The organism is Mycobacterium sp. 29Ha (assembly GCF_032883055.1).
GTDB lineage: Bacteria > Actinomycetota > Actinomycetes > Mycobacteriales > Mycobacteriaceae > Mycobacterium > Mycobacterium gallinarum.
The window spans coordinates 1-56,555 of sequence record NZ_JAMQTI010000017.1; the positions used below are offsets into that span (position 1 = coordinate 1).

57 protein-coding genes (1 of these 57 running past the window's edge) are annotated in these 56,555 nt (G+C 64.0%); 24 read left to right on the forward strand and 33 right to left on the reverse strand.

Features of this window, described 5'->3' with window-relative positions:
• Window positions 1-90 precede the first annotated feature (90 nt).
• Complete coding sequence (locus tag M1248_RS21155; RefSeq protein WP_317149631.1) at window positions 91-2,940, forward strand: MMPL family transporter; 2,850 nt, start codon at window positions 91-93, stop codon at window positions 2,938-2,940.
• Here the strand turns inward: M1248_RS21155 and M1248_RS21160 are convergent.
• The 6 genes from M1248_RS21160 to M1248_RS21185 are packed head-to-tail and all read right to left on the reverse strand — an operon-like array spanning window position 2,932 to window position 8,855.
• Window positions 2,932-3,870, reverse strand: a complete 939-nt coding sequence (locus tag M1248_RS21160) for a R2-like ligand-binding oxidase (protein ID WP_163724961.1) — start codon at window positions 3,868-3,870, stop codon at window positions 2,932-2,934. The two genes, M1248_RS21155 and M1248_RS21160, sit on opposite strands and share 9 nt — an antisense overlap.
• 31 nt (window positions 3,871-3,901) lie before the next feature.
• Window positions 3,902-4,594 (reverse strand): TVP38/TMEM64 family protein, encoded by a 693-nt coding sequence (locus M1248_RS21165; RefSeq protein ID WP_163724964.1) that lies wholly within the window; start codon window positions 4,592-4,594, stop codon window positions 3,902-3,904.
• A 28-nt stretch (window positions 4,595-4,622) separates the two neighbouring features.
• Complete coding sequence (locus M1248_RS21170; protein ID WP_163724966.1) at window positions 4,623-5,594, reverse strand: LLM class flavin-dependent oxidoreductase; 972 nt, start codon at window positions 5,592-5,594, stop codon at window positions 4,623-4,625.
• A 13-nt stretch (window positions 5,595-5,607) separates the two neighbouring features.
• Entirely contained in the window at window positions 5,608-6,348 is a 741-nt protein-coding gene (locus M1248_RS21175; RefSeq protein ID WP_163724969.1) for an SDR family NAD(P)-dependent oxidoreductase, read from the reverse strand.
• Window positions 6,345-7,592: an MBL fold metallo-hydrolase gene (locus M1248_RS21180; protein WP_317149632.1), complete on the reverse strand. Its 1,248-nt coding sequence runs from the start codon at window positions 7,590-7,592 to the stop codon at window positions 6,345-6,347. Before M1248_RS21180 ends, M1248_RS21175 begins: the two co-directional genes overlap by 4 nt.
• Complete coding sequence (locus M1248_RS21185; protein WP_163724974.1) at window positions 7,593-8,855, reverse strand: sulfotransferase family protein; 1,263 nt, start codon at window positions 8,853-8,855, stop codon at window positions 7,593-7,595.
• 56 nt (window positions 8,856-8,911) lie between these two features.
• Here M1248_RS21185 and M1248_RS21190 point away from each other — a divergent pair, with 56 nt between their 5' ends.
• Together M1248_RS21190 and M1248_RS21195 are read left to right on the forward strand one after the other, a co-directional pair.
• On the forward strand, window positions 8,912-9,796 hold the full coding sequence (locus M1248_RS21190; protein WP_163724978.1) for a helix-turn-helix domain-containing protein: 885 nt from the start codon (window positions 8,912-8,914) through the stop codon (window positions 9,794-9,796).
• Window positions 9,797-9,923: 127 nt separating this feature from the next.
• Complete coding sequence (locus M1248_RS21195; protein ID WP_317149633.1) at window positions 9,924-11,267, forward strand: APC family permease; 1,344 nt, start codon at window positions 9,924-9,926, stop codon at window positions 11,265-11,267.
• 9 nt (window positions 11,268-11,276) lie between these two features.
• Here the strand turns inward: M1248_RS21195 and M1248_RS21200 are convergent, their stop codons facing one another.
• Window positions 11,277-11,831, reverse strand: coding sequence for a PAS and ANTAR domain-containing protein (locus M1248_RS21200; RefSeq protein ID WP_410506710.1), 555 nt, complete (start codon window positions 11,829-11,831; stop codon window positions 11,277-11,279).
• Between the two features lie 340 nt (window positions 11,832-12,171).
• On the opposite strand from M1248_RS21200, the gene M1248_RS21205 reads away from it, so the two are divergent.
• The 4 genes from M1248_RS21205 to M1248_RS21220 all read left to right on the forward strand — a co-directional run bounded on the left by M1248_RS21205 (window position 12,172) and on the right by M1248_RS21220 (window position 15,678).
• On the forward strand, window positions 12,172-12,534 hold the full coding sequence (locus tag M1248_RS21205; RefSeq protein ID WP_163724988.1) for a MerR family transcriptional regulator: 363 nt from the start codon (window positions 12,172-12,174) through the stop codon (window positions 12,532-12,534).
• Between the two features lie 73 nt (window positions 12,535-12,607).
• Window positions 12,608-13,486, forward strand: coding sequence for an SDR family NAD(P)-dependent oxidoreductase (locus tag M1248_RS21210; protein WP_232076049.1), 879 nt, complete (start codon window positions 12,608-12,610; stop codon window positions 13,484-13,486).
• Complete coding sequence (locus M1248_RS21215) at window positions 13,483-15,018, forward strand: FAD-binding protein (protein ID WP_163724993.1); 1,536 nt, start codon at window positions 13,483-13,485, stop codon at window positions 15,016-15,018. Before M1248_RS21210 ends, M1248_RS21215 begins: the two co-directional genes overlap by 4 nt.
• A gap of 30 nt (window positions 15,019-15,048) precedes the next feature.
• Window positions 15,049-15,678, forward strand: coding sequence for a TetR/AcrR family transcriptional regulator (locus M1248_RS21220; RefSeq protein WP_163724995.1), 630 nt, complete (start codon window positions 15,049-15,051; stop codon window positions 15,676-15,678).
• A 6-nt stretch (window positions 15,679-15,684) separates the two neighbouring features.
• Here the strand turns inward: M1248_RS21220 and M1248_RS21225 are convergent, their stop codons facing one another.
• Together M1248_RS21225 and M1248_RS21230 are read right to left on the reverse strand one after the other, a co-directional pair.
• On the reverse strand, window positions 15,685-16,668 hold the full coding sequence (locus tag M1248_RS21225; protein ID WP_163724998.1) for a zinc-dependent alcohol dehydrogenase: 984 nt from the start codon (window positions 16,666-16,668) through the stop codon (window positions 15,685-15,687).
• Window positions 16,665-17,825, reverse strand: a complete 1,161-nt coding sequence (locus M1248_RS21230) for a sulfotransferase family protein (RefSeq protein WP_163725003.1) — start codon at window positions 17,823-17,825, stop codon at window positions 16,665-16,667. Before M1248_RS21230 ends, M1248_RS21225 begins: the two co-directional genes overlap by 4 nt.
• A 72-nt stretch (window positions 17,826-17,897) precedes the next feature.
• Between M1248_RS21230 and M1248_RS21235 the strand changes: the two genes are divergently transcribed.
• Window positions 17,898-19,130 (forward strand): alkyl sulfatase dimerization domain-containing protein, encoded by a 1,233-nt coding sequence (locus M1248_RS21235; RefSeq protein WP_163725007.1) that lies wholly within the window; start codon window positions 17,898-17,900, stop codon window positions 19,128-19,130.
• Window positions 19,120-19,584 (forward strand): VOC family protein, encoded by a 465-nt coding sequence (locus M1248_RS21240; protein ID WP_163725009.1) that lies wholly within the window; start codon window positions 19,120-19,122, stop codon window positions 19,582-19,584. The genes M1248_RS21235 and M1248_RS21240 overlap by 11 nt, the downstream gene beginning before the upstream one ends.
• Before the next feature lie 18 nt (window positions 19,585-19,602).
• On the opposite strand, the gene M1248_RS21245 is transcribed toward M1248_RS21240, so the two are convergent.
• The 5 genes from M1248_RS21245 to M1248_RS21265 form a co-directional block, all read right to left on the reverse strand.
• Entirely contained in the window at window positions 19,603-20,766 is a 1,164-nt protein-coding gene (locus tag M1248_RS21245; protein ID WP_163725012.1) for an NDMA-dependent alcohol dehydrogenase, read from the reverse strand.
• Window positions 20,767-20,791: 25 nt separating this feature from the next.
• A complete protein-coding gene (locus M1248_RS21250) occupies window positions 20,792-22,243 on the reverse strand; it encodes an aldehyde dehydrogenase family protein (protein ID WP_317149703.1) in 1,452 nt (483 codons plus the stop codon).
• A gap of 31 nt (window positions 22,244-22,274) precedes the next feature.
• Window positions 22,275-23,063, reverse strand: coding sequence for an SDR family oxidoreductase (locus M1248_RS21255; RefSeq protein ID WP_317149634.1), 789 nt, complete (start codon window positions 23,061-23,063; stop codon window positions 22,275-22,277).
• Window positions 23,064-23,183: 120 nt separating this feature from the next.
• A complete protein-coding gene (locus tag M1248_RS21260) occupies window positions 23,184-23,816 on the reverse strand; it encodes a TetR/AcrR family transcriptional regulator (RefSeq protein WP_317149635.1) in 633 nt (210 codons plus the stop codon).
• 41 nt (window positions 23,817-23,857) lie between these two features.
• Window positions 23,858-24,961, reverse strand: a complete 1,104-nt coding sequence (locus M1248_RS21265) for a dihydrodipicolinate reductase (RefSeq protein WP_317149636.1) — start codon at window positions 24,959-24,961, stop codon at window positions 23,858-23,860.
• 99 nt (window positions 24,962-25,060) lie between these two features.
• Here M1248_RS21265 and M1248_RS21270 point away from each other — a divergent pair, with 99 nt between their 5' ends.
• Window positions 25,061-26,215: an ABC transporter substrate-binding protein gene (locus tag M1248_RS21270; RefSeq protein ID WP_317149637.1), complete on the forward strand. Its 1,155-nt coding sequence runs from the start codon at window positions 25,061-25,063 to the stop codon at window positions 26,213-26,215.
• Here M1248_RS21270 and M1248_RS21275 read toward each other — a convergent pair.
• Complete coding sequence (locus M1248_RS21275) at window positions 26,177-27,280, reverse strand: dihydrodipicolinate synthase (RefSeq protein WP_317149638.1); 1,104 nt, start codon at window positions 27,278-27,280, stop codon at window positions 26,177-26,179. The two genes, M1248_RS21270 and M1248_RS21275, sit on opposite strands and share 39 nt — an antisense overlap.
• A 123-nt stretch (window positions 27,281-27,403) precedes the next feature.
• On the opposite strand from M1248_RS21275, the gene M1248_RS21280 reads away from it, so the two are divergent.
• The 3 genes from M1248_RS21280 to M1248_RS21290 are packed head-to-tail and all read left to right on the forward strand — an operon-like array spanning window position 27,404 to window position 30,901.
• A complete protein-coding gene (locus M1248_RS21280) occupies window positions 27,404-28,651 on the forward strand; it encodes a cytochrome P450 (protein ID WP_317149639.1) in 1,248 nt (415 codons plus the stop codon).
• A gap of 13 nt (window positions 28,652-28,664) precedes the next feature.
• Window positions 28,665-29,714: a dihydrodipicolinate reductase gene (locus tag M1248_RS21285; protein ID WP_163725031.1), complete on the forward strand. Its 1,050-nt coding sequence runs from the start codon at window positions 28,665-28,667 to the stop codon at window positions 29,712-29,714.
• Window positions 29,696-30,901, forward strand: a complete 1,206-nt coding sequence (locus M1248_RS21290) for an alpha/beta hydrolase (protein WP_410506712.1) — start codon at window positions 29,696-29,698, stop codon at window positions 30,899-30,901. Before M1248_RS21285 ends, M1248_RS21290 begins: the two co-directional genes overlap by 19 nt.
• Here M1248_RS21290 and M1248_RS21295 read toward each other — a convergent pair.
• Window positions 30,880-31,956, reverse strand: a complete 1,077-nt coding sequence (locus M1248_RS21295; protein WP_410506711.1) for a dihydrodipicolinate reductase — start codon at window positions 31,954-31,956, stop codon at window positions 30,880-30,882. The genes M1248_RS21290 and M1248_RS21295 overlap by 22 nt on opposite strands.
• 90 nt (window positions 31,957-32,046) lie before the next feature.
• Between M1248_RS21295 and M1248_RS21300 the strand changes: the two genes are divergently transcribed.
• Window positions 32,047-32,889: an SDR family oxidoreductase gene (locus M1248_RS21300; RefSeq protein ID WP_163725037.1), complete on the forward strand. Its 843-nt coding sequence runs from the start codon at window positions 32,047-32,049 to the stop codon at window positions 32,887-32,889.
• Window positions 32,890-32,896: 7 nt separating this feature from the next.
• Here the strand turns inward: M1248_RS21300 and M1248_RS21305 are convergent, their stop codons facing one another.
• The 4 genes from M1248_RS21305 to M1248_RS21320 are packed head-to-tail and all read right to left on the reverse strand — an operon-like array spanning window position 32,897 to window position 35,324.
• Window positions 32,897-33,700: an SDR family NAD(P)-dependent oxidoreductase gene (locus M1248_RS21305; protein ID WP_163725040.1), complete on the reverse strand. Its 804-nt coding sequence runs from the start codon at window positions 33,698-33,700 to the stop codon at window positions 32,897-32,899.
• Window positions 33,701-33,712: 12 nt separating this feature from the next.
• Complete coding sequence (locus tag M1248_RS21310) at window positions 33,713-34,474, reverse strand: SDR family oxidoreductase (RefSeq protein ID WP_163725043.1); 762 nt, start codon at window positions 34,472-34,474, stop codon at window positions 33,713-33,715.
• Window positions 34,471-34,665, reverse strand: a complete 195-nt coding sequence (locus M1248_RS21315; protein WP_163725046.1) for a bacterioferritin-associated ferredoxin — start codon at window positions 34,663-34,665, stop codon at window positions 34,471-34,473. The genes M1248_RS21310 and M1248_RS21315 overlap by 4 nt, the downstream gene beginning before the upstream one ends.
• Window positions 34,665-35,324: a fatty-acid--CoA ligase gene (locus M1248_RS21320; RefSeq protein WP_317149640.1), complete on the reverse strand. Its 660-nt coding sequence runs from the start codon at window positions 35,322-35,324 to the stop codon at window positions 34,665-34,667. Before M1248_RS21320 ends, M1248_RS21315 begins: the two co-directional genes overlap by 1 nt.
• 32 nt (window positions 35,325-35,356) lie before the next feature.
• Here M1248_RS21320 and M1248_RS21325 point away from each other — a divergent pair, with 32 nt between their 5' ends.
• From M1248_RS21325 to M1248_RS21340, 4 genes are all read left to right on the forward strand, one after another.
• The gene (locus tag M1248_RS21325; protein ID WP_163725055.1) at window positions 35,357-36,187 is read left to right on the forward strand and encodes an SDR family NAD(P)-dependent oxidoreductase; all 831 of its coding nucleotides are present in this window, start codon (window positions 35,357-35,359) and stop codon (window positions 36,185-36,187) included.
• Window positions 36,188-36,231: 44 nt separating this feature from the next.
• A complete protein-coding gene (locus tag M1248_RS21330; protein WP_232076051.1) occupies window positions 36,232-37,305 on the forward strand; it encodes a spirocyclase AveC family protein in 1,074 nt (357 codons plus the stop codon).
• 520 nt (window positions 37,306-37,825) lie between these two features.
• On the forward strand, window positions 37,826-38,509 hold the full coding sequence (locus M1248_RS21335) for a hypothetical protein (protein ID WP_163725058.1): 684 nt from the start codon (window positions 37,826-37,828) through the stop codon (window positions 38,507-38,509).
• A 110-nt stretch (window positions 38,510-38,619) separates the two neighbouring features.
• A complete protein-coding gene (locus M1248_RS21340; protein WP_163736786.1) occupies window positions 38,620-38,955 on the forward strand; it encodes a hypothetical protein in 336 nt (111 codons plus the stop codon).
• Window positions 38,956-39,024: 69 nt separating this feature from the next.
• Here the strand turns inward: M1248_RS21340 and M1248_RS21345 are convergent, their stop codons facing one another.
• Window positions 39,025-39,837, reverse strand: a complete 813-nt coding sequence (locus M1248_RS21345) for a mycofactocin-coupled SDR family oxidoreductase (RefSeq protein WP_163736789.1) — start codon at window positions 39,835-39,837, stop codon at window positions 39,025-39,027.
• An 89-nt stretch (window positions 39,838-39,926) separates the two neighbouring features.
• On the opposite strand from M1248_RS21345, the gene M1248_RS21350 reads away from it, so the two are divergent.
• Window positions 39,927-40,712 carry an SDR family oxidoreductase gene (locus tag M1248_RS21350; RefSeq protein WP_317149641.1) on the forward strand — a complete coding sequence of 262 codons (786 nt, stop codon included), beginning with the start codon at window positions 39,927-39,929 and terminating at the stop codon, window positions 40,710-40,712.
• Here the strand turns inward: M1248_RS21350 and M1248_RS21355 are convergent.
• Both M1248_RS21355 and M1248_RS21360 read right to left on the reverse strand, forming a co-directional pair.
• Window positions 40,709-41,788 carry a dihydrodipicolinate reductase gene (locus M1248_RS21355; RefSeq protein ID WP_317149642.1) on the reverse strand — a complete coding sequence of 360 codons (1,080 nt, stop codon included), beginning with the start codon at window positions 41,786-41,788 and terminating at the stop codon, window positions 40,709-40,711. The two genes, M1248_RS21350 and M1248_RS21355, sit on opposite strands and share 4 nt — an antisense overlap.
• 19 nt (window positions 41,789-41,807) lie before the next feature.
• Window positions 41,808-42,596 (reverse strand): SDR family NAD(P)-dependent oxidoreductase, encoded by a 789-nt coding sequence (locus M1248_RS21360; RefSeq protein WP_317149643.1) that lies wholly within the window; start codon window positions 42,594-42,596, stop codon window positions 41,808-41,810.
• 76 nt (window positions 42,597-42,672) lie between these two features.
• Here M1248_RS21360 and M1248_RS21365 point away from each other — a divergent pair, with 76 nt between their 5' ends.
• Window positions 42,673-43,092 (forward strand): hypothetical protein, encoded by a 420-nt coding sequence (locus M1248_RS21365; RefSeq protein ID WP_163725071.1) that lies wholly within the window; start codon window positions 42,673-42,675, stop codon window positions 43,090-43,092.
• Between the two features lie 7 nt (window positions 43,093-43,099).
• Here M1248_RS21365 and M1248_RS21370 read toward each other — a convergent pair whose 3' ends face one another.
• Window positions 43,100-44,710, reverse strand: a complete 1,611-nt coding sequence (locus tag M1248_RS21370) for a class I adenylate-forming enzyme family protein (protein ID WP_317149644.1) — start codon at window positions 44,708-44,710, stop codon at window positions 43,100-43,102.
• Window positions 44,711-44,848: 138 nt separating this feature from the next.
• Here M1248_RS21370 and M1248_RS21375 point away from each other — a divergent pair, with 138 nt between their 5' ends.
• From M1248_RS21375 to M1248_RS21385, 3 genes are all read left to right on the forward strand, one after another.
• Window positions 44,849-45,379, forward strand: coding sequence for a nuclear transport factor 2 family protein (locus tag M1248_RS21375; RefSeq protein ID WP_163736794.1), 531 nt, complete (start codon window positions 44,849-44,851; stop codon window positions 45,377-45,379).
• Between the two features lie 84 nt (window positions 45,380-45,463).
• Entirely contained in the window at window positions 45,464-46,684 is a 1,221-nt protein-coding gene (locus M1248_RS21380) for a CaiB/BaiF CoA transferase family protein (protein ID WP_163736797.1), read from the forward strand.
• On the forward strand, window positions 46,681-47,910 hold the full coding sequence (locus M1248_RS21385; protein WP_163725077.1) for a cytochrome P450: 1,230 nt from the start codon (window positions 46,681-46,683) through the stop codon (window positions 47,908-47,910). Before M1248_RS21380 ends, M1248_RS21385 begins: the two co-directional genes overlap by 4 nt.
• A 21-nt stretch (window positions 47,911-47,931) precedes the next feature.
• On the opposite strand, the gene M1248_RS21390 is transcribed toward M1248_RS21385, so the two are convergent.
• From M1248_RS21390 to M1248_RS21430, 9 genes are all read right to left on the reverse strand, one after another.
• Window positions 47,932-48,450: a hypothetical protein gene (locus M1248_RS21390; protein ID WP_163725079.1), complete on the reverse strand. Its 519-nt coding sequence runs from the start codon at window positions 48,448-48,450 to the stop codon at window positions 47,932-47,934.
• Window positions 48,451-48,528: 78 nt separating this feature from the next.
• Window positions 48,529-49,140 carry a TetR/AcrR family transcriptional regulator gene (locus tag M1248_RS21395; RefSeq protein ID WP_163736800.1) on the reverse strand — a complete coding sequence of 204 codons (612 nt, stop codon included), beginning with the start codon at window positions 49,138-49,140 and terminating at the stop codon, window positions 48,529-48,531.
• 29 nt (window positions 49,141-49,169) lie between these two features.
• On the reverse strand, window positions 49,170-50,342 hold the full coding sequence (locus tag M1248_RS21400) for a lipid-transfer protein (RefSeq protein ID WP_317149645.1): 1,173 nt from the start codon (window positions 50,340-50,342) through the stop codon (window positions 49,170-49,172).
• A 31-nt stretch (window positions 50,343-50,373) separates the two neighbouring features.
• A complete protein-coding gene (locus tag M1248_RS21405) occupies window positions 50,374-50,826 on the reverse strand; it encodes a MaoC family dehydratase (protein WP_163725084.1) in 453 nt (150 codons plus the stop codon).
• A complete protein-coding gene (locus tag M1248_RS21410) occupies window positions 50,823-51,932 on the reverse strand; it encodes an acyl-CoA dehydrogenase family protein (protein ID WP_317149646.1) in 1,110 nt (369 codons plus the stop codon). The genes M1248_RS21405 and M1248_RS21410 overlap by 4 nt, the downstream gene beginning before the upstream one ends.
• Window positions 51,933-51,951: 19 nt before the next feature.
• Window positions 51,952-52,365, reverse strand: coding sequence for a Zn-ribbon domain-containing OB-fold protein (locus M1248_RS21415; RefSeq protein ID WP_317149647.1), 414 nt, complete (start codon window positions 52,363-52,365; stop codon window positions 51,952-51,954).
• Entirely contained in the window at window positions 52,365-52,940 is a 576-nt protein-coding gene (locus tag M1248_RS21420; RefSeq protein WP_317149648.1) for a MaoC family dehydratase N-terminal domain-containing protein, read from the reverse strand. Before M1248_RS21420 ends, M1248_RS21415 begins: the two co-directional genes overlap by 1 nt.
• A 13-nt stretch (window positions 52,941-52,953) precedes the next feature.
• Complete coding sequence (locus M1248_RS21425) at window positions 52,954-54,135, reverse strand: acyl-CoA dehydrogenase family protein (protein ID WP_163725096.1); 1,182 nt, start codon at window positions 54,133-54,135, stop codon at window positions 52,954-52,956.
• A complete protein-coding gene (locus M1248_RS21430) occupies window positions 54,135-55,304 on the reverse strand; it encodes a cytochrome P450 (RefSeq protein ID WP_163736803.1) in 1,170 nt (389 codons plus the stop codon). The genes M1248_RS21425 and M1248_RS21430 overlap by 1 nt, the downstream gene beginning before the upstream one ends.
• 280 nt (window positions 55,305-55,584) lie before the next feature.
• On the opposite strand from M1248_RS21430, the gene M1248_RS21435 reads away from it, so the two are divergent.
• A protein-coding gene (locus M1248_RS21435; protein WP_317149649.1) for an aldehyde dehydrogenase family protein crosses the window boundary here: on the forward strand, window positions 55,585-56,555 show its 5' portion. Its footprint extends 481 nt past the window's final position; 971 of the gene's 1,452 nt are visible here — the first part of the coding sequence; its start codon is at window positions 55,585-55,587; its stop codon lies off the right edge, out of view.

The window sequence follows — 56,555 nt, forward strand, 5'->3', positions numbered from 1 at the left end:
TTTCGCTTATCTACACACCGTCACAGGCGACATTGCGCGAAAAATCCGGGCTAGCGTGGCGATTCTCGTCGCGTCCCGGAGGAGCGGTGCATGCGGCTGAGTGAGACCTCGACGGAAAGATCGAGGATCGCCCGCTTCATTCGTGTGATGTCGGTGCCGATCCTGCTCGGCTGGCTGGTGCTGACCGTTGCCACGAACACGCTCCTGCCGTCATTGGAGAAGGTCGGTGCGGATCAAACGGTCTCGATGAATCCGACTGCTGCACCGTCCTATATCTCGATGAAACGCATCGGCCAGAACTTCGAGGAGTTTGAATCCGACAGCAGCGCAATGATCGTTCTGGAGAGCGACCTTCCGCTCGGCGCCGAAGCGCACCGCTACTACGACCGCCTGATCGACAGAGTGCAGGCCGACGACGCTCACGTCGAACACGTCGAGGACTTCTGGGGTGACCCGCTGACGGCGGCCGGAGCGCAGAGCAATGACGGCAAGTCCGCATTCGTGCAGATCTATCTCCGTGGTGATCAGGGCGAAAGCCTCGCCAACGAGTCCCTCGAAGCCGTCCGCGGGATCGTGGACTCGGCGCCGCCTCCGCCGGGGCTGAATGTCTACGTCACGGGAAGCGCCGCGCTGTGGGCTGACCAGCAACACGCGGGCGACAACAGCATCCTGATGGTCACGATGATCACCTTCGTCGTGATCATCGTCATGTTGCTGCTGGTGTATCGATCGATCCGCACGGTCATCATGGTGATACTGATGGTCTTCGTCGTGCTCGGGGTTTCCCGCGGCGCCGTGGCCTTTCTCGGTTATCACGAGATCATCGGGCTGTCGACCTTCGCTGTGCAGCTGCTGACCCTACTGGTGATTGCGGCGGCCACCGACTACGCGATCTTCCTGATCGGCCGTTACCAGGAAGCGCGCGGCGCCGGTGAGGACCGGGAGTCCGCCTACTACACGATGTTTCACGGGACGGCCCATGTCGTGCTCGGGTCCGGTCTGACGATCGCTGGTGCGATGCTGTGCCTGAGCTTCACCAAGCTGCCGTACTTCCAGACCTTGGGAGTGCCGTGCGCGGTGGGCACGCTCGTCGCCGTTGCTGCCGCCCTCACCTTGGGTCCTGCGGTGGTTGCGATCGGTAGCCGTTTCGGACTCTTTGAACCCAAACGCAGCATCAAGTCCCGCGGGTGGCGCCGTCTCGGCACCGTCGTGGTGCGGTGGCCAGGCCCCGTCCTCGTCGCGACATTGGCGCTGGCTCTGGTGGGTCTGCTGACGCTGCCCGGTTACAAGTCGAGCTATAACGACCGCGTGTATCTGCCCGCCGATATTCCCGCGAACGTCGGCTATTCCGCGGCGGAGCGCCATTTCGGCGTCGCGCGGATGAACCCGGAACTGCTGATGGTGGAAAGCGATCACGATCTGCGCAACTCGGCCGATTTCCTGGTCATCGACAAGATCGCCAAGGCGATCTTCCGCGTCCCCGGGATCGCGCGTGTCCAGGCGATCACGCGACCCGACGGCAAGCCGATCGAGCACACGTCGATTCCGTTTCTGATCGGCATGCAGGGCACCACCCAGCAGATGAACGAGAAATATCTGCAGGACCGGATGGCCGACATGCTGGTGCAGGCCGACGAGATGAAAACGACCATCGCAACGATGGAGAAGATGTCGTCGCTGACCGCGGAGATGGCGGCGACTACCCATTCGATGGTGGGCAAGATCAAGGACATGACGGTCGATATCGCCGAATTGCGGGACAATATCGCCAATTTCGACGATTTCTTCCGACCGTTGCGCAACTACTTCTACTGGGAACCGAAGTGCTTCAACATCCCGGTCTGCTGGGCCTTGAGGTCGATCTTCGACACCCTCGACGGCGTCGACACGATGACCGACGACATCCAGCAACTGCTGCCGGACATGGAGCGCCTCGATCAGCTGATGCCGCAGATGGTGACCCTGATGCCGCCGATGATCCAGACGATGAAGACCATGCGGTCCATGATGCTGACCATGTATGCCACGCAGAAGGGCATGCAGGATCAAATGTCGGCGATGCAGGACAACTCGGGCGCGATGGGCGAAGCGTTCGATCAATCGATGAACGACGACTCGTTCTACCTGCCACCGGAAGTGTTCGACAACGCCGACTTCAAGAAGGGGATGGAGAACTTCATCTCGCCGGACGGCAAGTCGGTGCGCTTCATCATCGAGCATGAGGGCGATCCGGCAACCAATGAGGGAATCGCGCGCATCGATCCGCTGCGAACCGCCGTGAAAGAAGCCATCAAGGGAACCCCACTTGAGGGCTCGACGATCTATCTGTCCGGCAGCGCTGCAACGTTCAAGGACATGAAGGACGGCAACACCTACGACCTGCTGATCGCCGGGATCGCAGCGGTGGCATTGATTTTCGCCATCATGCTGATGATCACGCGCAGCGCGGTTGCATCCGCGGTCATCGTCGGTACGGTGTTGATTTCGCTGGGTGCCTCGTTCGGGCTCTCAGTTCTGCTTTGGCAGTACATCCTCGGCATCGAACTGCATTGGATGGTGTTGGCGATGTCGGTCATCATCCTGCTCGCGGTCGGGTCGGATTACAACCTCCTGCTGGTCTCCCGATTCAAGGAGGAGCTTCATCACGGGCTGAACACCGGCATCATCCGCGCGATGGCAGGAACCGGGTCTGTGGTGACCTCGGCGGGACTGGTGTTCGCCTTCACGATGGCGACCTTTGCGGTCAGTCCGATGATTGTCATGGGCCAGACCGGCACCGCCATCGCGCTCGGATTGTTGTTCGACACGCTGGTGGTCCGGTCGTTCATGACTCCATCGATCGCCGCACTGCTGGGCCGATGGTTCTGGTGGCCTCAGGTCATCCGGACGGAGGCATCCCAGCGGCGACTGAATGCCAAGGGGATCGGTGCGTCACGCTGAGGCCGCGAGCGCTTTCTTGTCCTCGTCGGCGAATGCGTCCTCCAGTTGAACCGGCGAGTAGTCGACGTCGATTTCGGCCAGTGGTCGGCCGCGGGCACTGCCGATGGTTCCGAGCCGCCGCATCCCCTTGTCGGTGGCGTACGCCGTGAACTCGTCCATGGTGAAGTTGAACGGGATCTCGTCGTAGAGGGCAAACGCATCGTCGGTGTTGCGCAGGGCCAATGGAATGAGCTCTGCCATCTGTTTCTCGAAGACATCCCAATTGGCATCGTCGGCAGCGACGTGGCGCCGGCACGTGAAGGTGCCCCACGCCATGTGACGACGCTCGTCGTCCCCGATGCGCCTCACCAATTCCTGCATGCCGGGCAGAATGCCGTTGTCCACGCAGATGCGGTGCCACGCGTAGTACCCCGTGAGCGCCATCATTCCCTCGATGACGTGGTTGTACGTCGCCGATGCCCTGACCTGAGCGGCAGGCGAAGGATCAGTTGCCAGTGCGTTGAGTGACTTCGGCAGCTCCTCGTAGAACATCTGGCGGTAGGACGGCAGATCGTCCAGATAATGCTGCAGGTCATCGGTCAGGCCGACCGCGTCGAGCCACATCCGAAAGACCTGGGTGTGTTTCGCCTCTTCGAACGCGAACTGGGTCAAGTACATCTCGTCGCCGAGGCGCCCTTCGGCGCGCATGGCGGCCATGAATGGCTGAATGTCCTGGGTCACCGCCTCCTCGCCGGCGATGAACTGCGCGCACAGTCGGGTCGCCCAGTCCCGTTCGAGCTCCGACATGGCTTCCCAGTCGGCCCGGTCGCGGGAGAAATCGATAGCGGCCGGATCCCAGAATTTGGCGTTACCGCCGGCGAAGAGCTTCAAGGGAAGGCTGTCCCAGTTGAGGCCGCCCGCGGCGAGTGAATCAGAGTGGTTCCTGTCCATGACCCCGACTCTAGTGTGACTGCTGTCACAGTCAATGGGAGGTGGAGCGTGCCCGCCATCTGCGGTAGCCGTGGTGGGTGGCGAACGCGCCGACGACGGCCGTTAGGCACCAGATCGCGACCGCGACGTACGCCAACGGTGAATTCAGATCGCCGATCGAGGCGCCCAGCGCCGTGTACACGAACGCCCGCGGCACCGACCCGATGAAGGCGCCAACGGCCATCTGCCACAGCGGCACTCCGAATGCGCCGAACGCGTAGGACGCGAGTGCGTCGGACACCCCCGGGACAAAGCGCTGCCCCACGACCGCCCACAATCCGCGCCGCTCGATCAGACTGTCCAGCCGATCGGCCCGTGCGGTGCCGAGCAGTTCGCGTGCGCTGGCGCGGCCGGCGCGACGGCCGATCAGGCTCGCGATGATCGCCGTCCCTACGGTCGCCCCCAGCGTCACGGCCAGGCCGACTACGGGCCCGAACAACACGCCGCTGCCCGCCGCCAGGATCGGCCCCGGTACGAACACGGCTCCAAGCAGAGCGGACGCCACGACGTAGGCGACGGGGGCGGCTGGACCCGTGGCGGCGACGACGTTGCGAACCGCTTCGACGTCGATCACCCTGACGATCGCCACGAGATAGAACAACCCGAGTAGGAACGCCACCACAACGGCAAGGCGCACGATGTGGCGCCGCCGCGAGGCGGGCGGTGGTTCCTCGATATCGGACATGTTGACTGCGATTGTGCCCGCTGATGTCCTATCGACGCCCTTTGAGGGCGGGCAGCACCTCGTCGGTCAGAAGTTGGACCGACTTCCATGCCTCCTCGATCGGCATGGCGCCGACGAGCGGGTGCAGCACCACATGATCGTGCGGATTCTCTTTCACGTCGGCGACCAACTGCTCGGGCGACATGAAGCGATACCGTCCGGCGGCTTTGACGTCGTCAAGGGTCTCGATCTTCTCCGTGCCATGCATGAACGAATGCACCTCACCGCCACCCCAGCCCGAGTAGACGCCCGCCTCCCATAGGTAGTGCTCGCCGAGTTCGGCCCACGCTCGGTCCGGGTCCTCGTGCAGGAAGACCATCCCGCGGCTGCGGGGCGGCGGCATGACGACGATCGGCGTGTGTCCTGCCTCGGCGCACAGTTCGCGGTAGTAGTCGGCGAGTTCGGGGAGGTGGCTGGGCAGGTTGAGCGGCAGACCGTGTCTGGCCGCCCGCCGGGCGGTCGCGCGCACACTGCCGCCGACGAACACCGTCGGATGGGGGCGTGTCAGCGGGCCGGGGGTGAAGTCCGGTGACGACCACAGTGACATCAGCGTGTCGAGCAGGTCGTCCATCAGGCGGCCGCGTTTGTCGAATGGCGTTCCGAACAACTCGTATTCGACGGGCCGGTATCCCATTCCGATTGTGACGATCAACCGTCCGCCACCGATCGTGTCGGCCATGGCGATGTCTTCGGCGAGCCGTACCGGGTGCCACAGGGGTCCCAGCGTGCAGTCGACGCTGGCGACGACGCGTTCGGTGCGCGATAGCAGGATTGCGGCGGTCATGACGGGATTGCAGCTCCAGCCGTGCCCGCTCTGATGGTGTTCGTCGAAGCTGACGGCGCTCACACCGCGTGTTTCCGACCAGGAACTGAGTTCCATCGCGGCCTGTATGCGGTCGCGGCGTGCGGCCGGGTCGTCCTGTGGCGCGGCGAAATTGAACCGCAGGATCGCCATCGTCATTGGAACGCCTCGTTCACTGGCTGGTGGACGCACCGTCGACGATGAACAGCGCCCCGCTGGTGTAGGAACTCTGCTCCGTGCACAGAAAGGCAATCGTCCCGGCGATCTCGGCTGGTGTACCCAAGCGGCCCAGCGGGATTCGGGCGAGCTCGGCGTCGATGATCTCCGGCACCGTCTGGGCGAGCTCGGTCATCGGGGTGTCGATCACGCCGGGCACCACCGCGTTGACCCGGATGCCGCGCGGCGCCCACTTCACGGCGAGGTTGTGCGTGAGGCTCGCGATGCCGGCCTTGGCGGCACCGTAGCCGGGCACCATGGTCACCGCCCGCAGCGCCGACAACGACGACAGGAACACGACGCTCGCACCGCCAGACGCGGCCAGCGCTTTGCGCAGCCCGACGGTCAGGCGGTAGGGCGCGGTGAGGTTGAGCGCCACGGACGCCTCGAAGCCGTCGGGTTCGGCCTCATTGAGTCCGCCGGGAAAGTTGGCTCCGGCGTTGTTGACGAGCACATCGAGTGTGCTTGTCGCCGAAACCAACTGGTCGATCGAGTCCGTGTCGGTGAGGATGAGCTGCCGGTAGGTCATGCCGGTGAGGTCGGTGTCGTAGTCGCCGGGCCCGGCCTTGGTGCCGGTGATGGTCACCGTGGCGCCTGCGTCGCGGAACAGCGTCGCCGTGGCGTGGCCGATCCCGCTCGTGCCGCCGGTGATCAGTGCCTTCGTCCCGGTGAAGTCGAACGTAGCGCGCGCGGTCAAGAGTAGTCTCCGATTTTCTTGGTCAGCCAAGCGGATTCCCAGAAGTTGGTGCTGGCGGCGAGCAGGTCCTCATGTGCGGCCTTGAGCACGGCGCGTGCGCGCGTGTGTGGCGGGTCGGCATGAACGACGGCCTCGGCGAGATGGATCGCATGCACCGGATGGCCCGCCGCGAGCCGCTCTTCGGCCCGCGCCACGACCCGCTCGGCGCCGGCGAGGTCGACAAGGTCGACGGTGAGCTCGTCAGGTCCGATGTCGTAAAGCTCTGTGGTCGAACGGTGATGGAACCACCCGGAGTAGTTCTCCCAGATAGCCCGCACGTCCCAGGCCACCTTTCCGTAGCCCTGGCCGACCTCGAGTTCGGCGGGCAGCGTGATCTCCCGCATCAGGGTGTAGACGTCCTTACCCGTATTCATGCCCTCCACCGTCCGGTCGTGGAGGTAAGCGATCGCGTCGCGTAGGCGGGTCAGCTCGGCGTGGATGAGATCGGCGCCGCGGATCGGCTCGAAGTGTCCGGTGATCAGGACTTCCGGCCGAAGCTCGCGCACCCTTTCGATCGAGGCGATGGCCGTCAGTGGGTCGCGGTACCGGTCGCCGCGCATCGTGACGAAATTCGGGATATGTCCGAAGACCGGTCCGAAGGTGTTGCCGCACAGACATACCCGTTGTTCAGGAAGCCAGACGACCATCGAGTCGGTGGTCTCCCCGCCCGGTGTTGCCAGCAGTTCGATGGTGCGGCCGCCGACGGTCAGTACCAGCGAGTCGTCCACGTCTATGTCGGCGGAGTGTGCGGCCTGGGCCGGGAGCCGCTTCCCGAACCGCTGCTGGATCGCGGCGATGCCCTTGGCGAGCTTGTCGGAGAACGCGAAGGCGCTGTTGTTGGCGCGGTAGGCCAGCAGACGCTCGTTGTCGTCGCGCCAGTGACGCCAGTTGGCCTGCGCCACCACCTGCGTCTGCGGGTCGCGCATCGTATCGAGTCCGCCGACGTGGTCGTAGTGGCCCTGCGTGACGATGATGTAGCGGATGGGGGACGAATCGACGGCGTCGAAATTCGCTCGGTGGACCTGGCTTTCGAATCCCATCCCGGTGTTGACGACGACGCGGCCGTCGGTGGTGGTCAGCAGATAGGTGTTCGACAGTCCAGGCGAGCACCAGACGCCGGGTACCACTTCCTCGGCGTGTTCGGCCGCTGCCGGGGCGAGAGCATCGGCGCCAGGACGACTGCGGTAGATCGGTTCTTCGCTCAACTAGTGTCCTTCGGGTCGCACATCGAATCGTTCGAAGTAGAAGGCGAATTGCGAGCGTAGTTCGTCGGGCGACACCCCGAAGTGCCTTTGCAGCTCATAGCGCACCGACCCGTGCTTGCCGCGCGGGTTGCTGTCCAGATACGCCTGGAACGCCCTGCGGACCTTGGAGGTGAGCTCGACGCCCGCGCGTGCGTACAGGTCGTCGAGCAGATCGATCTCGTGGCCGTTGAGGTGGTGAAAGCCGATATCGACGCTGCGCTCGGCTGGCACCAGCCCCCGGTCCCGCACGCAGCCGCGCAACAGCCGCTCGACCCGGTCCGACCAATAGTCGAGCAGCCACTGCGGTTCGATGCTGCGGCGACGGAGCCGGTCGGAGTAGGCCATCATCGTGATGGCGGACTGGATCACCGCGACGGGATCGCGATGGGTGAAAGCGACGGTGGCATCGGGGAACGTCGACATCAGCGGGCCGAGTTGCTCGCAGTGCTGTGGCGACTTCAGCACCCAGGTACGGGGACCGCGCAGGAACGTCAATGCCTGCAGGACTTTTTTCAGGTATCCGTAGTGCCGGGTTTGGTCGAGGCTGAGATAGAGGTCTCGCCAGTCGGGGACGCGGGCGTGCCATTCAAGGACATACCCGGCGAAGTCCAGGTCGAGAATCTCGACTTCCTCTTCGATCGCCTCGGGGAAGCGGTCATGCATGGCGGCGGTGGCGGGAGCGCTGATCATCATCGCCTCGTGCTCGTTCTTCGCGCGGGTGTACCGCGGGTCGACGCCGTTGACATCGGGACCCTGGCCCGGGATCGGCAGCGGCTCTTGGCTTTCCCAGTAGGGCAGCGCGCGGCGACGTGGATCGGCGGCCAGCAGGTTGACCAGATGCGTCGTTCCCGAGCGCGGCATCCCCACCACGATGAACGGCTTCTCGATCGGAATCGACTCGATCTCCGGGTGGCGCTTGAGCAATTCGGTCAACGACAGCCGGTTGCGCAGCAGCCTCACAATGCGTTGACGCAGCGTTCCGCGGATCAACTGTGTCAGGCCGCCGTCGTCGTCGATCGCCCCGACGTAGGCGGCAACCCGGTCCCAGAAACCGTCGTCCGCGGCGAAGTCGTCGGCCCCCGCCTCGGCGACGGCCTCGGCGACCATCCGATCGATGTCCAGGTCGACATGGCGGCTTTCGGTGTGTTCGAGAATCTGCCGCTGGACATCGGTCAGCTGCGGTGCGGTCAGGTCGTCGAAGCTGAGCTCAGCCGTGCTGCCCATCGCCGGTCCTCGGATGTGATTGCGTGATTCGAATATTCGACATACTGTTCGATATTGTGACGCTGAACGTAGACGCCGGAAGCGGACGCCGTCAAGTGCCCTCCCCGCCTACCGAACGCGTCGTGGCGGTGATGCACCTGCTGGCCGCCCACCCGGAGCGCAACTTCTCGCTCGCGGACATCTGCCGCAGTCTCGGCATCAGCCGCGCCACCGGCCACGCCATCCTGGCCACGCTCGCTCACCACCGCTGGGTCGTGCGGCACGAATCCTCGGCGAGCTACTCGTGGGGTCCGGCCATCGGCGCACTGGCCCGACCGACGAACGACCGAGAATTCCGCCCCCTGCTGGAGAATCTGTCCGAAACCGTTGGCGCGCAGGTCTTCTTGGCCCGGCGCGAGAATGCGTCGCTGGTGGTCACCGACTCGGTGGGGGATTCGCTCACCGCTCCGCGCGTCACGGCGGGTTTGCGCATGCCGCTGGTGGCGCCGTTCGGGCGCGATTATGTGGCGTGGGCGGGGGAGCCGGCCATCAAGGCGTGGCTCGCTGGGATAGGTGAACCGTCGACCAGACTGCGCAGGCGGCTGACCGCTGTGCTCGCCCAGGTGCGCGAGCGTGGCTATGTGATCGAACGGCTCAGTCGTGAATATGTCCGTGTCTATATGGCCCTGCGTGCGCTGGCCGCCGACGGCGAGCCCGACGAGATCACGGCCCGGTTGGCCGGGGCATTCGCCGATCTGGCGCTGGTCGATTATCTGCCCGCCGAACTCGACGGTAGCTCCGACCATCAGGTGGCGACCATTTCGGTGCCGGTCAAGGACTCCGACGGGCTGGTGTCGATGTCGATCACCGCGGCGCCGTTCCGCGGGCTGAACGCCAGCGAGATCCGCAAGATCGGGGCCGCGGTATGCGATGCCGCCCGCCGGATCGAAGAGAGCCGCTAAACGCTCGGAGTGGTCTTTCTGGGTCAACGCATGTGCGGTGAGCAGCGGGCGGAGTGCTATGCCGTTTCGCCGGTCGATCGGTGGGTAAGTCGCATGGGCGTCGCTTCCGATGCGCCAGGAGGGGTACATGACGTCGACAGCTAGAGCAGATACCGGCGAAGACGCCGCCGACGCCGCGGACAAACTCAAACGCAAGATCACCGGACCGTTGTTGTTCATGTTCATCCTCGGCGACGTGCTGGGGGCCGGCATTTACGCGTTGATGGGTGTGTTGTCCGAAGACGTCGGCGGGATGTTGTGGGCGCCGCTGCTCGTTGCCCTGCTGCTTGCCCTGCTGACGGCGGGCTCTTACGCCGAACTGGTCACCAAGTACCCCAAGGCCGGTGGCGCCGCGGTCTTCGCCGAGCGCGCATACCGACAGCCCATGGTGTCGTTTCTGGTCGGCTTCTGCATGCTCGCCGCGGGGGTGACCAGCGCCGCCGGACTCGCGCTGGCATTCGCCGGCGACTATCTCGCCACCTTCGTCGACGTTCCGGCGATCCCCGCCGCCATCGGGTTTCTGGCTCTCGTCGCCTGCCTGAACGCCAGAGGAATCAGCGAATCGGTCAAGAGCAACGTCGTGATGACGGTCATCGAGCTGACGGGTCTGCTCGTCGTCGTCGTCGCGGTGTCGGTAATGGTTGGCGGCGGACGCGGCGACATCAACCGCGCAGTCCAGCTTCCCGAGAGCGCGACGCCTGCCGTCGCGATCTTGGCCGGTGCGATCGTCGCGTATTACTCCTTCGTCGGGTTCGAGACCTCGGCCAACGTCGCCGAGGAGATCCGCAATCCGGGCAAGGTCTATCCCGCAGCGCTTTTCGGCGCGCTCATCACCGAGGGTGTCCTCTACGCCCTGGTCGGAATCGCGAGCGCCATCGCCCTGCCGTCGAGTGAACTGTCGGGATCGTCCGGACCCCTGCTGGCGGTTGTAGCGGCGTCCGGCGTTGGCATTCCGGACTGGTTGTTCAGTGCGATCGCGCTCGTCGCCGTCGCCAACGGCGCGCTGCTGACCATGATCATGTCGAGCCGGCTTGCCTATGGCATGGCCGAGCACGGGCTGCTTCCCGGCGCGCTGAGCCGCGTGCTGCCGCAGCGACGAACGCCCTGGGTGGCCATCGTGGCGACGACGGTGGTGGCCATGTTGCTCACCCTGGTCGGAGATCTGTCGACGCTCGCGGAGACTGTCGTCCTGCTGCTGTTGATCGTCTTCATCTCGACCAACGTCGCCGTGCTGGTCCTGCGCTGCGACACAGTCGAGCACTCTCACTTCCGGGTATGGACCGCGGTCCCCGTTCTCGGCGTGGCGTCCTGCGTACTGCTGCTCACCCAGCAGACCGCCAAAGTCTGGCTCTTCGCGGCCATCCTCTTGGTTGTGGGTGTGGTGCTTTACCTTTCGGCGCGAGTGGCAACTCGGCGTGCGAATCGCACATGAGGTCCATCGCTAGCTACGGTGGTTGACGCGCTCGTGGACGGTCATGATGAGGTGATCGAATTCGGTACGAAGCGCTGACGTCACCTCGGTGAGGGAGTCGAGCTCGGCAACCAGTCGGTTGGCCAGTGCGCGCAGTTTCGTGTTGTTCTCCTGCGATCGCCACTGCAGAAGCTTGAAGGCTTGCTCTTCGTTCATGCCGTAGACGAGCCTCAGCGCTCCCTTGGCCTGCTCGATCACCGCACGTGCTTCAAAGAGCTTCGGCAGGGTCTTGTCGAGATTGTCTCGATGGCCTTGTTCCAGCACATCGGTGAGATCGATGTAGTGGCCGCTCGCGCCAACTACTGCATCGGTCGCATCGAGCATCCGCTCCGCGACCACAATCAGGTTTCGCTCCCGGCCGGCAGTGTCGCAGAGGCGGTGCCGACTGGAGAACGACCCGCCCGAATATCGGGCCTGGTCGAGAAGGTCTTCCACGCTATCTCGTTCGTCGGGGTGCTGGTGCGACAACACCAGAGCGGATGTCGGCTCGACGGATCCAGGCGCATATCCGTGGATCCGATACATCTCGTCAGACCATTCCCAGCGCTGACCTTCAAACCAGAAGCGGAAACTGCCAACCCGCGGATCGGCGTTGTATGGTGTATCGCGCCATCGGCGTATATCCCCGTGGCATCGAGTTCGGGAGACCCCGCGCCGACCGGGACGTCATCTCGCCCGTACCCGCTGTGAGGCATGACGTCACTCCCGTTCCGTAGATTCCCTGTTTACGTAGACCAGATAATCTATGGCACTAGCAATAGATTTTATATAGCACTAGCGCTGGACTTGCGCAACAAACAGCACATATATTGGCTGGGAGAAGTCACACATTTCCCATCGGCACCACTGAAGGTTTGCGCTACCGATGACCGAGGACGAGACCACCAAGCCCGGCCCGCCCGCGACGGACCGCGGGGTGTACGGCATCTCCGTGGCCGCCGAGCTGTCCGGCGTCAGCAAGCAGTCGCTGCGTCTGTATGAAAGCCACGGGCTTGTGACGCCGGTCCGCAGCCCTGGGGGCACCCGGCGCTACAGCGCGGACGACCTGGTTCGCCTGCAGCGCGTGAGCGAACTCGTCGCCGCGGGAATCAATCTCGCAGGCATCGCCCGCATCCTCTCGCTGGAAGACCAGAACGACGTTCTCAGCGACCGCAACGTCACGCTGAAAGGTGACATCCACGCTCTGCGCGCTGAGAACAAGCGTCGCAGAACGCCGAAGCAGTCATAGATCGCCGCGAGGTCGGGACTGCGGTACGCGATGTCGCCCGCCACATCGAAGAGAGCCGCTAGAGTCCGTCGCCATGACCGGTGACGACAGTGTAGGTCTGTCCGGCTCGCCGGACGGTGTCCCGCGGATCGACGACTGGAACCGGCTGCTCGACGGGCGGGTCGTAGTCGTCACCGGCGGTGGTGACGGAATCGGCGCGGGCATCGCCCGACTGTTCGCCCAACACGGAGCCCTCGTCGAAGTCGCCGAGGTCGATGCTGAACGCGCGGACTACATTTACGACGACGTGTCCAGCGCCGGCGGATCGATCCGCTGCCATGTCGTCGATGTCACCAACGACGACGATGTCGCCAAGCTCGCCGAGGCCGTGCTCTCCGAACATGGTCGGGTCGACGTCCTTGTCAACAACGTGGGGGACTACCGGCCGCTGGTGCCGTTTCACCATTCGACGCCGGAGTCGTGGCAACAGCAGTACGACATGAACCTGCGTCATGTCTTCGCCGTCACAAGGGCTTTCGTCCCGTCGATGATCGACGCCCACCGCGGCAGCATCGTCACCGTGCATTCGGTGGAGGGCATGCGGGGCTACCCCAAAGACCCGGTGTACGGGGCGATGAAAGCTGCGGCGGCGCACTTCACCACCTGTCTGGCCGTGGATCTCGGGCGGCACGGCATCCGTGTCAACGGCATCGGAACCGACCTCTCTCAGACGCCCCAGGTCGACTATTTGACCGGCTATGAGGACGTCGGCGAGCTGTGGGCGTCGTGGGCGCCGGTGGGCCGGGTCGGATGGCCGGAGGACCAGGCCCGGGTCGCGCTATTCCTGGCATCAGATCAGTCGGCGTTCGTCACCGGCCACAACATTCCCGTCGACGGCGGCACCAAAGCCGGTGGCGGATGGCTCTTCTCGCCACGGGAGGGCCGCTTCGTCAACAGATCGAGGAACCTGTGAGCATTGCCGATGAAACTGTCGACGTTCTGGTGGCCGGCAGCGCCGGTGCTCTTGCGGGTGCGTATACCGCTGCCCGTGAGGGACTTTCGGTAGCCATCGTCGAGGCCACCGATCAGTTCGGCGGTACGTTCGCCTACTCCGGTGGCGGCGGGATGTGGTATCCGTGCAATCCGGTATTGGTCCGGGCGGGAAGCGACGACACCATCGACGAAGCCCTGCGCTACTACCGCACCGTTGTTGGCGACCGGACGCCGGCCGAACTTCAGGAGACGTATGTACGCGGCGGCGCGGCACTGATCGAATACCTCGAGCAGGACGACCATTTCGCGTTCAAGATCCTGCCGTGGCCGGACTACTACAGCTCGGTCCCCGGGGCGCGCAACGACGGCATGCGGCACACCGTCTGCAAGGGGGTGCCCGACGATCGCCTCGGACGTTTCCAGGGGCAGGTCCGCGGACCGTTGGACCACGAACGCCTTGGCGGCCCGCTGCCCGACTTTCTCACGGGTGGGCGCGCGGTAATCGGTCGTTTTCTTTGGGCCATGGCCGACAACCCGGAGGTGGCCGCGTATCTGAATACTAGCCTCGTCGAGTTGGTCGTCGAGGACGGCCGCGTCGTAGGCGGGGTCGTGGAATGCGAGGGCGAGCGGCGGACGATCAGGGCGCGACGCGGCGTTCTCTTGGCGGCCGGCGGATTCGAGCAGAACGCCGCGATGCGAGCTCAATACGGTGTTCCCGGAGCGGCATCGGGCACGATGGGCGCGCCAGGCAACACCGGTCTGGCGCACAAGGCCGCGATCGCGGCCGGCGCGAGCACCGATTTGATGGATCAGGCCTGGTGGTCGCCCGGGCTCATCCATCCCGACGGCCGCGCGGCATTCGCGCTCTGCTTCACCGGCGGCATCTTCGTCGACAAGGCGGGCCGCCGGTTCGTGAACGAATCTGCCGCCTACGACCGGCTGGGCCGTGAGATCTTGGCCGCGATGCGCGACGGCACCGTCGACACGCCGTACTGGATGGTCTATGACAGCCGCGCAGGTGAACAGCCGCCGGTGATGGCGACCAACGTTTCCTTCTCGCCGACGAGTGAGTACGAGGCGGCCGGGCTGTGGGTGCAGGCCGACACCCTGGAGGAGCTGGCCGACAAGATCGGTGTGCCGGAAGGAAATCTCGTCGAAACCGTGCGTCGTTTCAACGAACTCGCGCAGCGTGGTGACGACGAGGACTTCGGCCGCGGCCGGGAATCGTTCGACCGCGCATTCACCGGCGGGGCGTCGCCGCTGGTGCCGATCGACACGCCGCCGTTCCGGGCTGCGGCATTCGGCACGTCTGACCTCGGCACCAAGGGCGGGCTGCGCACCGACGTCGATGCGCGCGTGCTGGACGCCGAAGACCGGCCCATTCCTGGGCTTTATGCGGCGGGGAACACGATGGCCGCGGTGTCCGGTGAGACCTACCCGGGCGGCGGCAACCCCATCGGGGCGTCGCTGTTGTTCAGTCACCGTGCGGCATTGCACATGGCGCGGTCATGATGACCGGGGCGGATAAGCTGGTGCACCTCAATGAGACGAAAACCCAACGTTGAACAACGACGCCGCGACCTGTGTGATGCGGCGATCCACCTGCTGGCCGCCGAAGGCGCCCGGGGAGTGACCCATCTTCGTGTCGACCGGCAGGCGGGCTTCCCAGACGGCACGACGTCGTTCTATTACCAGACCAGGGCTGCACTCCTGCGCGGGGCGATCGCCCGGGTGATCGAGCTGGACATCGCGGATTTCACCGCGGCGATGGATGCGACCGGACACGGCGAGGTCGATTCGCTGCTGGCGACGCTGGCCGAGCAGGCCATGCGCACCGGCGTCGAGCCCGAGCGGTCCCGGGCGCGCGCGCGATTCGAGCTGATGATGATCGCATCGCGAGACCCCGAGCTCGGTGACGTGTTCACCGGGCTCATGGGTCAATTCGAGTCGATCAGCGAAGCTGCGGTGGCGCAGGTTCAGCCGGTCGGTAAGCCGCGCGACGACGAACTGATCAAGGAGCAGGCATTCGCCGTCGTCACCTTCCTCGGCGGGTTCCTGTTCCGGCTCGCGTATGGGCTTGCCGAGCTCGACAGCGCGAAAAGCCTTGAGCGTTATCTTCATTCAGTGATCGCCGGCGTGGAGGCCGATCATGTCGAAGCGAAGAAGAAGTAGACGGCGTTACCCGTGCGGGATCACCGACACCCGGCCCTGCACCCGCGACTCACGAACAGCATCGAACGCTTCGCCGATCTGCGCGAGCTCGAAGGAGGGTCCGACGGTGCTGCCCGGATCCACGCTGCCGTCGCCGAACGCCGCGATGACTTCCCGGAACTCGTCGACCGAGTAGGCCACCGCGTAGCGGACTGTGAGCTCCTTCAGCAGCGCGGTGATGGGCTCGATGGGGGTGGCTTCCGCGCATGCACCCGAGATGATCACGCGTCCCTGTGGACGGAGGACCGGCTGGCAGACCTGCAGTAGCTCTGCTCGTCCCACGCACTCGACGACCGCGTCATAGGCCCCGAGCTCCGCTTCCGACACCGACGCCAGCACGTCCGTGGCACCGACGGCGGCGGCGTAGTCCCGCCGTTGAGGGTCCGGGTCGGCGACGGTGACGCGTGCGCTGCCGCGGTGCAGGGCCCAGATCAGGGTGGTGAGGCCGACGCCGCCCGCACCGACGATGAGTACGTCGTCGCCGGTCGTGATCTCGGCGCGATTCACTCCGTGCAGACCGACCGCAAACGGCTCCACCAGTGCGGAGTAGCGGTCTGGCAAGTCGGCGGGAACCGCGAACGAATGTCGCGCGGGAACGGCGACGAACTCGGCAAACCCGCCCGCAGGTCCCATGCCGATAAAGCTCGCCGCAGCGCAGTGCGACGCGGTCCCGGCCTGGCAGTACCGGCACGCGCCACACGAGACCACGGGCAGCACAGCAATATTGGTGCCTTCACGCCAGTCTTCGACCTGCGATCCGACGGCTACGACTTCGCCTCCCAGTTCGTGGCCCATCACCATGCCTGCCGGTGCGTAGGGCTGTGCCTTGATATCGGATCCGCAGACGCCGCAGGCATTGACCCGGATGACCAATTGGCCGGGTTCGGGAGTGGGATCGGGGAGTTCGGTGACCTCGAACCCGTGGTCGTCTGTGGTGACGGCGGCTTTCATCGTGCGTCCCCCTCCAACTCGATGTCGAACGCGTTCAGGTACTCGGCGAAGATCGGCTCCAGATCCGCGCGGGTCACTCCCGACCCGTCCAGGGAATACGGTGCGACACCGAAGCGGTCCTGCGGATGCTCGGCCAGCCAGTCGAGCATCGCATCCTCGGTCGACGTGGTCAGGTCGTCACCCGCCCAGTCGTACAGCGACCGCATCACCGCCACCGGATCGCGCATCAGATCGGCGTAGTGGAGATCAAAGAACTGTGCGTCGCCGATCCTTCGTCTCGTCGTCAGGGGACGGTCGACGTGTTCCTTCAACTGGTGCAACACATTCGGCACGATCGTGTCGACGTCGACGTCGGCTCCCAGTACCGCGCGCGACAGATAGTTCAGCCGCAGGAACGATGCCGCCGACTTGTACGGGTCGCGGTGGGCCCACACGATCCGCACGTCCGGGTAGGTCGCGAGCAGGGTCTCGATGTGCACCGCATGCGACGGCATCTTCAGCGACCATGTTCCCGGTGCGCGCGACTGCAGCATCTGCAGGACCGTCCGCTCGTATTGGTACGCGCTGGACATGTCGGCGCTCAGCAGCCACTCGGCGTACTCGGGAGTGGGCATGAACGCCTCCCACAGATAGGCCTTGAAATCCTGGTTCTGCACGAACAGGCACTCTGTCGGACCGTCGGCCTCATCCCAGTGCACCATCGGAATGTCGGCCGCCTTCAGTCCCTCGGCGAGGACGTCGAGTTCGGCCTTCTTCTTCAGACACCGAGGATCCGTCCGCAGTGTGTCGGGTGCGGACGGCGGAACCGAATCCGCGGCCTCCCACGTAAGCAGCGACCGTCGCGCCGGGTCTTGATCGAGCAGATAACTGGCCAGCGAGGTACCGGTGCGGGGGAGACCAAGCACCACGACAGGCCGCTCGATGCGCTGCTCACCGATCTCGGGGTGGTTTTTGACGTAGTCGACGACGCGCAACCGATTCCACAAGGCGTCGACGAACTGGCCGTACACGAAGTCACGCCCACCGGGATTGACCCCGGGCGCGGACTCGCAGGTGCCGACCAGCAGGCTCAGACCTTCACGCCACGAGTCGCCGCCGAAGTCGTCGAGGCCGGCGCGTTCGGCGGCGCGGGTGACGAGTTCGTCCACGGTTGCCATGCCGTCAGAGACTATACGGTCATAGAGAACAAATGTTAGGTTGTTCGGAATCCACACTCGAAGGGTGCGCACATGACGCCGTCGTTGGACGAGTTGGTCAAACAAGGTGAGGGTGATCAGAGTGCCGTCGACATCGGGGACGGCATCTTCATGTCGAGAAACATCGCCAACAGCTATCTGGTGACGACGTCCGGCGGCAATCTACTGATCAACACCGGCACCGACTTCGAGGCGCCTGCGATCAAGGCCCGCTTTTCGGAGGTGGCCAGCGACCCGCCACAACTGATCACCTTCACGCAGGGCCACCCCGACCACGTCGGCGGTTGGAGCCAGTTCGCGCAGGACGGTGCGCGGACGATCGCCCAGGCCAACCATCGCGACGTGCGCGAGTACTGGCGAAATCTGCACCCGTTCTACGTCGGGCGGATCATGAAGCTCTGGGGCGCCTTCATGGACGTCGAAAGCGCTGCCGCCAACCTTCCGCCCGAACCTGTCCTCACCGAGTCGTTCATCGACAGTCACGCTCTCGTGCTCGGCGGTCGCCGAATCGGGCTCTACTCCACCCCAGGCGGGGAGACCACCGACGCCCTCGTGGTGTGGCTTCCTGAGGAACGCACGGTGTTCATCGGCAACCTGATGGGTCCGTTCTTCGGTCACGTGCCGAATCTCTATACGTTGCGCGGGGACAAGCTCCGCAGTGCGATGGCGTTTCTGCATTCCGTCGACAGGGTCATCGATCTCGAACCGCAGACACTGATCAACGGCCACGAGGTGTTCCGCGGAGGGGACGAGATCCGCGCCACGATGACGAAGGTTCGCGACGCCACCGCGTACCTTCGCGACCGCACGATCGACGGGATGAACTCCGGCGCGGATCTGTGGACGTTGATGCGTGATGTGACGCTCCCGACCGAGTTGGCGCTGCCGCAGGTGCACGGCAAGGTCGCCTGGATCGTGCGCGCGATCTGGGAGGAACATGTCGGCTGGTTTCGCTACGAATCGACGACCGAGCTGTACGACGTCCCCGCCTCGTCCGTCTGGTCGGATGTCGTCGACCTGGTCGGAGGAACCGCCGCGTTGACCGAGCGGGCCGACGCCCACGCCAAGGCCGGGCGTCCCCTCGAGGCGCTACACCTGACCGACATCGTGCTTGCGCATGCGCCGACGGACCCAGATGCCCTCGGTGTCAAACGCGATGCGCTCGAACAGGTTCTGGCGGCGAGCGGCCGCGAGAACCACAGCGAAGTGCAATGGCTTGAGCAGGAGATCAACACCGCTACCCTCAAGGAGACCGATGAAGGCTGAAAACCTCTATCACACCGGAATCGTCGTCGACGATCTCGACGCGACGATGGAGTGGCTCACCCAGATCGCCGGCTACACCTGGACCGATGTCGTCACCGTCGACCAGGACGCGGTAACCCCGGCCGGCGAGGTCACCATCCCGATGAAAATGGTCTACTCGGGTGCCGAGCCTCGGCTCGAACTCCTGCAGACCGTGCCTGACACCGTGTGGACGCCGTCGGACTCCGGTGTGCATCACATCGGGTACTGGTCAGACGACGTCGAATCCGATTTGGCGGCACTGGAATCCAGCGGTATGACATTCGAGGTGAAGTCCTACAACCCGGATGGATCGGGCACGCTGCTGTGGGCATACGTGAAGGGGGCCTCCGGGCCGCGGATAGAACTGGTCAGTCGCAGTATGGAACCGTTCATCGCCTACTGGTGGGCCAGCGCGTCAGCCTCTGAGCCGTGACGCCGGACCGAACCCGCCTCACTCGAAGGCGATGACGCCGCGGATGTTCTTGCCGGCACGCAGATCCCGCATCGCCTCGTTGATGTCGTCGAGCTTGTACTTCTGGGTGACCAATTCGTCGAGTTTCAGGGTGCCCGCTTCGTACATCGACAGCAGCCTGGGCATCGCTTCGCGCGGATTCATCTCGCCATACAGCACGCCCTTCAGCGTCTTACAGGACGAGACCATGTCGGGCAGGATGAGCGGGACCATCATGTCGGTGATCTTCGCCATGCCCGTCAGCACACAGGTTCCGCCCTTGCGCAGCATCATCATCGCGACCATCACCATGTCCGGCGGCACCACGCCGGGGGTCAGCACCACCCGGTCCGCCATGACGCCCCACGTCATCTCCTTCACCAATTCCACTGCGGCCCCGGCGTCTGCCGCCGTATGGGTCGCGCCGAAAATCGGGGCGATCTCACGTTTGAACTCGTTCGGATCGACCGCGACGATGTGCTTCGCACCCGCGGCCTTGGCGCCCTGCACCGCATTCATCCCGATGCCGCCGACACCGATGACCACGACGGTATCACCGACCTGCGTGCCTGCGGCCACCGATCCCGACCCGAAACCCGTTGTCACACCGCAGGATACGAGCGAAGCCGCCTCTAACGGAATCCAGTCGTTGATCCTCACCAAGGAGCGCTCGGAGGCGACGACGTACTCGGAGAACGTGCCGACCTGCATCATCGCCATCAGGTCCTCGTCGCCGAGATGTCGCCGCCGGGTACCGTCGGTGGTCATGGCCTTGTCGTAGATGTCGGCGCCGACGTCGCACAGGTAGGTCTGTCCCGTCACACAGAATCGACAGCTGCCGCACGCGGGGAAGAACGAGATCGCCACGTGGTCACCGGGCTTGAGCGTCTTCACCCCCGGACCGACGTCGGCGACGACGCCGGATCCTTCGTGGCCACCGAGCATAGGGAACCATTCCGGCACGTTCACGCCGGCGGCCCGCATCATCTCTTCCATCTCGGCACTCGGCACGCTGTCGCCGGTGTAGAAGTGCTCGTCGGAATGGCAGACGCCCGCGTAGGCCATCTTGACGAGTACCTCACCGGCCTTGGGCGGGTCGAGCTCCACCTCGGTCACTTCCCAGTCCACGCCGACTCCGCGCAGGACCGCTGCTTTGGATTTCATGTGCGTGCTCCTTCTTCGGCGGCGGTCAGGAAGCCGGCCAGCCGACAGTCTTGGTCTCGGTGAAGATTTCGAGGCCCTCGATGCCGCACTGTCTGCCGATGCCCGACTGCTTGTAGCCGCCGAACGGGGCGTCGGCGCCGTACCAGAGTCCGCCGTTGATCCCGAGCGTGCCGGTCCTGATCCGGCTCGCGACAGACTTGGCCCGTTCCAGGTCGTCGGCGAACAACACGCCTGAGAGGCCGTAAATCGAGTCGTTGGCAATCCGCACTGCGTCGTCGTCGTCGTCGAATCCGATGACCGAGAGCACGGGGCCGAAGATTTCCTCCTGGGCGATCGTCATGGCGTTGTCTACGTCCGCGAACACGGTCGGCTCGACGAAGTAGCCCTTCTCGAGGTGTTTGGGTACACCGCCACCCGTGACGAGCCGGGCCCCTTCCTGCTTGCCCTTCTCGATGTAGCCAAGCACCCGCTCCTGCTGCCGCTTGGACACCTGTGGCCCCTGAAGCACCGAGGGATCCGTCGGATCGCCGTACTTGTTCTTCTCCATCGCGACTTTGACGATCTCGACGGCGTCCTCGTACCGGGAGTTGGGGACGAGAAGTCGCGTGGGCATGGCACAGCCCTGCCCGGCGTGCATCGAGATGAACGCACTGCCACCGATCTTTGCGCTGACGTCGCCGTCATCCTCGAGAACGAGGTACACCGACTTGCCGCCCAGTTCGAGGAATGTCGGTTTCACGGTCTCCGAAGCGGCAGCCATGATGCGCCGACCGGTCGCTGTGGACCCGGTGAACGCCACCATGTCGACCAACGGCGATGTTGAGAGCACCTCGCCGACAAGGTGATCCGACGACGTGACGATGTTGACGACGCCCGGCGGGATATCGGTCTGCTCGGCGATGATCCGTCCGATCCGGGTGGCGTTCCAGGGCGTATCGGGAGCGGGTTTGAGGACTACGGTGTTACCCATCGCCAGGATAGGACCGAGCTTGTTGAGGATGATCTCGAGCGGGAAGTTCCAGGGCGTGACGACGCCGACGACGCCGATCGGTTCCTTCCAGACTTCACGCGCGGCCAGTGTGCCCATCCCGAACGCGTCCTTGTCTGGAAGCGTTCGTTTCCACGGGAACTGGCTGATCATGTCGGCGGGCCAGCTCAGCGCCTCTTTGAGCGGTACGTCGAGCTGCGGTCCGAAGGTGCTGAGCAGTGGGCAGCCGACCTCGGCGATCAACTCACCACGCAGTTCCTCGCGCTCGGCTTCCAGCGCCGCCTGGAGTTGACGCAGACCGGCGGCGCGGGCCTCGCCGTCACGCGACCATTCGGTGTTGTCGAAGGCGTGCCGCGCGGCGGCCACCGCACGTTCCATGTCGGCGCGGGCGCCGTCGGCAGCGCCGCCGAGAACTTCCTCTGTCGCCGGATTGATGTTGTCGAACTGGCGCCCGGTTTCGGACTCGACCAGTTTGCCGTCGATCAGCATGCGGGATTCGTGTGTCACCGTGGGAATTCCTTCACCATTGTCGAAGTTCGGCCACGGCACCGGACGGCCGAGGAGCCAGGGTCAGATAAGGAATGAAGCTGCTGTTGCCGCAACGAAGTACGGAGTGCACGACGCCGACGAGATCGTCGGCCTCGACGAGGCCGCCTTGCATCTCGCCGCGATCCATCCACAACCGGATTGCCTTTTCCAGTGCTTCGGGATTCCAGGTCTTGTTGAACTCGGTCTGCGAGTCGCCTTCGCCGCCGAAGCAATCGCCGACTGCAAGGCGGGTGAAGCCGATGTTGGGATGTTCGACGCGCCACGCCTCGACGAGCTTGTCCAGCGCTGCCTTTGACACGGCGTAGGCGCCGAGCAGCGGCCACGGCGACGAGTAGGAGGCGCTCAGCGAGGACAGGTACACCGCCGACCCCGCGGCGGCTGCCAGGTGAGGTGCGGCGGCGGCGGTGATCAGGGATGCGCCGGTCACGTTGGTGGCGAACAACTTCGCCCACTGTTCCTCGTTGACATTCGCCAGCGGTGAGAGCAGGCCGACGCCGGTCGTGTACACCAGCGCGTCGAGGCCACCGAACGCATCGACCACCTCGGCGATCGCATTCCGGCAGGCCGCCCCGTCGGTGACATCGCATGCAACGGCAAGCGCACCGTCGCCCGCCTCCTTGGCGGCGTTTTCCAGCCGGTCCCGTCGGCGGGCCAGAAAGGCGACGCGGACACCCTCCCGGGCGAGGCCGATGCCGATGCACCGGCCCAACCCCGCAGATGCACCGACAACGGCAACTCTCAGCGGCGGTGCGTCAGACATCGGGTCTCCTTCAGCGAGGGCGAGAGCAACATTATCAGCCAGGTAGAAGCATCATATTCAGTTAGTGGAAACATACATTTACATACGCGCCCGCGAATTCGCGGGGAGCAACGCAGAACACTATCGGCGCAGGACTTTTCGCGGCTCGACCGCGAAGCTCAGCAGCAGACGGTCGAGGACCCTGGCGGCCCTCTCCCGTGCCTTGGTGGGCTTGTCGGCGTGCGCGATGAGGAGGGCGGCCTCCTCGACTGCCGCGACCAGGAGGTGGGTCAATTCGCCGACGGGTTGGTCGTCGATGATGCCCTCGGCGATCGCCTTGGCCACCATCTCGTTGATCAGGGCGATGCTGTTGCCTTCCTCGATGGCACGCAGCGTCCGCCAGCCCAGTACCACCGGCCCGTCGATCAGCATCACGCGCTGCACCTCGGGTTCCAGCGCGGACTCCAGGAATCCGCGCATTCCGACTGACAGGACCTCCCATGCGTCGCCGCCCGGCGGGGGCGAGGCCAGTGAGCGCAGGGTCAGATCCCGCTCGACCTCCTCGAACACCGCACGGAACAGTTCGGCCTTGTCCTTGAAGTGGTGGTAGAACGCACCTCGGGTGCCAACGCCTGAGCGGGTGACAAGGTCGCCGATGCTGGTGTCGAAGTATCCCTTCTCGACGAACAGCTCTCGCCCGGCGTCGACGAGATCGCGCCGGGTTTGATCTCCACGAGCCCGGCGCTCGATGTCGGTGCCGCCACGCTTGGCCATGCGAGCATCGTAGCAACATTCAGGATGAATGTTGCAGGTCGTCAGCGCACGATCCCGATCACCGGCATGAGGCCGAGTTCGTTGTGGGACTTGAACCCGGGTGGCGCGTCGCAGATGGCGGGAATCGAGTTCACCGGCTCCATTGCCGTCCACGCATACCCGACGGTCCCCGGCTTGGCGGTGTCGCGAGCATGCCTGTCGCCGCGCAGGATCAATTCGGTGCCGGGGTCGCCTTCGATCACGATCCGGTAGTGGTAGTAGGGCTCCCAGTCGGGCTTGGGTTCGATGGCGTCGTGGTCGGTGAACGCGTACAGCTCGTGCAGCGTGATGAACGGCCTTCCGTCCACCCAAGCCGTCCAAAGGTGATGCTGCGAGGCGACGGTTCCTGTCTTGATCACGCCCTTCAGGCCGGGCATGTCCATTTCGGCCGAGCCTTCGTACGCGATGTCGCGGATAGCGAGGCCGAGTTCGACGTCGGTGGTGAACTTTTCGACGGTCTTGCCGAGACCTTCGACAACCATGGTCAGCGACTGCGCGAACAGCGACCACGCATCCGCGAACAGATTGCCCTTGGCGAACTCGGCGGGCGTCTTCCCGAATCCCATCTCGTCCAGGTATTTCAAGGTGTCCTTGTTGAAGTTCACCGCTTCGTAGATGTGAATGTGGTCGGTCTTGCCGACGATGCGCGCCAGCGTGAGCACAAGTAGGTCCGCGGCGTAGCCGGGATGGATGCCGCCACCGTGGAAAGACGTCCCGCCCGCCTGGCACGCGGCTTCGATCTTGTCGATGTCCGCGCCGTTGGTTTCGGTCCTGTGCCACCATGCGCCACCCGAGGCGACGACGCTCTTGCCGCCGCGCAACAGTCGGCAGACCTCGTCGACGTCTGACCACAGCGGTGCGTAGAACACGCAGTCGGCGTCGAGGTTTTCGAGGGCCTCCTTATCGGTTGTTGCGAGCACCCCGATGGGCGGGACGCCGACCAGCTCACCCGCGTCCCTACCGACTTTCTCCGGGCGATTGCAGAGCACGCCGACGACGGCGAATGTCGGATTGTGGGCCATATGGCGCAGCGCGAGCGTCCCCACATTGCCCATGCCCCACTGAATGACGCGGTACTTCCTGGTGGTGGTCGTGTCGACAGACATGGCCGCGAGGCTACCAACGGCCGGTAACCACCATATGCGAATCCGTAAACGCTGATTTCCGTCTCCCGCGCGACAACCTGCATGTTGTATGTTGCCGGTATGGGTGACCAAGAGGCTCGGGCATACGGATCGGTGGCACCGCTGAAAGTCGGCCTGCTCAACGACTATCCGACCAGGGCTGGAATCGACAACGACACCCTCGACAGCCTGCGGCTGGTCTTCGACGAGGCCGTCGCCGCCGGTCTCGTCGATCGCCCGATTGAGCTGATCGAACGTAATGTGATCGGTTTACCCAACGGCACCTACCAGGCAGTCGAGGACGGCTACGACGAGCTGGTCGCCGAGGGTTGCCTCGCAATCTTCGGTCCGTATGTCTCCGACAACGCCGTTCCGCTTGCCGCCCACGCCAACCGCGTCGCCAAGGTCCCCAACATCATCCTGTCGGGCTCGGAGGGCGCATTGAGCGAATGGACATTCGCTCTGAACAACGGGTCGATGCCCGAGGAACCCGTGATGCTCGCCGCAGTGATGCTCGGCGACGGCCGATCCCGAATCGCGATCGCATACGAAGCGTCGCTCATCGGCAAGGAGTACCTCTCGTTCGCTGAAAAGGCGTACTCAGCAGCGGGTTTGAAGGTCGTCACCACCATCGCGATCCCGCAGGTCGAAGCCGACAAGGCCGACGCGGTCAACGAGCTGCGCGCTGCGGAACCGGACGCTCTCGTGCACGTCGGCTTTGGCCATGGACTGTGGGGATTCTCGGATGCGCTTCTGGCGGTCGACTGGGATCCGCCTCGCTACACGACCACCGCGTTCGAGATGGCGCACATCAACGCCGAGTGGATGCACCATCTGCGCGGGTGGATCGGACTCGACAGCTACGACGAGCGCAACGAGGTCGGGCAGGCGTTCCTCGATCGATTTGAAGCCCGCTACGGCCGTCGACCGGGGCAGTCGATGCCGGGTCTCTGCTACGACGTGGGGACGGTCATTGTGCGCGGACTGGCGGCGGCGCGACCGTTGACCGGCGAGGGGGTCAAAGGCGGTATCGAACAGGTGAAGCTCGTGCCGTCGGCTAGTGGCGCTCCCGGCACTTTCCTGCGGTTCGGCCGCTTCATCCGGCAGGGCTGGCTCGGGTCTGACTATCTGATCGCGCGACGGATTCTGCCGGACGGGAGCGCGCACGTTTTCCACGCGGCGCCCAGCGACCACATCTCACGCGCGGTGGGCCTCCCCGTTACTGGCTCCGGCTAGCTGGATCGCACCGAACACCGGCGCCGCCACGACACCCGGCGGTGCAGCAAGCACGTCGGGAATCGCTCGCAACGCGCCCATCGCGATCATCAGATGGCCGGGCTGGGCATGCGTGCCATCTGCCGGCTTGTCGTCGAACCCGACGTCGAGTTGTAGTTCGAAACTCGGCTCGCCCTTGATGACGGCGCGGATCAGCGGCGCTTTCTCGCCCGGAGCCAGGGGCTTCAGACCCCACTGCGGGAGGTCACGCGTCAACACCCATTCCTCGTGGATCGCGAGCAGTGGCCGACCCGACCAGTGGCCGACCCACGAGAACCGTTGTCCGACCACCGTTCCCGCCTCGATCGTGCCCGCACGCACCTCGATGTCCTGGGGAAGTGTCGTGGCGTCCACCGACACGTCGACGTGCGACAGCGTGATACCCAGAACATCCGCCGTGGCATTGAGCGCTTGCCGGTAGGCGAGGTCGAGCTTCTTGATGATCGGCGAGTCGGCGCTGACGTCCTCGGGTGGACGGCCCATACCCATGAGGTCGACCAGCATGGGCCTGCTGTCGACGGCCGACACATCGGTGGCCTCGTAGAGATCGATCCGGTCGATCGTCTTCGACAGCGCCGTCACCGTGGCGACGAGGCGCTCGAACATGAAGCCCGGATTCTCACCCGCGGCGTGGAACCGGGACCCGCCCGCACGGCAAGCCTCGACGAACGCGGTCTCGGTCTCGGCGCCGTAGGTGGGCAGATGGTTGTAGGAGGTCGTGGTGATGACATTGATGCCCGCCGCCAGCAGTCGGCAGATGTCCTCGGCGTTGGTCTCGATGGCGTGTGCCTTGCTCGCCGCGTGGATGACCACGTCGGGTCGCAGCGCGAAGATGTCCTCCTTGTCCGAGGTGGCCAGCACGCCGGTGGTAGGCGGCAGACCGCACAAGGCCCCGGCATCCTGCCCGGCCTTGGATGGGTCATACACCAGGACTCCCACCAGCTGATAATCAGGATTCTCAATCAGTTCGGCCAGCGCGGCGCGTCCGACGGCGCCTGTCGCCCACTGAGCCACTCGAGTTGCCAATGGAACGCTCCTGGTTGCAGTTTCGCGATTGCCACGGTTGCATGTTTGATCAACCTACATGATGTAGGTTTCAACCATCAGGTTGTATGTTGTCTGGGCGGATATATCTGGGAGGAGCCGCGCATGGCCGAGCCGGCGACCAGGACAAGCCAGGAAGAACTCGAACAAAGCATCCGCGACGCGCAGAACAAATTCAATGAGGGCATGGGCGCCGACGGCGACGCGTCGCCTTATCCGATGCTCAAGGAGCTACGCGCGCAAAGCCCGGTGCACGCCGGCTGGCCCGAGATGGGAATGGTCGGCAACCCGGGTGATGGCCCGCAGACGTTCACGGCGTACACCTTCGACACCGTCAAGGCGATCTTCACCGACAACATCACGTTCAGTACTCGCTGTTATGAGGACATCGTGCGGCCGCTCCAGGGGCCGACAATCCTGGAGATGCAGGAACCCGAACACGCGATCTATCGCAAGTTGCACGAGTTCGCGTTCGCCCGGTCTTCTATGAAGCGATGGGACGCAGAACTCGTCGGACCGTTGGTGGACCAGACCATCGCAAAGTTCAAGGACGCCAAGCGCGCCGACCTCGTCGATGCGGTGTTCATGCCGATTCCGGTGCGGGTGATCGCCGCTCTGCTGGGGCTTCCGGACTCCGACGTGCTTCAGTTCCATCGGCTTGCCATCGACTTGCTGGGCTTTCGTGGGGACATGGACTGCGCGATGCGTGCGTCGGCGGAGATGAAGGAGTACTTCGTCGGGATCCTCGCCGATCGACGCAGGGAACCCCAGGACGACATGGTGTCGATCCTGGCCGCCTCCGAAGTCAACGGGGTGAAGATGACGGACGAGCAGATCTACGGCTTCATGCGCAACCTGTTACCCGCGGGTGCAGAGACGACGTCGCGTTCGACGGCCAGTTTGGCCATGGGGCTGCTGACCCACCCTGACCAGCTCGACGCGGTACGCGCGGACCGCAGCCTGTTACCGCAGGCGATCGAGGAAGGTATCCGATGGGAGACTCCGCTGCTGAATTTCATGCGTGAGGTCACCTGTGACACCGAGGTGGGCGGAGTGCAGATCCCCAGGGGTGCGACGATGATGCTCAGCCTGGGCAGTGCCAACCACGACGAGACCCGCTGGGACGATCCGGAGAGGTTCGACATCTTCCGGGAACGTAAGCCGCACATCGGTTTTGCCCACGGTGCTCACGTGTGCCTGGGGATGCACCTGGCACGGCTGGAAACCTCGAAGATCTTCAACGCGCTGTTGGACGAACTGCCTGGATTGCGTCTCGACCCTGACGCACCGCCGCCGTACATCACCGGGACGATGTTCCGCTCCCCGCCGCGCCTCGACGTGGTGTGGGACTGAAGGGGGATTGCCCATGACGCGGGTGATCCAGTGGGCGACGGGTATCACCGGGATGATGTCGCTGCGCCACGTGATCGGCAGGCCGGACCTCGATCTCGTCGCGGTGCGTGTCTACGACCCCGCCAAGGCAGGGGTCGACGCCGGCACGCTGTGCGGTCTCGATGAGGCCGGGGTCCTCACGTCCGATGACCGAGACGCCATCATCGCAGCCGATGCCGACATCGTCCTGTACATGGGCAAAGTGGAGACCGACACCGAAGGGTGCTTCGCCGACGTATGCGACCTGTTGGCGTCGGGCAAGAACGTGGTGGCGACCGGCAGCCGCTTCATTCATCCGCGCTCGTTGCACGAGTCACTCGCAGACGGGATCGAGAGTGCCTGTCGCATAGGTGGTTCCTCATTCTTGGGGCTCGGCTTGTATCCCGGCTTTTTCGGAGAATCGCTCGGCCCATTGCTATCCCGCCTCACTCAGCGGACAACGCACATCGGCGTGCGTGAGGTGCTCAACTACTCCACGTATGGCAGTCATGATCTGATCTTCAATGCGATGGGTTTCGGCCACCTGCCGGAGGACACGACTCCGTTGCTCAGCAATACCGATTACGCGGCCAGCGCGTGGATCGGCAGCGCCACGGTTCTCGCGCAGTCGTTGGGGCTGCAGATCCTGTCTGTCGAGGGGTTCCGCGAGGTCGCGACGACCCCGCGGACGTTGACGGTCGCAGCGGGTGAGATTCCCGCGGGGACCGTCGGCGCCATGCGATTCGGCGTGACCGTCGATTGTGGTGAGACGAGGATGTCCGTTGAACATCTCACCCGCATGGCGGACGACCTGGCTCCCGACTGGCCCATCGAGATCGGTTACGAGGTCACGTTCGAGGGGGAGCCCAACATGCGGCTGCACCTCGTGATCGGTTCGCACGACGAGGATCACGCAGAGCAGGGCTGCCTGGCCACCGCGATGCATGCGATCAACGCGATACCGTCGGTGATCGCTGCGCAGCCAGGGCTCTACGACCTCTCGACGATTGCGCCTTTCGTGGCGCACTGGACCAACCGCGCATGACTAGCCAGACCGGAGACTCCCGCGGGCGTCGGCCGAGAAGGGCCAAGCCGGGCGACTACCTCGTGGCGCTCAGCGCCGCCACGGCATCCGTGCCCGTCATCGGAAGGCATCTCGAACTGATCGGTGGATTCGCGGCGCTCGGCGTCGGCGGCCGACACTACCTGCCGGGCATTTTGACCGGGATCGCGCAGCCGCGTCTGAGTCCCCGCGCCGCGAAACGGCGTCGGGAGCAGCGTGCGTCGACACCGAGCGTCTTGAGCGAAGCGTTGTACGGCATCGTTGATCCAGCGGATCTGGATCAACCATGGCCATCGCACCCGAATGTCGCGCCTCTCTGGAAGGCGCGGGGGCAACGACGGTACGTGCACAGGTCGTCGGTCTGCTACGGCGACCACCCGCGCCAGCTGCTCGACGTATGGCGACTCGATGATTTACCGCGAGAGCCCGCCCCCGTCTTGATCTTCATTCCCGGTGGCGCTTGGGTTTTCGGACGTCGCGAGTTGCAGGGCCATGCGTTGATGGCTCATATGGCGCGGCGTGGGTGGGTGTGTTTATCCGTCGAGTACCGGACGAGTCCACACCACCGTTGGCCGCGCCAGATGCAAGATGTGACTGCAGCTGTCGCATGGGCAAGGGCGAATGCCGACCAGTTCGGCGGTGATCCCGACTTCCTTGCGGTAGCAGGGACTTCGGCCGGTGGTCACTTGGCGAGCCTGGTGGGATTGGCTTCCGACGCCGAGACTTCCGTCGACGCCGTGGTCAGCATCTATGGCCTCTACGACTGGCAGGACAGGTCCACCAGGGAACGCGATCACTTCATGCGGTTCCTCGAGCGGATCGTGGTCAAGCGGTCGCAGGCCCGACACCCCGAGGTCTTTCTCGCGGCCTCTCCGATCGACCAGACTCATGCATTGGCACCGCCGTTCCTGGTGGTCCATGGCAGCGCGGACGCGCTCATTCCCGTGGCGGAGGCACGTTCTTTCGTCGCGCGACTGCGAGCGGTATCGCGTGCAAAAGTCGGTTACATCGAGCTTCCAGGCCTCGGCCACGGTTTCGACTTGATTGACGCGACCCACACTGCGCCCGTAATCGCCGCGATTGGCCGCTTCCTCACCCAGATCCACCGCGATCATGCCGCGGCACGGGTCGGTCGTCGGCGGCCGCGTCAGTTACCGAAACCGGTGTAGCTGCGGATCAAGGGCAAATCGGCCATGGTCGCGAAGCCCGCCGGCGCATCGCACACGGCCGGTATCGCGTTGACGACTTGCATGGCGACGGTGATCAGGCCTGCCTTCACGTGCTCTTCGATCGAGGCCTCACGCGAGAAGCTGGCCAGCGGGAAGAAATGTGTGCGCATCGACGGATCGCCCTCGATGGTCAACGTCCAACCGTCAAGCGGTTTGGGCCAGTGCTCGGGATACTCGCCGCCGACCGTCCATAGTGTTTCGAATTCGATCAGCGTCTCGCCGTCGCGATGGCCACGGAAGTTCCACCGCTGCCCGGCGGTGGTGCCCGCCTTGACCACATGACCGAACATCTCGAAGTCCTTGGTCGCAGACACCGCTTCGAGACTCACCGAAACGTCGTCGATGCCCGCGTTCAAGGTGTCGGAGATGAACCAGGTCTGCTCGACGAAGAGCTTCGTCAGAAAGCCGAGGTAATCGTTGGCCGTCGGTGTGACGTCTTCCGGCGGACGACCGAACCACATTCCGTCGAAGGTGATCTCGGTGCTCTCCCACAGCGTCCAGTCGGCGCGCTCTTGCAAGGTGATCTGATTGATGGTGCGGCTCATCCCCGAGAGTGCCAGGGGCAGCACGCCGGAGAGGTTACCGGGGTTGAGGCCGCTGCCGTGGATGGTGGCGTTGCCCTTGTCACACGCCTCCTGCAGGCGTTGCCGATCCCCCTCGGGAATGCGCCGTGGGTGGAACAGAAACGACGGCGTCGCCACATTCTTTCCGCTCGCGAGGAGTGCGCAGACGTCGTCGAGGTCGGTGAACGACGGCGCGTAGAGAACGAGATCGGCGTCGAGCGCGAGGATGTCCGCAGTGTCGGTCGTCGCGGTGACACCGATCGGATCGCGGCCGACGATCGTGCCAATGTCGACCCCGTTCTTTGTATCGGAGTAGACGCGCGCACCGACCAGCTCGATGTCGGGCCGGTGGTCGAGGATTGCCGTCACCATCTCGGTGCCCACCCCGCCGGTGGCCCACTGGATGACTCGTATCGGTCGCGTGCTTGTCAACGGACAGCTCCCTTCGACAGTGGCGCAGACTTCCACAGTATCGATGGTGATAATGTTTGTTCTCACTATTCGTTAAGTGAGGTTCTCGAAATGGAAGATGTGCTGGGGTACGAAGGCAAGTCGGTCGTTGTCACTGGCGCCGCATCAGGAATGGGCCAGGCGACCGCACAGATCCTCGTCGATCTCGGTGCCACCGTGACCGCGCTCGACATCAAGCCGACCACGGTTGCGGTGGACCGTGCATTGACGATCGACCTACGCGATCGCGCGAACATCGAAGCGGTCGCCGCGTCGATCGACGGGCCGATCGACGGCTTGTTCAGCTGCGCAGGCCTTCCTGGTCCGCCGTTCAGCGAGTGGGACACCATTCTGGTGAACTTCGTCGGCGCACGGCATCTGGCCGAGCAACTGGTGCCGAAGATGGTCAACGGATCGTCGATCAGCGTGATCTCGTCCTCGGCGGCGCTCGGCTGGCAGGATCACATCAAGGTGATCACGGGACTTCTGGAGACAGACGGCTTCGATGCCGCGGTCGAATGGCTCACGGCCAACGAGAAGAGGTGGTCCTGGAGTGGCTACGCGTACTCCAAATACGTCATCGATGCGTGGGTCGGTTGGTGGTATCCAGAGCTAGGCCCCAGAGGCATCCGGATCAACTGCATCAACCCGGGTCCCACCGACACGGCGATGATGCCGGCGTTCCAGGATCTGATGGGCAAGGAGACGGTGGATCAGGCGATCGGGCCGGTCGGTCGCTACTCCACTGCGGAGGAGCAGGCTTGGCCACTGGTCTGTCTGGGCAGCCCGCGGTTCAGCTATGTCGGCGGTGAGGTCCTGTGGACCGACGGCGGCTGGAACGGTGCGATGACCATGGGCCGCCACGAAGCCCAGTGGGCGGATACCGCGGCAGGGGAGATGTCGAAGAACGGCTGAGCCGTTCTCAGATGAAGTCCGACCCCCCGTCGACGTTCATGGTGGCGCCGGTGACGTAGCCGTTACGTCGCGACGCGAGATATGCCGTTGCGGAGGCGATCTCCTCGGGCAGGCCGGCACGGCCGATGTCGCAGGGATGCCCGTAAGTCTGCTCTACCCACTTCATCACGTCGTGAGGATCGGAGGAGTCAAGGCCGTCCTCAGCCAGAATGTCCTTGAGGACCTCGGTGAAGCTGGCCGTAACTATCGTCCCTGGGCACACGCAGTTGACAAGGATTCCCTCGGGTCCAAGGCTTTTGGACAGATTCTTGGTGAAGCTCGACAGTGCGGCCTTCGATGCGGTGTAGGCCACCAGGCGTGCGCTTTGACGCTGGATCGAGTGCGCGGAAAGTGTGACGATGCGGGCCCATTCGGCGGCGCGGAGCATGGGCAGCGCTGCACGCACAGAACGGACTGCGGACATCGTGCCCAGATCGAACGCGGCGTGCCAGTCGTCGTCGTCGAGTTCTTCGAACGCGCCCGCGCTGGGGCCGACGGTGTGCACAAGCACGTTGAGCCTGCCCCAGGCGTCGCTCACCGCCGCGTACCCCGCCACGATCGATTCGGCATCCGCCATGTCGACGGTGATCGGCAGTACCTCGGGAGCCCCCGCGCTTCGAACGCGATCGGCCGCTGCTTCGAGCGCTTTTCGTCCACGCGCCATGATCGCCACCGAGGCGCCCTCGGCACCAAGGGTTTCTGCGATCGCAAGACCCATGCCCTTGCTGCCTCCGGTGACGACAGCGGTGGCACCCGCGAAGCCCAGATCCATTGTGTTTCCTCCTCAGGTCTTCTTTGTACGGGCCCGCGGCGCGAGGTGCACGATATCGCTCACGACGGTCGGATTGGCCCGCGCGACGGCAATGAAGGACAGCAGGGCATTCGCGACATCGTCGACCGCGGACATCTCGGCTGGGATCTGACCCTCGTGCGCCCATGTCCGGTACAGGTCCGCCAGCAGATCGCGGTCAGCACCGCGCAGGATCTCGGTACCCTCTGTCGGGCCGACGCTCACCCGAATTACTGGCAGTTCCGGATGCTCGGCACGCCATGACCTCAGGATCTCGTCGAGAGCGGCCTTGCTCGCGTGATAGGCGGCGACGCCGGCGCGCGGCCGGCCGACGTCGTGGCTCGATGCGATGAGCGCGACTGCGTTGTCGGCGAGGTGTGGCACGGCTGCGCGCAACAGGTGGGAGGCGCCCACAGCGTTGACGGCATAGGTGTGCATCCAGGTGGTGACGTCGGTGTCCTCGATCAACGCGAATGGCGCAGAGGCGCTGGTGAACACGACCGCGTCGAGACCGCCGAGGCGCGCCGCGACCTCGCCGACGACGCGTTCGATGGCCTGCGGATCGGACACGTCGAGCTCGTGTGCTGAGCCGTCGAGCTGTTCGGCCAGCGTGGTCAGGATGTTCACCCGCCGCGCCGCAAGGGCGACTTTCACCCCCCGAGCATGGGCGGCCAGCGCCAGGGCTTGTCCGATCCCGGACGATGCGCCGACGATGAGCATCCGTATTCCCGCGATGTCGGAGTGCGGATCTGTCATACCCTGCTTCCCCTGCCTGATTCCGTTGTTGTCGAGAAGGAATCGATGATCGACCTGATGGTGCGGCAACACCTGCCGCACTCTGATCCTGCCCCGGACGCCGCGGCCACCTGTTTGGTGGTCCTTGCTCCCGCGACGATGGCGGCAGAAACCGTGTCGTTCGTGACACCCTGACACAAGCAGACGTACATCAGTGCAGGTCCGTCTCGCTGGCGTCGGCCAGGCGCATCGCATTGACGAACCGTCCTACGAAGACCGGCGGATATGCGCCCACGCCGGCGGCGGTGAGCCAGGACGCCGCAACCTCTGAGCGGTCCAACCAAACGAGTGCCTTCTCCGCGCTCGCCAGCTGTTGCAGGAACATCACCTCGTGCGCGGTGTCGAAGGCTCGGTAGACCAGGGTCCTGCGGATGCCGGCGCGGGCGAAATGGCGTAGCGACGCGCGCACCCGGGCCATGAAACTTTCGACGTCGTCGACCGGGGTGACGGCGGCGACCACGATCTCGGTGCCCGGTGCCGGCGGCTCACCGATGTCGAAGCGTTCCACGGTCTCGCCCGCGAATACCGCTGGAAGGTCATCGAGACCAACGGCATCGAACCACTCGAAGAGTTGCGGTGACCGAAGCAGATTCAGCAGCGGCTGCTCGGTGCGGACGCCGATGACGACGAGCACCCGTGCCGGCTCGACGATCGATTCGTAAATGAAAGCGTAGTGCGCGCCGAGCTCTCGCAGGCTCCCTTCGTGTTGCGTCAGAACCGGCCACACGCGTGCGGGATCGCCGACCGCGAACTCAACCGCAAAGACGAAGCTGCGCAGTGCGGTGTCGCCCATGACCGACGATTCTCGCATGTGAGAATATTGGTTCTCTAGTGGAGGTGGACATGATCGACTTCACCGACAAGGTTGTTCTGGTCACCGGTGGCGGCGCGGGAATCGGGCGAGCGACCGTGTCGATGTTCGCAGAACAGGGCGCCACGGTTGTCGCGCTCGAGATCGACGAGGGTCGCGCCGAGGAGCTGCGGACGGCTGGCGCCAACGTTCAGGTGATACACGGCGATGCGACCGATGCCGTCGATGTGTGGTCGCTGGCGACGACGATCGATGAACGGTTCGGCCGACTCGACGTACTCGTGAACAACGTCGGGCATTTTGTGACGCGTCCGACTCCGTTCGACCAATTGACCGACGACCAGATCGACGACATCTACCGGGTGAACCTCAAACACATCTTCTCTGTCACGCGGGCCATGCTGCCGCTGCTTCGGGTCGCCGGTGGCGGAGCGAGCATCACGAACATCTCGTCGATCGAGGGTTTCCGCGGCATACCGCAGTTCGCGGTGTACGGCGCGTTCAAGGCGGCGGTCACGGGGTTCACCATGAGTCTCGCGCTCGAGCTGGGCCCGGAAGGGATACGCGTCAACGCGGTGGCGCCGGAAACCACCGACAGCGCCCAGGTTCCGCTGGACCGCATGATCCACCCGTCACAACGCCATCACATTCCCCGATGGATTCCGCTGGGCCGCTTCGGCACTCCAGAAGACATTGCGGGCTGCGTGCTGTTCCTGGCCAGCCCGCTGGCCGCGTGGGTCTCGGGAACCGTTGTGCATGCCGACGGCGGCGCCCTGGCGGCTGCGGGCTGGTATCGCGACGACCGGGGGACGTGGACCAACATGCCGGTCATCAAGGGCAACAGCTTGCGGGCCGCTGAGTAAGGAAAAGTCCCTGTGCCGACACCGGCAACGCCTATTCTCAGGTAGTGACATACAGGGTGAAGGTTGATCCGTCCGACTCCAGCGCAGATCCAGGGCCCCTGGTGAAGGACACCCACTCACCGTGGCCGGCGCGGATCGGGTGGGGACTGTTCGGCGTCGCTTACCTTGCCTTCGCTGTGGTGACGGTCGCGACCATCCAGTCCGGTCTGCACGGCGACCCCGAGCGGACCAACCCCAACCCGGGGCCAGCGCCATATCCGCCGTTCCTCGGCTTCGACAACTGGCCTATCGCGGTCGCCATCAGCTCGATACCCATGGCAATCGGGCTGATCGCAGCACTGAGCTGGCTGTCCTGGCGTCAGCGCAAAATCCACTGGGCGGTCATCATCGCTTTCGCCGGGCTCATCACGGGCGCGCTGGACCCGCTCGCTAACTGGGCGACTTTCGCGATCTTCGATCCGCGCATGCTGCACTTCCCCCTCTCGTGGCCATACGTCAACATTTCGCCGAACCTCGAGCCTGCGCTGGCGTTCCTCGGGGGATATGCCGCCTATTACCTTCTCAACGGGCTGGGCTTTCTGCAATTGCACGACCGCCTCGTCGACCCACTTTTGCGGCGCTCGAGTTGGTTCGTCCGTCACCGGCTGGTCGCGGTCTTCATCGGTGCGACCATCGTCGCGATCCCGATCAACGGCCTCATCCAGTTCGCGTGGATGCGGGCGGGCATATTTTTCTACACCGAGGCCGTCGGTCCGGTTCTGCAGATCGGTCACATCCATTTTCCGGTGATCATGGCGGTCTACGACTCCATCATCTTCGGGATGGTCGCCGTGATGTGCGTCCGAGACGAGAACGGTGATCTGGTGCTCATCAACCGGATTGCCCGGTGGCTTCCCGCGCGGGCCGGCCGGCCGAAGGTGACGCTGACCCGCCAGCTGCTCATATCGGTCGCCGTGGGTCTGGTGTCGTTCGCGACGCCACTTGCGGTGTTGGCCGGCCTGCGTGAAGCCGGCCTGTCGCGCCCCGCCTACGACCAGAACCCGTATCCGAACGTGAAGGTATACGACCCCTACGGTCATCTCGAAGAAGCAGGCAAGCCGGGGCCCTTCTTCAGGTAGGAGACCGTCGACGGTCTGAGCCCACGCGGGAAGAGCAGGGCAACAAGGCTTTTCGAATATCGGAGTGACCGAGCGTGAGCCTGCGCTGACCTTCGACAGGTTTCACCGATTCCGTCAATCCGCCACCTTGAATTGACCGAACTTGACAAACAGGATGAGATCAACAATATTCCAGAAACGGAAATGCACGTTCTCACTGATGGCGTGTAGCGCCTGAGGTGCTCCGCGGCTCTGAAAGCTTAGGTGGTGGGCCGGTTTCCACGGCGGCCGGCATGAGGGGATTGACGATGTTTCAGGAACTTGTGCGCCTCGCGTTTGCGTGGGGAGCGATGATCGGCATCATCGTGTTCTGGTACTGGCTGCTCGCCAATATCGGAACCTTCTGAGCCGTCGTGAATGAGCAAGACAGGCGACGACGCCGCGCACTCATCGTGTTCCAGATCGTCGTGTACGGGGCCATGATCGCCATGTTCCTGATTCAGCTGCAGATGTTGATGGTCAAGGACTGGTAGGGCGCATCGTGACGCGGACATCAACGACCACCTACGACGAGCACTATGACGAAAGCCGCCTGGCCCAACGTCGGGCAGATCGGTGGCTCATCGTCGGCTCAATCCTGATGGGAACGCTGGTGCTCGGGCCGATCGGATTGCCCATATTCTGCCGTGGCGTCGTGCTCTTCCGGCGGGCCGAACGCTCGGGCTTGTCCGTGCGGCCGATGATGGTGACGCTGATCGGCTACGTGATCATCATCGACGCCGCGATCAACAGCATCGGTTGGGGACTCGATGTGTTCGCCAACCATGCGTTGATCACGCGGACGATCTTCACGGCATGGGGCAACCTCATGGACGGTGGCTACTTCTGGCACTACAACGAACTCTGGATCGGCGGAGCGGGCGCGCCAGGCGAGAAGGCGTGGATCATCATCTGCATCGTGGTGGTCTTCCCGATGCGTATCGCCGCAGCGATCGGCTTCCTGCAGATGAAGCGGTGGGGACAGCAGTGGATGATCGTCACCTGCTGGTTCGGACTCATCACCTGGCTGGGCTACATCCTCAACATGACGATGTACGCCGACGTACGTTACGCCGGAGTCGCGTTCCCGGTGATCGGTTGGTGGCTTTACAACATCTTCTACATCACCCCATTCCTCGCGATCCCGTACCTGCACACGGTGAACAGAGAAATCTTCTCTGACTGACAGACCGTATTCGCCAGCCATAGAAAGCCGACATCGTGAGTGATACCACTGCCGCACAGGACGACTCAGAAGCCCGACTTCCCCTCGGCACCACCGCACCGTTCGCCCGCATGCACAAGTGGCTGAAGCGTGGACTCTACGTCTGCCTGTTCGGCCTGGTAATCGAAGGCGCGATGACGGTCCCTGCGCTGGCCTTGTGGTACGGGTGGCCGAGCCTGTCGCTCACCGAGATCTGCAGTGAGTTGATGAAGGTCCGGTATTCCGACGATTCGCTGGACTGTCAGCAGCCCTACCCGCTGGGTGGTCCGCCCTTCGGTGGTGCGCCCGAGGCCGCGGGACAGCAGACGGCGAGAGACGACTGGGGCATTCAACCCGTCCCTGGTTATCCGAGTGTCGGATTCAGGGAATTGGTCCGCATCCATGATGAGCGCGAAGCGGCAGGCTGATCTCTTCGTCGAGCAGACGCAAACCCACCCATTTCGCGGCAGATCGAGGCAACTTTGCGTCTGCTCGCGCTAGCTGCCGGTCACGCCTACGTCGACTGGGATGGCGGCACCCGTGACATAGCGCGCCTCGTCGGATGCCAGCCACGCCACCGCGTTGGCGATGTCCTCCGGCATCGTCACTGCATCGGGCAGCAACTGCTTGCTGTAGCCAGGCCGCAGAACAGGGTTCGACGTCGCGGCGGCCGCCATCGCCTCGATCATCCCTCCACTTCCCATCGGCGTGGCGACCGAACCGGGATGAAGGCTGTTGACGCGGATGTTGTGCTTACCGAGTTCAGCGGCGAAGGCGCGAGCCAATCCTGTGATCGCGTGCTTGCTTGCGGTGTAAGCGATCATGAACGGTTCCATCGTCACGCCGGCTGCGGAGCCGATGAGAATGATGGACCCGCCGCGCCCCCCGGCGATGATGTGCTTGGCTCCTGCCATCACCGTATTCCATGTGCCGACTAGATTGATGTCGATGGTGTCCTGGAAGTCGCTAGCGGACACCCGATCCCACGTCGACGGAACACATATTCCTGCGTTCGCGACGATCACATCGAGGCGACCCAGCTCGTCGACGCCACGCTGCACGGCGGCGCACATCCCGTCATGGTCGCGAGTGTCCACGATCGTGGTGATGGCACGCCGACCGTGCGCGGTGACGAGTTCTGCCGTCTCCGCCAGGTCCTCTGGCGTAGCCGAGTCGTAGGGCACGCTTGGCGGCAACGGGCCGGCGATGTCGACCAGGATGACGTCGGCCCCGTGGGCACTGAGCCGTTCGGCATGGGCGCGGCCCTGGCCACGGGCTGCTCCTGTGATGAGTGCGACCTTGTCGGTCATGTCTGGCACGTTCGTACGCTACCGCAGGAGAGAATCAGCATTTCTGAAAAGCGAGAATCAGTCTTGGCGTCGGGGTAGCGTCGCTTTCCATGGGTGGTGTGCTTGACGGCCAGACCGCGTTCATCTTGGGGGCATCGGCAGGAATTGCGCAGGCTAGTGCGAAACTCCTCGCGGCCGACGGCGCGGCACTGTTTCTCCTTGGCAGGTCCACCGCGCGGCTGGAAGCGACGCGAGACGGCGTCCTCGAGGCTGTCCCTGGCGCTGAAATCGCGCTGCACAAAGGTGATCCGGAGGACGAGGCCACCGTCAAAGCGGCGGCGCAGGCGGCGTACGACGTTCGCAATCGGCTCGATATCGTCGTCGGCACGGTCGCCAGTGGGGGTACCGGTCCACTCATCGAGCAAGATCTGGCCACCTTCACCGACTTCGTCATGGGTAATCTACGGTCCAATTTCCTTGCTTTGCGCTATGCGGCGCCGCTGATGACAGACGGCGGTTCGATCGTGTTCATCTCATCCACGTCGTCGAAGATGCCGATGGAGGGCCTCGGGCACTACTCGGCGGGCAAGGCCGCGCTCGAGATGCTCATTCGCGTGGCCGCTTCGGAGCTGGGACCGCGTGGTATCCGTGTCAACGCGGTGCGTCCCGGCCTGACCGAGGCAGCCACAACGCAGGGCTACATTCACCTGGAGGAGTTGACGAGCAGCTTCTTGGAACGGGTTCCACTCGGCAGACTCGGTGTATCCAATGACATCGCCCCCGGCGTGCGCTACCTGGCCGGCCCGGAATCAAGTTGGATGACCGGGCAGAGCTTCGCCATCGACGGAGGCAATGAGGTCCGCGGCGCGCCGCGCGGGCCCATGTTCACGGTCTAATCGGTGTCGATGGCGTTGCGTGGTGCGGTGATCGGGAGGTCCAGCGACGTCGCGATGCCCGGTGCCGCATCAACGACGTAGGGAATGGCGTTCACGACGCGCATGGCTGTCGCCTCCATCGCATTGGCGTTGGCCGACTCCGCGGTGTCCTCGGTCCCGAGCCGCAGATCACACTGCATGTGCGGCTTACCCTCGATGATGAGGCGGTAGGTGCCGTTGGGCGCCGTCGCCCAGTCAGGTCCCAGGTCGGGCGCCATCCGGTTGATGTGTTCGATGGTGATCACCGGGTGCCCATTGACGACCCCGCTGGTGACAGCACGGACGGCGCCGACCGTCCCGGCGGGAATGGTGCCGCAGGCGACGTGGAGGTCGCGGGGGGTGATCACGCGTTCATACGATTCGGTGACTTCGTCCAGCTCGACGCCGAGCGCCTTCGCGACTAGCCCGATCGGCGGTCCCCACGCGAACTGCTGCGCGCCGTCGAGTTCGAGCAGGGGCGTGAAGTCCAGGGGTTCGCCGAAACCCATCGCGGTGACCATGAGGTCCCGGTTGGGGTATGCCGAGTAGTCGAAGATCTCCTGGGCGCGGATGGACCGGATCCTGTTGGAGAGTGTTGTCAGGAGTATTGCAAACTGGTCACCGGCGAACCCGGGTTCGATGCCCGACGTGTAGATCGTGACCCCGCCTGCCAGTGCGGCCTCGCGCACCTGGCTTGCGAGTTCGGGAATCCATCTGTCGGGGAACATCATTCCCGGCGTATTGGTGGTGACCACGTTGAGTCCACCGTTGAGTAACCGTATGTAGTCACGCACTGCGGCGGCGTCCATCTCGGCGCTTGCTGCGCCGTAGACGACGCAGTCGGGCTTCAGCGTGATGATGTCGTCGAGATCGTTTGTCGTGGTGACTCCGATCGGGTCGATTCCGACGACCTCTCCGGCATCGCGTCCCGTCTTCTCGGGGCTGTGTACCCAGACTCCGACGAGTTCCAGGTGAGGGCGCTTGACGATCGCACGGATCGCGAGGCTGCTGATCCAGCCTGTGGAGATGACGGCGACCTTCAACGGCTCGCTGCTCATGAACTCTGCTCCTCGTGGTTCACAGATCGGGGATAGGCAGTTCGGAATTCGGTCCCTGCAGACCGCCGTCGACGACGAACGTCGAGTTGGTGGCGTAGCAGTCTTTTGTGCACAGGTACAGGGCCAGCCGACCAAGATCGGCGACGTCGCCGATGCGGTGCAACGGCGTCCGCTCCTTCAGCTTCTCCTCGGAGCCCGGCATCAGGTCGAAGCTCGACTGCAGGCCGGTGGTCAGGAACGCGCCGAGAGCGATCGCGTTGACCCGGATCTTGGGAGCGAGCTCTTGGGCCATGGCGCGCGTCAATGCTTCGAGGCCGCCCTTGGCCACCGAGTACGGCAACAGCCCGCGAATGCCGAACCGCCCCGCGCCGGAGGAGATGTTGACGATCGAGCCACGCCCGAGCTCGAGCATGTGCGGTACGACGAGCTGGCTCATGTCGAACGCTGACGTCACGCAATAGTCGAACGTGCTGCGAAGGTTGTCCGACGTGAGACTCAAGAACGGGCCGTAGGTGGCGAAACCTACGTTGTTCACCAGGATGTCGATGCGGCCGAATTCATCGACCACGGTCTGCACGACCCGCTGGCTGTCCTCGCGTTTCAGGGCGTCCGCCGTCAATGCGAGGCCGTTGCCGCCCGCGGTCTTGATGTCCTTGATCGTGGACTCGACTTCCGATGACGTGCGTGCCGTCCCGACGACCGTGGCACCGGCCTCCGCGAGCACTTTGGCGATACCCTCGCCGACACCCCGCCCGGCGCCCGTAACGATCGCAACCTGACCATCGAGCTGGAATTGTTCAAGCGCCACGCTGCGAATCTACATTAGTGAGAATTGTAGTTTCCGATAAATGGAACCCCTGCTCTCTCCTGGTTAGGCTTTCATCATGAACCGGCCGCTGCCGCTGCTGCACCACGTCGTCTTCGCCATCGCACTGGAGCGGCTGGACGGCGCGGCAGAGTATCTCGCAGCTCTGGGGTTTCAATTCCAGGCCTTCGACCACGAGGAGTTGCGACTGTCCATCAGGCTCGACTGGGAACGCGGGTTCGAACTGATATCGCCGCTGGAGGATGCGCCGACCGAGGCGGGAACCGCGGCCGACTTCCTTGCCCGCAATGGTGACGGATTGTTCTCGGTCGTCATACGAACCGCGGATTGTGACGCGGCTGAGCACATCGCACACGGCCACGGCGCCAACGCCGACTTCCGTCAGCACGTCGAGGGTGACGGGTTCGAGGTCGTCGAAGTGAAATTGGAACCGCTGTACGGTATTCCGCTGACCTTACTGAAGACCAACCTGCCCTGACGCTCCGCTACCGGTTGACCAGCAGCCTGCTCAGCTGCACGGCCAGATCTGATTTCTTCACCTTGCCGGTGGCGGTGAAGGGGAGTTCGCTCTTGGAAGTGACCCAGATGAATTTCGGCACCTTGTAGGCTGAGAGCCGATCGCGCACCTGCGCGCGCAGATCGTCACCGTCGAGGACCGAATTCCCGCGAGGGACCACTGCCGCAGCGACGACAGTCCCGTTGCCGGCATCCTTGGCGCCCACGACATATGCCTCGAGCACGCCATCACAATCTGTCAGGGCGGTCTCGACCTCGCTGGGCGTGACGTTGGTGCCCCCGCCGGTCTTGATCAAGTCTCCGAGACGGCCGGTGAACTTGATCCAGCCGTCGTCGTATGCAACGCCGCAGTCACCGGTGCGGTAGTAGCCGTCGGGCGTGAAGACATCTTCTCGCTCACGCTTGTACAGGCGTTGCATCAACGAGTAACCGCGCACCCAGATTTCGCCCTCCGTTCCCACGGGTGCGGGTCGGCCCGAGTCCGGGTCGACGAGGAGGTGCGACAGCCCCTCGATGGACCGCCCGCCCGTTTCCGCACGCTCAGGAGGCTGCGGGGGATAGGGGTCGACACCGATGTGGTTGCCACACAGTTCGGTCATCCCCAGCGCATTGGGTCCCTTCGGGCGGCGCTCGGGCGGCACCATTGCGGGCATGCTGGTGCGCTGAACCGAACTGAGGTCCCTTCGAGTGAAGTCCGGATGCTCGGCGAGCGTCTTTCCCTGTTGCGGCCAGCCCAGTGTGATTGTCGCGCGATGTCTTTCAATGAGCTCCAGTGCATCCGCGGCGTCGAACGCGGGCTGGGTGACGAGGGTGGCACCGTGGTGAACCACCGCGTGTATACCCGTGATCAAACCGCCGACCCAAAAGAACGGCATGGAGGTGAACATCACCGTGTCGTGCGCGACGCCGTAGTCGAACGTGAGGTTGTAGGTATGGCGAACGAGTGTGCCCTGAGTGTGCACGGGCGCCTTCGGGTCACCGGTGCTTCCCGAGGTGTAGATGATCATGGCATCGTCTGCCGGTGTCACGCAGGATTCGACTGCGATGAGGTAGTCGTCGTCGACATCGGTCGTACTGTCACTGCCGTGTTCGGACGCCCAGGCTCGCTCACACGGTCCCCACACTGCGATCATGCGGAGGTACGGGGTCTTGCGCAGGAACAAGCGGCCAGGCTCGCCCTGGTCAGCCAATCCGGGCAACGCCTCTTCGAGGCGTTCGATGAAATCGTGGTTGCGAAACGATGACCAAGCCAAGATCGCTCGCAGATCGGCATGACGCGCGGTCCAGGCAAGCTCCGAGGCTTTGTAGAACGTGTTCATCGGGACCGCGACGGCACCGATGCGCGTCGTGGCGAACCATGCAATCGCCCACTCGACGCTGTTGGGCATCAGAATTCCTACGTGGTCGCCCTTGCCGATGCCCGATGCGAGCAGCGCTCGTGACAACGCCGCGGAACGGAGGTCCAGGTCGACGTAGGTCAGCGTCTGCCCGTCGGCAATCAGAAACTCCTTGTCGCCAAAACGTGCCGCACATGACCTCAGGAGCGCGGGAATAGTGGGTGTGATGCTCGGAAAGGGCATGGCGTCGGCAATCCTCGCCTCGGACGATCATTGGGCCTCAACAGGATAGTTGTCTTTCCGACTTTCGAGAACACCGGTTCTCATAGCTGCTCCGGTGCGAACTATGCTGCAGTCATGGACGAGGCCGTGACGGGGCGACTGGATCGGATCGAGTCCAGTCTTGCGATCAGCCAGCTGCCCAGCCGGTACGCGATGGCACTCGACGCCCGCGATCTCGATTCTTTGGTGGCGGTATTCGTCGCGGACGTCGACGCCGGCTCCGAAGGGATTGGTAGGGACGCGTTGAAGCGCTGGTACGGACGCGTCCTGCGGCGGTTTTATCGGAGTATTCACCTCATTTGCGGGCACACCTTCGACTTCGTCGACGCCGACAATGCGACCGGGTCGGTCTACTGCCGCGCGGAGCACGAGGATGGCGACGGCTGGTATGTCATCACCATGCGATACGACGATGTCTACGCACGCAGCGACGGCGAATGGTGCTTTGTGCAGAGGCGCGAGCATCCGTGGTACTCCGTCGACGTGACCGAGCGGCCGGGACCGGACTTTGTGCGGTGGCCGGCCGACGTCGAGCTTCGGCCAGCCATGCCGCACCGTATGCCAACGTGGAAAGCGTTCTGGGAGGCCGGAGATCCCCGGTTGCCGTCACAGCTATCGCGACGGCCATGACCTGGTGCCGCGGTTTACAAAGTGGTCCGCAAATGACATTCTCGTTATTGAAAACGATAGTTATCGCAGGTAGGGAGGCACGTCATTTCCGACGACAAAGTACTCAGTGGAGTCCGGGTGCTGGAGGTGGCCGCATGGACGTTCGTTCCCTCGGCCGGGGCGGTCCTCGCGGAATGGGGTGCTGAGGTCATCAAGGTCGAGCCGCGAGACGGCGGCGACCCCCAACGCGGGCTGGTCACCATGGGCATCGTCGACGCCGGCGGGGGTGCGGTCAACTACATGATCGAGATACCCAACCGGGGGAAGAAATCGATCGGCGTGGACTTGAATACGCCCGGTGGCAAGGAAGTGGTCCACGAGCTGGCCAAGAGTTGCGATGTATTCCTGACGAGCTATCTCCCGGAACGGCGCAAGAAGTTGGGTATCGATGTCGAGGCCATCCGCGCGGTGAACCCGAGCATCGTGTACGTGCGCGGCTCGGGTCACGGGCCCAAGGGGCCCGATTCGGACAAGCCCGGCTATGACGGTGTGTCCTATTGGGCCCGCGGAGGGATTGCGACGGTCCTCACCGAAGAGCGCGACGAACTTGTTCGGTCGCGGCCCGCGTTCGGTGACCTGCTCGGTGGCATGACGATCGCCGGCGGTATTGCGGCTGCGCTCTACAAGAAGGCCACGACCGGCCGAGGTTCGATCGTCGACGTATCGCTGCTCGGGCTCGCGGCGTGGAACTTGAGCCCGGATGTCGCGGTGAGCCAGATACACGGCGGCAGCGCCATTCCGAAGTTCGGGCATGCCGATGCACCGAACCCGTTGGTGGGGACGTATCGCACGAAAGACAATCGCTTCGTACAGCTGATGATGTTGCAGCTCGACAAGTTCTACGCCGAGGCGATGAATGTGATCGGCCTTCCGGAGCTCGTTGATGATCCGCGATTCGCCGACCCGGCATCGAGATATGCGAACCGAGTCAGCCTGATCGCCTTGCTCGACGAAGCCTTCGCAAAGCAGACATTGGCAGAATGGCGGGAGAATCTCGCCGGACTGTCCGGCGCGTGGGGCATCGTGCAGACGCCGGGGGAATTGTGCGACGATCCAGCCGTCACGTCCAACGGCTATATCGCCCGCACCGAAACGGTCGGCGGCGTACCATTCTCTCTCCCCACCAACCCCGTTCAATTCGATGAACAATCCGTCGTTCCCCCGGGTGCGCCGGAACACGGTCAGCACACCGAAGAGGTGTTGATGGATGCGGGGATCGATTGGGACACGATCATGAGGCACAAGGAATCGGGAGCGATTCTGTGAATGCGACGACGTCCGAGGTTTCCGGCGGTCCGATCGAATTCGACCCGTTCACGCAGGACTTCTTCGACGGGGCATACGACACATACCGCAGGCTCCGCAACGAGGCCCCGGTGTACTACAACAAGAAGTGGGACTTCTGGGCATTGACGCGGTACGACGATGTGGCGCCAGGGACCAAGGACCATGAAACCTACTCGTCGGCGAAGGGTGCGACCCTCGACATGGTCAAGGCGCACGACGACGCGATTCCGGTGCCCAAGGTGATCATCTCGATGGACCCGCCTGAGCACGAGAAGATGCGCAAGCTCGTGAGTAAGGTCTTCACCCCCCGCGCCATCGCCGGGCTGGAGGACATGGTCCGCGAGAAGGTCTATGAATGCGTTGACGCACTTGACCCGTCGGAGTTCGACGTCGTCGCGGACTTTTCGGCGTTGTTCCCCAACGAGGTCATCACCACCATGCTCGGCGTGCCCAAGGAGGACCGCAATCAGATCAGGCTCTGGCTGGATCTACTGCTCGAGCGTCAGCCAGGGGAGATTGCGACCAGCAAGCAGGGTTACGAAGCCTCGATGAACACCGGCATCTACTACTACAACCTCATTCAACAGAGGCGTGCGAAGCCTCAGGATGACATGATCAGCCGTCTGATCGAGACCGAGATCGAGCGCGACGGCGTGGTGGAAAAGCTGACAGACGTGGATATCTCAGGCTTCGCGACCATGCTGGGTGGTGCCGGCGCGGAGACGGTGACCAAACTCGTCGGAAACGCAATGGTCGCGTTCGCTGACTTCCCCGACCAGTGGCGATTGCTGAGAGAAGACCGCAGCAAGATTCCCGCGGCGGTCGAAGAACTTCTGCGTTACGAAGCTCCATCGCAGTACCAGATCCGCACCGCGACGCGTGATGTGACCTATTACGGAACGACGATCCCCGAAGGCGCCGCCGTGCTGCTCGTGACCGGCTCAGCGACCCGAGACGAGCGCATGTTCGAGGATCCCGACCGACTCGATATAGACCGTGAGCGAAAGATGGGCTTCAATTTGGCGTTCGGCTACGGCGTGCACAGCTGCCTGGGTGCGGCGCTGGCTCGGATGGAGAGCCGCATCGCTTTCGAGGCTCTCCTGGATCTGGTTCCGGAGTACGAAGTCGACCGTGGCGGGCTGCGACGCGTGGCGATGACGAATGTCTGTGGCTATTCCAACGTTCCGGTGCGAAAGGTCGGCTGATTCGTCGCTGGGCGGATGTCGCTAGCGAGCTCGAAACGGCTCGACGACCGCGAGCTGGGGCGTCAATCCAGCGGCCTTCATCGCGTGAAACTTGAACGCCCGCGCAGCGGCGCTGAGCCGGTGCTCGACGCCTGGGCCCGCAGCGGGTTTCGCTTGCGGGTCGTGCTGCCATACGGCGATATCGGCGTGCTGTCGCCGCACGGATTCCGCCACCATGCGACGCACCTGGCGGTGCCGTTCGTATACCTCTGCGTCCAAGTAGACGGCATCAGGCCACAGCGGCTCGACGTCGAATGCGTCGGGAATGACACGGCCGCAGACACCGAGAATCTGCAATGCGCGCTCATCACCGGCGCTTTCGACGTATATGTCTACGTGCCAGCCGGCACGGACCGAGTCATATATGAGCCCACCTGCAGCCGCCACTGCGTCGGCCGTATTGGCGGCGAATACCACCAGCTTGCTGGGTGTGGCCCGACCGCGACTCGACGACTTCGTGTGTGAGTGCGCGGGGGTGTTCGCATGAACTACGGAACTCACGTGACAATCCTCGATTCCATTTATGAGAATGACTATATCCATTGGGCCATGGACGATCCAGGCGACGTGATAGCGGATTCAGCGCCTGCGGGACCGGTCCTCGACGAAACCGTTGACAACATAAGGCCGCACGAAGGCCGCCACGCCGTCGTCGTCGCGCATATCGATATTCGGTGAGGGCGTGGTGAACAGCGAGAACAGCATGCGCGCGAACCACTCGGTCGCCGAGGCGATGTCGAGGTCGCTGCGCACCTCGCCGGTAAGCCTGGCCGCAACCACATAGGGGGCGAGGAACTCGGCACATTCCTTGAGGAGCGTGGCTGCGTTCTTCGTCATCATGAGGTTGACTTCCTCTTCGTCGAAATACGCCTCGGGCTCGACGACTCTGCGTGCCTGGGTGACGAAAATCGCCGCTCGCACCAGCCGGCCCTCCAGAGTGCTGCCGCCGTGGCGGTCGATTGCTGTGGCCATATTGCGGTAGAAGCGCTGGGAGGCGGCCTCCGCGCAGGCCTCGACGATGGTCTCCTTGTCCCGGAAGTACTCATAGAAGGTGCTGCGGGAGACTTCGGCTGCCTTCGCGATGTCGACGATGGTCGTCTTGCGGAGGCCCTGGGTGCGGAAGCAGGCGAACGCGGCCGAGATGATGGCATCCCGGGTGTCGGTCGCCTGCGCGGCCTGGGCCTGCGTCATCTCAGAACTCACCGCTCGACATTAGCTGGTCAGCGGTCCGGGGCCAGGATGAGTCCGCTGGTGGGGACGCCGGTGCCCGAGGTGACGAGCACATGTTCGACGTTGTCGACCTGGTTGTACGACGTGCCCCGAACCTGGCGCACCCCTTCGGTGATGCCGTTCATGCCGTGGATGTAGGCCTCGCCCAACAGCCCACCGTTCGTGTTGATCGGCAGTCGCCCGCCGAGTGACAACTCCTCAACGGAAACGAAGTCCTTGGCCTCGCCGCGCCCGCAGAAGCCGAGCTCCTCGAGCTGTGTGAAGACGAACGGGGTGAAGTGGTCGTAGAGAAACGCCGTCGAGATGTCGTCGGGTTTGAGCCCGGAGTCACGCCAGAGTTTGTTGCCGACCACGCCCATCTCGGGCAGGCCCGTGATGTCTTCACGGTAGTAGCTGGTCATGACTTCGCCGTCGAACGCCGCGCCCTGCGCGGCAGCAGTGATGACTGCCGGCGGCTTGGCGAGATCGCGGGCGCGCTCCAGACTCGTCACCACCATCGCCACGCCGCCGTCGCTCTCCTGGCAGCAGTCGAGCAGGCGCAGTACCGGCTCGATGATCCAGCGTGACTCCTGGTGCTGCTCAAGGGTGATCGGCTTCTCGTAGAACCAGGCATCCGGGTTCTTGGCCGCGTGCTTGCGGTCGATGACGGAGATCTTGCCGAAGTCGGCGTTGGTGACGCCGTAGGTCGACATGTAGCGCTGAGCGTGCAGTGCGACCCAGGCCGCGGGTGTCATGAAACCGAACGGTGCGTATGGTGCCATCCACAGCGGGGTCACGCCGGGTTGACGTCCAGCGCCGCCGAAGCGGAATCCGGAGCGTTCGTTGAACGCCCGATAGCAGACGACCGCTTCGGCGGCACCGGTCGCGACCGCCATGGCAGCCTGCATCACCGTGCCGGCGGCGGCTCCGCCGCCGTGTGGCACCCTCGTGAAGAACGTGAGGTTCTCGATGCCGACGTTGCGCGCGACTTCGATCTCCTCGTTCTCATCGACGGAGAAGGTCACCATGCCGTCGATGTCGCTGGGACGTAGCCCGGCATCGTCGATGGCCGCTTTGACTGCCTCGCAGGCCAATTGCATCTCGGTTCGACCCGACTCCTTCGAGAATTCGGTCTGTCCGATGCCGGCAAGCGCTGCCTTGCCGCCTATTCCGTCCCTGCTCATGCGCGATCCGCCTCCGCTGCTCGTCTTCGCGTCACGCATCCACTCCGTCGAGCAGGCTGAGCACAGCGGTGCCTTTCACGTGATCGCCGAGGCTGTTGGTGCCCTTGAAGGCGATCTCGACGAGGCCCTCGCCGTCCGAAACCGATTTGTCGGTGACGCTGCCCTCGAAGCGCATCGGGTCATTCGGATATGCGGGGACACCAAGGCGAATCGACAGCTTCTTGACCATCGCCTCGGGACCCGCCCAGTCGTGCAGGAATTTAACGCAGAGCCCGTTTGTGGTCAGAATGTTGAGGAAGATGTCTTTCGACCCCTGCGAGTTGGCGAAGTCGCGGTCGTGGTGCACCGGCATGTAGTCACGGGATGCGATGGCTCCCGCCACGATCAGGGTGGTGGTGACGGGAACATCCATCGGCGTGACTTCGTCGCCGACGTTGATGGCGTTGAACGCGAGGGTGGTGGTGCGCCCGATGGTGGAGGTCATTTCGTTCCTTCCGAGTACGTATGGCCGAGGCGGGCCAGTTGTTGTGACGCCGACCCGAGAGCGAGTTCGATCTGCTTGGCCCACAGGAAATAGCGTGACAGCGGATAGGTCACGTCAATGCCCATGCCCCCGTGCACTTGCTGAGCCGAGGCCGTGACCCGCGCGCCCGCCTCCGCGGCCCAGAACTTGGCGATGGCGGCATCGCGCTCACACGGCCTCCCTTCGGCGATCAGCCAGGCGGCGTACCAGGTGGTCCAGCGGATGGCTTCAACGTCGATGAAGGCATCGGCCAGCCTCTGTTGGACGGCTTGGAACGATCCGATGGGGCGGCCAAACTGCTCACGCTCACTGGTGTAGGAGGCGGCAAGCTTCAAAGCCCTTTCCACGACGCCGATTTGGATCGCGCAGAGAGCCACCAGGGCACGGGTATACAGCGAGCTGACGATGTCGGCACCGACGTGCTCGGTCAGCCGCTGGCCGACCACGCCGGACAGTTCGACATCAGCGTGTGGTTCACCATTCGTCGTGACGACCGGAGTGACTGTGACACCGTCTGAGGCCGTTTCGATGACGAAGAGGCCGGGCCCGTCGTCGGCTTGTGCGGATACGACGATGGCCGTGGCCAGCTGCGCCGCAGGCACCAGGTCCTTGTTCCCGTCGAGTCGCCACGAATCTCCGTCGGCACGAGCCGTCGTGCGCGGCGCGGCTGGGTTGGAGTTCCCCGGCTCGGCGAGCGCCGCGGTGAGGATCGTGCTGCCATCGACGACGCCAGGCAGGTACCGTTGCTGCAATGCGGAGTCTCCGTGCCGCGCAATGGTGTCCGCACCCAGCGCGAGCGTCGCGTATACCGGCACCGGCGCGACGCTGAACCCGACCTCGCTGAGCAGAACGGCGAGCTCAAGGAAACTGCCGCCGGTGCCGCCCACCGATTCTGGGAGTGCGATACCGAGCAGGTCGGAGGTCGCCAATTCGCTCCACAACGCGGTGTCGTGACGCACATCGGTGGACTCGAGTTCGGTCAGATGTTCTGGAGTCGCGCGAGCCTCGAACAGCTGTCGGGCGACCTTGCCGACCGTCTCTTGTTCTTCGGTGAATGTGAAATCCATTGTGAATTCTCGCCTTCGGTCAGCCGGCGGGCCGGAACTGGTGCAGCGTCAACTCGTCACCACTTGGAAGCGCCTCAAAAGTCTCGTAGAACACCTCGACGGGCATTCCAACCTCGATGTCGGCAGGTTCGATCACGCAGAGGTTCGAAACGATGCGAACGCCCTCGTCGAGCTCGATGAGCGCAACGACGTAGGGGTACTGGAGAAAAGGAAGTGGTGGATATTGCGGCATCACGAAGCTGTACACCGTGCCGCGACCGTTCGACACGACGTAATCCCAATTCAGCGACTGACACTTGCCGCACATCGGCCGCGGCGGTACCCGCAGCGTATTGCAGTCCGTGCAGCGCTGGATGCGAAGCTCATGCTCCTTCAACCCCGACCAGAAGAACTCTGTGTCGGGACTGATCGAGGGGGCGAGTCTGGTGGCCATCAGTCCCCAGCCGTTCCGGCGGGGGCGCCACCCGTCTTGAAACGCAGGGTCCGGAACCACTGCCGTCCGATGACTTCGTCGTTCTGATCGCGATAGGTGGTCACCCACGTGACGAAGAAGCCGTTGCCCATCGCGGTCTTCTTCTCATCGGAGATCGAATCGAAAACCGTCTCTGCGGTGATCTGGTCTCCGACCCGGGGATAACGGTCGATTTCGAACTCGGAGTTGGTCGCGATGATGCCGGTGTAACCCGCATCGGAGAGGAACTGCAGCGGATTGGTTTTGATCTCGATCGGCACACCGCCGCGCTCGTGAATGCCCGCGAGTTTGGGTGGAGGCATCGTCCAGCTCTGCAGCATCACCGGTGGTGACACCAGTCCGCCGTAGCGGGAGTTCTCGGCGAACTCCGGATCCAAGTACGCCGGGTTCATGTCGTCCAGCGCATATGCCCAGTGCCGGATCATCGCGGCATTCACCGGGTCGGGGGCGCGGGACGGCTTGCCGACCCCGTCGGTCGGTGTGCCGATCAGTGCATCGAGGCGCTCGCGTAGCTCGTCTTTGGCGAGTTCGGTCACGTAACTGTTCCTTTCAGGAGGCTCGCATGTCACGGGGGGCCCGCGGCATCAAAAGTCCCGCCATGGCGATGATGTCGCGTTGCAGTTCATTGGCGCCGCCACCGAAAGTGTTGATGACGGCCAGTCGGTACGCGCTTTCCAGTTCGCCCTTCAGCGGGGCCGATTCTTGCTTGCGCAGGCCCGCCTGGCCGACCACGTCGAGAAGCTCACGGGCCACCTGCTGGGTGAGTTCGGTGCCGAAAACCTTCGCGGCTGAGGCTTCGCCCATGCCGAGCGCTCCGGAGCTCATGTTGGAGTTCACTCGCAGGTTCAACAGTCGATACGCGGCGACCTGAGCTTCCACCCGCGCCAGCGCTTGCTGCACCCACGGCTGGTCGATCACCAAACCGTCGTCGAGCGCTGTGGTTTGGGCCCATTCCAGTGTCTTGCTGAAGAGCGGCTCGAGTGCGCCGAGATTTCCCAACGCGGCGCGTTCGAGGTTCAGCTGATTGGTGATCAGCTTCCACCCCTCGTTCTCACCGAGGACGATCGCACTCTCGTGAACACGCACGTCGTCGTAGAACGTGTAGTACGTCTGCACGCCGGGCATGGTGTTCAGCGGCTTCCAGGAGAATCCGGGGGAGTCGGTGGGCACCATGAACACCGTTATGCCCTTGTGTTTCTTGGCCTCTGGATCGGTGCGGGCAGCCAGCCAGATGTAGTCGGCGAACTCGGCACCACTGGTGAACATCTTCGATCCGTTGATCACGAAGTGGTCGCCGTCGCGCACTGCCGTGGTTCGCAGTGACGCCAGGTCGCTGCCGGCGCCGGGTTCGGAGTATCCGATGGCGAAGTCGACCTCGCCCCTGAGGATCGCGGGCAGGAACTCCTGTTTCTGCTCCTCGGTGCCGTACTGAATCAGCGTGGGACCGACGGTGTTCAGCGTGATCATCGGCAGCGGTGCATTCACCCGGCGCGCTTCTTCACCGAAGATGTACTGCTCGAGTGCGGTCAGCCCACTGCCGCCGTATTCGACCGGCCAGGCGACGCCCAGCAACCCGGCCGCACCGAGCGCGCGCCTGCACTCGCTCATCGCGTCGCCGCCCTCCGCGAGCTTGGCGACGGACTTCCGTCGCTCGGGGGTCATCACGGCCTCGAGGCGTTCGCGGTAGTCCTTGCGGAGCTGTTCTTGCTCCGGTGTGTAGTCGAAATCCATCAGACACTCGCTTTCAGACGTACGGGCATCTTCTTCACGCCCGGCACCATCGTGGCCCGGAGTCGGGTCACGTCGCCGGTCAGTTCGATCGTCGGGTAGGTGCCCAGCAGCACTTCGAACATGATTCGAGCCTCGAGTCGTGCCAGCTGTGCGCCGAGGCAGGCATGTTCACCTGCACCGAATGCTATGTGCGGGTTCGGATTGCGGGTGATGTCGAACTCTTCGCTGGTGGGTCCGAAGATCTCCGCATCGCGATTGGCCGCGCCGTACAGCATCACGATCTTCTCGCCTGCTTTGATCTGCTGGCCGCGGATCTCGACGTCCTCGGTGGCCTCGCGTGCCATATGGGTCACAGGGCTGGTGAACCGCAACATTTCCTCGACGGCCAGCGGCAACAACTCCGGATTGGAGCGCAGCAACGAGAACTGGTCGGGGTGATCCAGCAGCGCTTGCGTTCCCAATGCGATGAGATTGCGGGTGGTCTCGTTGCCCGCGACCAGGAGCAAGAAGGAGAAGTTCAGGAGGTCGGCGTCGGTGAGTCGCTCACCGTCGACCTCGGCGGCGGCCAGAATGCTCAGGAGGTCGTTGCCGACGACGTCACCGGAACGGCGGGCATCGATCAGTTTGGTGAAGTACTCGTAGAGCTGGCCGAGGGCGACCACGTTGTCGAGCTCGATGTCAGGATCGGCCGTGCCCACGGCTGCATCGGACCACGCCCGGAACTGCTCCCAGTCCTCGGGAGGTGCACCGAGCATCTCGGCGATCAGCCGGGTGGGCAGGGGGGCGGCGATCTCCTCGGCGAACTCGTACTCCCGGGACGGATCGACGTCATCGAGGATGCCCTTGACGATCTCGCGCACCTTCGGCTCCAGCAACGTCACCTGACGTCGGGTGAATCCCGAATTGATGAGCTTGCGTAGCTGCCGGTGCCGCGGTGGGTCCGTGAAGATGAGATTGCCTTCCTGGACCGGTTCTGGCTGGCTCGGGTCCGGGATGGTGATGCCCTTCGTCGACGTGAACGTGAGCGGATGACCGGATACGTAGCGGATGTCCTCGTACTTCGTCAGCGCCCAGAAGTTCGTGGCGTCGTTCCAGACGATGGGCGTGCTGGTGCGCAGTTCGCGGTACGCCGGGTACGGGTCGCCTGCATAGAAGTCCGGTGAGTGCAGGGGGAGCGTGGACGTTGGTTTGGAGGTGGAGTCAGTGGGCACTGCGGGCCTTCCTCAACACATGGTTTGATCGGACAGATCTCGCGACAGTGTCCGGCAGGTATGTGTCTACCGCACTGGCATCGACCATGTCAATCATCATTCACCCAGCTAAACCCGGGATAACGTTGACGTCATCACGGTCATGGGTGTACACAGGGGAGCAATATGTCGGACGTCGCGCACGTCTCGGCGGACGACCATGCATTTCAGCGGACACCAAGGAAGGTCTCGTGAACTGATGGCCGAATCGAGCTTCGTCGACAGCTATGACCTCTATATCGACGGCAGTTGGGTCGAGGCGGACAGCGGGCGGTACGACGTCCTCAACCCGGCGACCGAGCAGGTGATCGCCACAGCGCCGGATGCCGGCGCCGAGCAGGTCCAGCAGGCCATCGGCGCGGCGCGAAACGCCTTCGAGTCGTGGGCCGCCGCCGAAGCCGCGGAACGGTCGCGCTGCCTGCAGCAGCTCAGCGACGCGCTGCTTGCGCGTGGCGACGAGATCAATGCGCTCGCTCAGGCCGAGTGGGGCTGCACAGCAAATGAACGCCTGATCCACGTCGACGGGCCGGCGTTCATGGTCGGACACGCTGCGGAGCTGGCGATGGAGCCGGCCGAGACGCCGATGGATGCTTGGGGTGCGGCCGGCACCACCCTGTTGCGCTACGAGCCGCTCGGCGTGGTGGCAGCGATGACGCCATGGAACTTCCCGCACACCCTCAACGTGATGAAGCTGGGTGCCGCGCTCGCCGCCGGCAACACGCTGGTGCTCAAGCCGTCTCCGCTGACCCCGTTGGCCGGTCTGGCACTCGCGCGACTCATCCACGACGAGACCGATATTCCGCCGGGCGTCGTCAACGTCGTCACTCCAAGCAGCGTCCTGGCCAGCCGGATCTTGACCCTCGACCCGCGGGTGGACATGGTGAGTTTCACGGGCAGCTCCGCGGTCGGCCGGGATGTGATGGCAGGCGCTGCAACAACGATGAAGCGAATTCTGCTCGAGTGCGGCGGCAAATCGGCGAGCATTCTGCTCGACGACGTCGAGCTGACCGATGACATGCTCGAACGGTTGCTTTTCGAGGGCTGCACGCTGCACGCGGGACAGGCATGCATTCTCAACAGCCGCCTGTTGGTTCCCGACGCGCTGCACGACGACGTCGTCGACCGCTTGGCCGCGTTGGCGCGCAACGTGATTGTGGGGGATCCCACCGA

Excerpts from the sequence above, each read along its gene's own strand:
- M1248_RS21155 (WP_317149631.1), top strand. The coding sequence starts at position 91 with ATGCGGCTGAGTGAGACCTCGACGGAAAGATCGAGGATCGCCCGCTTC.
- M1248_RS21160 (WP_163724961.1), bottom strand. The coding sequence starts at position 3,870 with ATGGACAGGAACCACTCTGATTCACTCGCCGCGGGCGGCCTCAACTGG.
- M1248_RS21165 (WP_163724964.1), bottom strand. The coding sequence starts at position 4,594 with ATGTCCGATATCGAGGAACCACCGCCCGCCTCGCGGCGGCGCCACATC.
- M1248_RS21170 (WP_163724966.1), bottom strand. The coding sequence starts at position 5,594 with ATGACGATGGCGATCCTGCGGTTCAATTTCGCCGCGCCACAGGACGAC.
- M1248_RS21185 (WP_163724974.1), bottom strand. The coding sequence starts at position 8,855 with ATGGGCAGCACGGCTGAGCTCAGCTTCGACGACCTGACCGCACCGCAG.
- M1248_RS21195 (WP_317149633.1), top strand. The coding sequence starts at position 9,924 with ATGACGTCGACAGCTAGAGCAGATACCGGCGAAGACGCCGCCGACGCC.
- M1248_RS21200 (WP_410506710.1), bottom strand. The coding sequence starts at position 11,831 with ATGTATCGGATCCACGGATATGCGCCTGGATCCGTCGAGCCGACATCC.
- M1248_RS21205 (WP_163724988.1), top strand. The coding sequence starts at position 12,172 with ATGACCGAGGACGAGACCACCAAGCCCGGCCCGCCCGCGACGGACCGC.
- M1248_RS21210 (WP_232076049.1), top strand. The coding sequence starts at position 12,608 with ATGACCGGTGACGACAGTGTAGGTCTGTCCGGCTCGCCGGACGGTGTC.
- M1248_RS21220 (WP_163724995.1), top strand. The coding sequence starts at position 15,049 with ATGAGACGAAAACCCAACGTTGAACAACGACGCCGCGACCTGTGTGAT.
- M1248_RS21225 (WP_163724998.1), bottom strand. The coding sequence starts at position 16,668 with ATGAAAGCCGCCGTCACCACAGACGACCACGGGTTCGAGGTCACCGAA.
- M1248_RS21230 (WP_163725003.1), bottom strand. The coding sequence starts at position 17,825 with ATGGCAACCGTGGACGAACTCGTCACCCGCGCCGCCGAACGCGCCGGC.
- M1248_RS21235 (WP_163725007.1), top strand. The coding sequence starts at position 17,898 with ATGACGCCGTCGTTGGACGAGTTGGTCAAACAAGGTGAGGGTGATCAG.
- M1248_RS21240 (WP_163725009.1), top strand. The coding sequence starts at position 19,120 with ATGAAGGCTGAAAACCTCTATCACACCGGAATCGTCGTCGACGATCTC.
- M1248_RS21245 (WP_163725012.1), bottom strand. The coding sequence starts at position 20,766 with ATGAAATCCAAAGCAGCGGTCCTGCGCGGAGTCGGCGTGGACTGGGAA.
- M1248_RS21250 (WP_317149703.1), bottom strand. The coding sequence starts at position 22,243 with ATGCTGATCGACGGCAAACTGGTCGAGTCCGAAACCGGGCGCCAGTTC.
- M1248_RS21255 (WP_317149634.1), bottom strand. The coding sequence starts at position 23,063 with ATGTCTGACGCACCGCCGCTGAGAGTTGCCGTTGTCGGTGCATCTGCG.
- M1248_RS21260 (WP_317149635.1), bottom strand. The coding sequence starts at position 23,816 with ATGGCCAAGCGTGGCGGCACCGACATCGAGCGCCGGGCTCGTGGAGAT.
- M1248_RS21265 (WP_317149636.1), bottom strand. The coding sequence starts at position 24,961 with ATGTCTGTCGACACGACCACCACCAGGAAGTACCGCGTCATTCAGTGG.
- M1248_RS21270 (WP_317149637.1), top strand. The coding sequence starts at position 25,061 with ATGGGTGACCAAGAGGCTCGGGCATACGGATCGGTGGCACCGCTGAAA.
- M1248_RS21280 (WP_317149639.1), top strand. The coding sequence starts at position 27,404 with ATGGCCGAGCCGGCGACCAGGACAAGCCAGGAAGAACTCGAACAAAGC.
- M1248_RS21285 (WP_163725031.1), top strand. The coding sequence starts at position 28,665 with ATGACGCGGGTGATCCAGTGGGCGACGGGTATCACCGGGATGATGTCG.
- M1248_RS21300 (WP_163725037.1), top strand. The coding sequence starts at position 32,047 with ATGGAAGATGTGCTGGGGTACGAAGGCAAGTCGGTCGTTGTCACTGGC.
- M1248_RS21305 (WP_163725040.1), bottom strand. The coding sequence starts at position 33,700 with ATGGATCTGGGCTTCGCGGGTGCCACCGCTGTCGTCACCGGAGGCAGC.
- M1248_RS21310 (WP_163725043.1), bottom strand. The coding sequence starts at position 34,474 with ATGACAGATCCGCACTCCGACATCGCGGGAATACGGATGCTCATCGTC.
- M1248_RS21315 (WP_163725046.1), bottom strand. The coding sequence starts at position 34,665 with ATGTACGTCTGCTTGTGTCAGGGTGTCACGAACGACACGGTTTCTGCC.
- M1248_RS21320 (WP_317149640.1), bottom strand. The coding sequence starts at position 35,324 with ATGCGAGAATCGTCGGTCATGGGCGACACCGCACTGCGCAGCTTCGTC.
- M1248_RS21325 (WP_163725055.1), top strand. The coding sequence starts at position 35,357 with ATGATCGACTTCACCGACAAGGTTGTTCTGGTCACCGGTGGCGGCGCG.
- M1248_RS21340 (WP_163736786.1), top strand. The coding sequence starts at position 38,620 with ATGCACAAGTGGCTGAAGCGTGGACTCTACGTCTGCCTGTTCGGCCTG.
- M1248_RS21345 (WP_163736789.1), bottom strand. The coding sequence starts at position 39,837 with ATGACCGACAAGGTCGCACTCATCACAGGAGCAGCCCGTGGCCAGGGC.
- M1248_RS21350 (WP_317149641.1), top strand. The coding sequence starts at position 39,927 with ATGGGTGGTGTGCTTGACGGCCAGACCGCGTTCATCTTGGGGGCATCG.
- M1248_RS21355 (WP_317149642.1), bottom strand. The coding sequence starts at position 41,788 with ATGAGCAGCGAGCCGTTGAAGGTCGCCGTCATCTCCACAGGCTGGATC.
- M1248_RS21365 (WP_163725071.1), top strand. The coding sequence starts at position 42,673 with ATGAACCGGCCGCTGCCGCTGCTGCACCACGTCGTCTTCGCCATCGCA.
- M1248_RS21370 (WP_317149644.1), bottom strand. The coding sequence starts at position 44,710 with ATGCCCTTTCCGAGCATCACACCCACTATTCCCGCGCTCCTGAGGTCA.
- M1248_RS21395 (WP_163736800.1), bottom strand. The coding sequence starts at position 49,140 with ATGACGCAGGCCCAGGCCGCGCAGGCGACCGACACCCGGGATGCCATC.
- M1248_RS21400 (WP_317149645.1), bottom strand. The coding sequence starts at position 50,342 with ATGAGCAGGGACGGAATAGGCGGCAAGGCAGCGCTTGCCGGCATCGGA.
- M1248_RS21405 (WP_163725084.1), bottom strand. The coding sequence starts at position 50,826 with ATGACCTCCACCATCGGGCGCACCACCACCCTCGCGTTCAACGCCATC.
- M1248_RS21410 (WP_317149646.1), bottom strand. The coding sequence starts at position 51,932 with ATGGATTTCACATTCACCGAAGAACAAGAGACGGTCGGCAAGGTCGCC.
- M1248_RS21415 (WP_317149647.1), bottom strand. The coding sequence starts at position 52,365 with ATGGCCACCAGACTCGCCCCCTCGATCAGTCCCGACACAGAGTTCTTC.
- M1248_RS21425 (WP_163725096.1), bottom strand. The coding sequence starts at position 54,135 with ATGGATTTCGACTACACACCGGAGCAAGAACAGCTCCGCAAGGACTAC.